This is a genomic window from Nocardioides sp. NPDC059952 (assembly GCF_042730435.1).
In the GTDB taxonomy this organism is placed as follows: domain Bacteria; phylum Actinomycetota; class Actinomycetes; order Propionibacteriales; family Nocardioidaceae; genus Nocardioides.
In genome coordinates this window covers 1-55572 of sequence record NZ_JBHWLY010000014.1, presented here as the reverse complement: position 1 = coordinate 55572, position 55572 = coordinate 1, and the positions used below count along the sequence as shown (strand labels likewise).

Below are 55572 nucleotides of genomic sequence, written 5' to 3'. Positions count from 1 at the left end.
CGTCCTGCACCTGCAGCGGGGCACCCCGTTCGTCTATCAGGGCGACGAGATCGGCATGACGAACCACCCGTTCGGCTCGATCGACGAGTTCGACGACGTGGAGGCGGTGAACTACTACCACGAGGCGGTCGCCGCCGGCCTCGAGCCCGCGGACGTGATGCGGTCGCTGCGGGCGATGTCGCGCGACAACGCGCGTACGCCGATGCAGTGGGACGCCTCCCCCGCGGCCGGCTTCACCACCGGCACGCCGTGGCTCGCGGTCAACCCGAACTACCCCGAGGTCAACGTCGCCGCACAGGTCGACGACCCGGACTCGGTGCTCTCGCACTACCGCCGGCTGATCCGGCTGCGGCACGAGGACCCGGTCGTGGTCGACGGCGACTTCTCCCTGCTGACCGACAGTCATCCGCAGATCTTCGCCTTCCGCCGCCGCCACCCGAGCGGGGAGCTGGTCGTGATCGCCAACTTCAGCAGCACCAAGGCCGACCTGGGCGAGCTCGCCGAGGCGTGCCGCGGCGAGCTCGTGATCGGGAGCGGCGACGGCCCGGTGATGGCTCCGTGGGAGACGCGGGTCCTCCGCCGCTGAGCCCGGCTCAGCCCTCGCCTAGCAACCAGACCGCGGTGTCCGGCGGCAGCTCGGAGGCGAGCGGCTCGCCGCTGCAGATCACGACGTAGCCACGAGGCAGCGGCGTGGGCACCGCGCCGCAGTTGAGGACGACGCTCAGCCGGCCGCGGCGGAAGGCGATGACCCCCTCGGGCGCATCGAGGAACCTGACCTCCTTCTCGCCACCTCGGACGTGGTGGCGGCGGGCCGCGAGCGCCGACCGGTAGAGCTCGAGGGTCGAGTCCGGCCGGCCGGTCTGCGCGGCCACGGTCAGGTCTGCCCACTGGACCGGTTGCGGCAGCCACGGCTGTCCCTCGCCGGGACCGAAACCGAAGGGCGGTGCGTCACCGCTCCACGGCAGCGGCACCCGACAGCCGTCGCGGCCGTTCCCACCTTCCGCCCACGGGTCCTGCTGGTGTTCTGGGGGCAGGTCCACGTGCGGGAGCCCGAGCTCCTCACCCTGGTAGAGGCACGCCGACCCGGGCAGCGCCAGCATCGTCAACGTCGCCGCGCGAGCGCGGGCCAGCGCCTGCGCCCCGTCGCCGTAGCGGGTGCGGTGGCGTACCGCGTCGTGGTTGGAGAGGACCCACGTCGGCCAGGCGTCGGACCCGCTCAGCGTCTCCAGGGTGGTCACGATCGCATCGGTGAACTCGCGCGCGGACCAGTGCGCCTGCAGCCACCGGAAGTTGAACGCCTGCTCGAACTCGTCGCGACGCAGATAACCACGGAGGTTCGCCCGGCCCCGGGTCCACGCCTCGGCGATCAGCATCCGCTCACCCGGGTAGGACGCGACGAGGTCGTGCCAGTCCCGGTAGACGTCGTGGACGTCGGGATGGTCCCACATCGGGTCGTCCTCGATGCCGTCGTCGTACATCACGGCCGGGTCGGAGTTGGGTGACCGTCCCGCCGGGACGTACTGGTCACGCAGGGTCTTGACCAACCCGTGCGCCACGTCGACGCGGAAACCGTCGACGCCACGGTCCAGCCACCACCTCAGCACGGAGCGGAACTCCTCGGCCACCTCGGGGTGGCGCCAGTTGAGGTCGGGCTCCTCCTCGTCGAACATGTGGAGATACCACTGCCCGTCCTCGACCCGTGTCCACGCCGGCTGGCCGAAGACGGACCTCCAGTTGGTCGGCGGCTCCTCGCCGTCGGCCCCTCGGCCGTCGCGGAAGAGGTAGCGATCGCGTTCCGGCGAGCCCGGGCCGGCAGAGAGTGCCTCGATGAACCACGGGTGGCTCGAGGAGGTGTGGTTGGGGATCAGATCGATGATCACCTTCAGACCGACCTCGTGCGCCCTCGCGAGCAGGTCGTCGGCGTCGGAGAGCGTCCCGAACAGCGGGTCCACGCCGCGCGGGTCGACGACGTCGTACCCGTAGTCGATCTGCGGCGAGGGATAGAACGGCGAGAGCCAGATCGCATCCACCCCGAGGCCGGCCAGATGATCCAGGCGCGAGGTGATTCCGGCGAGATCGCCGGTGCCGTCCCCGTCCGCATCGGCGAACGAGCGCGGATAGATCTGGTACGTCACGGCCTCACGCCACCACGGAGAATCCACGAGAGGCTCGGTAACCGGACACCGCTCAGGTCATGCCACGCGGGCCGGACGACGGTCGGCGAGGGCCTCAGTGGTCGTGGTCGGCGGGGTGGAGCTGCGTGCCGGTCACACCGCAGTGCGCACACGTCTCGATGTGGACCCGGTGGTCGTCGGGCTCGGGCCCGGCCGCGAGCGGGCGCCGGATGAACACCGCCGAGAGCGCCGCGCCGAGGAGCAGGAGGGCGGCGTTGAGGATCATCGCCGTGCCGTAGCCGTCGTCGAAGGTCTGCGGGTTCGTGTAGTCGTCGCCGGCGATCCCGACCGCCGCCGGGACGACGGCCACGGCGAGCAGCCCGGCGGTCCGAGCCACCGCGTTGTTGATCCCGGAGGCGATGCCGGCATGCCGATCGTCGGCGGCGTCGAGCACGGTCGCGGTCAGCGGCGAGACCAGCAGCGTGAGCCCGGAGGCGAAGAGTAGGACGGGCAGGAGAACGTCGGGGACGTACGCCGCCTGCGGGCCGATCCGCCCCATCCAGAGCACGCCGCCGGCCGCGAGCACCGGCCCGAGCGTCATCGGCAGGCGCGGACCGATGCGCTGGGCCAGCGCGCCCGCACGGGACGAGAAGAGCAGCATCACCACGGTCACCGGGAGCAGCGCCGATCCCGCCTCGAGGGGCGACCAGCCGCTGACGATCTGGAGCTGGAGGACGAGCAGCACGAAGATCACGCCGAGTGCTGCGTACACGAGCAGTGTGACGGCGTTGGCCGCACTGAACTGGGGGTTGCGAAACAGCTCGAGCGGGACCAGCGGGTGGGCCGAGCGCGCCTCGAAGACCACGAAGGCAGCCAGGCAGGCGACGCCCGCGGCTGCGGTCGCCGCCGCGTAGCCGGCGAAGCCCGCCTCCCCCGCCCCGGTCAGCCCGAAGGTGAGAGCGCCGAGGCCGGCCGCGGCGAGCAGCGTGCCGGTCACGTCGATGGGGCCGCCGGCGTCGGGGTCGCGACTCTCCGGGACATGGCGCATGGTGACCACGACGATGAGCACCGCCACGGGAACGTTGATGAGGAAGACCAGCCGCCAGTCCAGCTCGACCAGCCAGCCGCCGACGAGCGGCCCGATCGCGGCCGCGATGCCGCTGAGACCCGACCAGGCGCCGACGGCCGCGGACCGGTCCTCGGCATGGAACGACGCGGCGATGATCGCCAGGCTCCCCGGCGTCAGCAGCGCACCGCCCACCCCTTGCAGCCCGCGCGCCGCGATCAGCAGGTTGATGTCGGGCGCCAGCCCGCACAACAGCGACGCGACGGCGAACCACACCACGCCGATGAGGAACACCCGACGCCGGCCGAAGCGGTCGCCGAGGGATCCGCCGAGCAGGATCAGGGACGCGAGGCTCAGCGTGTAGGCGTTGACCGTCCACTGCAGACCGGAGAAGCCCGCACCGAGGTCCTCCCCGATCCGGCCGAGGGCGACGTTGACGACGGTCGAGTCCAGCATCGCCAGGCCGGAGCCCAGCACCGTCGTCGCCAGCACCCAGCGGCCGCGGGCACTCCCCAGCCGGAGCGGAGCGTCCTCGCTCACAGAGTCGTCCATGAGCCGCAGTATCCCAGTCAGTCGCCGTTCTGCTCCGGGTTCAAGGACTGTTCCGCCACCCACGTACGCAGCCGGGGTCCGTGCTGGTCGAGGGTGGGTGGCGCGGCGTGGTCGGTGGGGGTCACCTCCGCCCCGTCGTTGAAGAACCGCAGCGGCGGTCCGGGGAGGGTCAGGTGGCCGAGGGTGGAGTGGTCGACGTCGATCAGCAGACCCTGGCTGGCGGTCTGCTCCCAGGCGTAGACCTCGTCCAGGGAGCGCACCTTGCCGGCCGGGACACCGGCATCGGCGAGCTTGGCGAGCAGCTCCTCGGCCGGCCAGGGCGCGAAGAGCGCCTCGACGAGCTCGACGACCTTCTCCCGATTGGCCGCCCGCTCGGGGTTGGTCGCCATCCCCTCGAGGTCCGGCGAGATGTCGAAGGCGGCGCAGAACCTCCGCCACAACCCCTCGCTGCCGACCGCGATCTGCACGGTCCCGTCGGCGCAGCGGAACAGGCCGTACGGCGAGATGCTCGGGTGATGGTTGCCCTGGGCTCGCCCGACCTCGCCGGCCACGGTCCAACGGGTGCCCTGGAAGCCATGGACGCCGACGACGGCGGAGAGCAACGAGGTGCGGACGACGGTGCCGCGGCCGGTGCGGTCGCGCTCGTGAAGAGCGGCGAGCACCCCGTAGGCGCCGTACATCCCGGCCAGCAGGTCGGCGATGGGCGTACCGACCCGCTGGGGGTCCCCAGGACCCGATCCGGTGAGCGACATCAGCCCGGCCTCGCCCTGCGCGATCTGGTCGTAGCCGGACCGGCCGCCCTCGGGGCCGTCGTGGCCGAACCCGGTGATCGAGAGCACCACGAGGCGCGGGTTGCGGGCCTGGAGGTCGTCGATGCCGAGCCCGAGCCGGTCCAGGACGCCGGTGCGGAAGTTCTCGATGAGCACGTCGGCCCGGTCGACCAGGCGCAGCAGCACGTCCTTGTCGTCGGTGTCCTTGAGGTCGAGGGTGATCGACTCCTTGTTGCGGTTGGCGGAGAGGAAGTACGTCGCCTCCTGCTGCCCCGCCTCCCCCACGAACGGCGGGCCCCAGCCCCGGGTGTCGTCGCCGTGCCCGGGCGCCTCGACCTTGATCACGCGGGCGCCGAGGTCGCCCATCATCATCGCGGCGTGCGGCCCGGCCAGGGCGCGGGAGAGGTCGAGGACGACGACGTCGTCGAGCGGTCCACGCATGCCCGTCACCAGCCCGGGAGGACCATGGTGGCCCAGACCAGGAGGGGACCGACGAGCACCACGATGACGCTGTAGCCGAGGATCTGCTTGTAGTAGCGCTCCTCGGTGATGGTGTCGGGCCGGTTGGCCAGCATCAGCGCGCCGTTGGTGGAGAACGGGCTCACGTCGACGATGGTCGAGGAGATCGCCAGCGCGGCGACGAACATGGCGGCGGAGATCCCGCCCTCGGCGATCAGCGGGACCGAGATCGGGATGATGATGGGAAGCAGCGCCGTCGAGGAGGCGAACGCGGAGACGACCGCGCCGACGTAGCAGAGGACGAGGGCTCCGATCGCCGCGACGCCCAGGCCGGCCGCCCAGCTACCCACGAACTCCGGCGATCCCGCTGTGTTCAAGATCGTGGCGTACGTCGAGACGCCGGCGACCAGCAGCACCGTCGGCCAGGCGATCTGACGGATGGCGTCCTTGTGCTGGCTCGGCGAGAGCGCCGCGAGGACGGTCGCCGCGGTGATCGAGGCGAAGCCGATGTTCTTGTCGAAGAACAGGGCGACGGCGGCGACGATCACGAAGGCCGCCAGGGTCAGGACCTGCTCGGTGCGGATGCCTGGCTTGGTCCCCGTCGGGGCGACGGTGCCGTAGCCGCGGGCCGGGACGGTGACGCCGCCCTCGTTCAGGTCGCTCGGTACGCCGGCGGCGGCCCTCGCCGCCTCGTCGGGATCGAGCCGCATGCTCATCAACGCTCGTCCGCCGAGGGCGAAGAACAGGATGGTCGCCATGATCAGGTTGACCACCAGGCTGGCCAGGAAGATCGTCATCTCGCTGGCGGGCAGGCCGTTGTCGACCATGACCGAGTTGGTGATCGTGCCGTAGATGCTGATCGGCGAGAAGCCACCGCCCTGGGCACCGTGCACGACGAACATGCCCATCATCAGCGGGTTGATCTTGTAGCGGCCCGCGAACCCGAGCGCCACCGGTCCGATGATCGCGCAGGCCGCCGGGCTGGCGGCTCCCATGGCGGTCAGCAGCGCGGTCACGCCGAACATCACCCACGGGATCAGGGCGACCCTGCCGCCCACCGCGCGTACGGCACTGCTGACGATCAGATCGACCGTGCCGTTGTTCCTCGCGATCGCGAACAGATAGGTCACCCCTATCAGCGTCAGGATCAGGTCGGCGCTGACTCCGGCCAGGATCTCCTTCTCGTCGAGGTTCAGCGCGAACATCCCGACGAGCCACGCGGCTACGTACGCCAGCGCTCCCATGTTGATCGGCAGCAACGTGCCCGCCACGAACAAGGCGACCAGCGCGATGATCGCCACCCATTCCGGTCCCATCGGACTTCCCTTCTGTCTGGCCCCCGCCTGACACCGGATGTGACTCACATCACCACGGCTCAGTGGCCTAGCCAATAGGACAATGGGTCGAACGTCAATACCCTGTAGCCATGAGTGAGTCCGCGCGCTTTCCGCGTCCACTGCAGCGAACCCGCCTGTACGAGCAGGTCGCGGAGCAGATCACGGCCTGGATCTCGGAGAACGACCTGAAGTCCGGAGACCGCCTCCCGCCGGAGAGACAGCTCGCGACCAGCCTCGGCGTGAGCCGAGCGACCCTCAGCCAGGCCCTGGTCGCGCTCGAGGTGATCGGCGTCGTCGCGGTTCGCCACGGCGACGGCACGGTGCTGACCGACAAGCCGCGGGTCGAGCGCATCACCGATGCGATCCGGGCCCACGCGGAGCGGATCCCCGACGTCATCGAGGCGCGCGACGCTCTGGAGACGAAGCTCGCCGCACTGGCGGCACAGCGGCGTACGCAGGAGGACCTGGACCACATCGAGGCGGCACTGAAGGCGATGGACGATGACATCGCGGGCGGCGGGCGCGGCGTCCACGGCGACGAGCTGTTCCACCGGGCGGTGACCCAGGCGGCCCACTCTCCCCTGCTCGAACAGATGATGTCCGAGATCAGCGAGCTGATCCGCGAGACCCGCATCGAGTCGCTCTCCCAGCCCGACCGCCCCAAGACCTCGCTCGCCGGCCATCAGAAGATCGCCGACGCGATCGCCGCCAGTGACGCCGAACGTGCCGCCGCGGCCATGCACGGCCACGTCATGCTGGTCAGCGACGTCGCTCTTCTTCGCGACGAATGACGGCACTCGACCAGCTCTTCGTGCTCGCCGCGGGTCTGGGTGCGGGCATCCTCACCTCCACCGTCGGCGTCGCCTCGCTGCTCAGCTTCCCCGTCCTGGTCGCGGTCGGTCTCCCGCCGGTCGTGGCCAACACGTCCAACACGGTCGGGATGACACCGGCCGGGCTCAGCGGCTCCTTCGGCTACCGGCGCGAGCTGGCCGAGCATCCGGGCGTGACCGCCGCCGTGCTGATCACTGCGGGCGGCGGCAGCATCGTCGGGTCGTTGCTGCTGCTGTGGTTGCCGGGCTCGGTCTTCGAGGCGGTCGTGCCGTGGCTGATCCTGGGGACCTGCGTACTCGTGGGGGTGCAGCCGCGGCTGAGCCGCTTCCTGCGCGAGCACGCCGCCGATCACGAGCCGCGGGAGCGGATCTCCGGTTTCACCTCGGTGTTCGCGACGCTGACGGGCGTCTACGGCGGCTACTTCGGTGCCGGTTCCGGGGTGATGATGATGGCCGTGCTCGGACTCGGGACCGATCTGGAGTTCCGTACGGTCAACGCGCTCAAGACGTTCGCGGTGATGGCCTCGAACGTGGTCGCGACGGTGATCTTCGTGGCCATCGCAGACCTCGACTGGCGCGCCGTCGGCCTGCTCGCCGCCGGATCCGTCGTGGGCGGGTACGTCGGATCGCACATCGGCCGCCGGCTGCCGACCACGGTGCTGCGCTCCTTGATCGTCGTCGTCGGGATCGGCGCCGCGACGCTCATGCTCGTGCGCTGAGGTTCGTCAGCGTCAGAACGGCGGCTTTCCCGTCCCGGCGACCCGAAAGCGTCCCCAGGGGTCGATGTCGGAGAGCCGCCCCTCGGCCTCGCCGTGGTCGGTGTGGACGGTGACGCTCTGGCCGTTCCGTACGCCTTCGAGGGCTGTGCCGACGCGGCCGTACCAGTGGAAGTGGCCGTCGATCGGCTGGAAGACGCCGCGCAGCGCGACGTCGACCTCCCAGGTGCCGTGCTCGGACTCGAGACGGGCGGGGCCGTCGTAGAGGTGCTGGGGCTCGTGCTCGCTCATCGGGGGCTCTTTCGCAGTGGGGTGACGATCTCGGGGCGATCCAGGGCGCTCAGGTCGACGCCGTACTCGGCGGTGGTGCCCTCCAGCGCGTGCCAGACGAACTCGCTGAGATAGCGGGTGAAGGCGGCGCGCGACATGGTGCGCCGGTCGAGCCACCACTGGCCGGCGGACTCACCGATCCCGACGAGGCTGTGTGCCCACGGCTCGGCGCCGGCGGCGTCGACACCGAGGCGGCCGAAGGTGTCGCCGAGCAGGCGCGCGAAGGTGGCCGCGATGAGCTGCTTGCCGTCCGCGAGCGGGTCGGTGCCGCCGGTGTGCTGGCGCACCAGGAGCAGATAGACGTTCGGGTGCTCGGCGATGGTCTCGACGTACGCCGCGACCCCGGCCTCGACCCGCTGGCGGGTCGACGCGGGTGCGAGCACCGCGTCGACGACCGCATCGAGGATCTGCCGCGCCGCCCACATCCCCACCGCGGCGTGCAGTTCGGCCTTGTCCGCGAAATAGCGGTAGAGCACCGGCTTGCTGACCCCGGCCTCCACGGCGATGTCGGCGATCGAGACCTCCGCCCCGGCCGAGTCGACGGCGCGAACGGCTGCCGCCACCAGCTCCGCCCGTCTGGTCTCGCGGTGGGCGTCCCAGCGCGAGGAGCGGCCGTCGTCCTTGACCTTCCGTGTCATGTCCTGCACTCTAGCAACTACCTGTAACTCTTGGTAACACCTAGTTGGGAGAACCATGACCGTCGCCGACCCGACCTCCGACCGGCTCCTGCGCTCCACCGCGCGTCAGTCCTACGACCCGGAGGTCGACCTGGACTGGGACGCCGCGCCGGTCGAGGGACTGTGGTGGATGCAGCCCGAGCGCGTCTCCCTCTATGGCACGCCGACCTGGGACCGGCTCACCCAGGAGCAGCAGATCGAGCTCTCCCGGCACGAGGTGGCCAGCATCATGAGCGTCGGCCTGTGGTTCGAGGTGCTGCTGATGCAGCTGCTGCTCCGGGAGGTCTACGGGGCGGACCCACGCACGGCCCGGACGCAGTACGCACTGACTGAGATCGGCGACGAGACCCGGCACTCGGTGATGTTCGGCCGGGCGATCGCGGCGATGGGAGCACCGGCGTACGGCCCCCGGCCCGCCGTCCTGCGCATCGGGAAGTTCGCCCCGCTGCTGCACGGAGCCAGCGTCTTCTCCGCGACGCTGGTCGGCGAGGAGCCGCTCGACCGGTGGCAGCGCGAGCTGATGAAGGACGAGCGCTGCCAGCCGCTGACCCGGATGGCCTCCCGCATCCACGTCACCGAGGAGGCCCGCCACTTCACCTTCGCCCGCGAGGAGCTCGCTGCGGCGATGTCGCAGAAGATGGGGCGTACGCAGCTCCGGCTGCACCAGAACCTCACCGCCCGCTCGGCCTATGTGATGGCGCGCTCGCTGGTCCACCCGGACTGCTACGCGGCCGTCGGCCTCGACCCGATGGCGGCCCGTCGCGAAGCGCTCGGCAACGAGCACTACCGCGCGACCCTGGCGTGGATGGGCGAGAAGATGATGCCGTACCTCACCGAGCACGGGATGGTCTCGGAGAAGGACCGCAAGCTCTGGCGGGCCTCCTTCCTGGTGCCGCGCGACTGACGCGGCGCGTCAGACCACGGCGAGGCGGTCTACCAACAGCTCGACCCTGCGCTCGGCATCCTCCGGCAGCAGCCGCCTCGACCGGGTCAGGGTCGCGATACCGTGCAGGGACGCCCAGAACACCTCGGTGAACAGCTCCGGGTCGACCCCGTCGCCGGCGACGGCGCCCAGGGTCTCCATCAGTGCCGCGAAGGCATCCTTCAGCGGCTCCGGGGTGTCCTCCTGCGCGTACGCCAGGCCGCCGTCGAGCTGGAACAGGGCGTCGTAGACCGCCGGGTTGCGGTCGGCGAAGTCGAGATAGGCGCGAGCCAGGGCGGCGACGCGCTCGCGCGGGGTGCTCGCGGCGGCCGTCGCCGCCCGCATCGCCACGGCCATCTCGGAGGCGCCCTCGAGGGCGACGGCGCCGATGATCTCGCGCTTGCCGCGGAAGTGGCTGTAGAGGACGGGCTGGCTGTATTCGATCCGCTCGGCGAGCCGGCGCGTGGTCACCGCGTCCCAGCCCTGCTGCTCGGCGAGCTCGCGGGCGGTCGCCACGATCAGGCGCTCTCGGTCCGCTCGTTCTCGCTGCTTGCGCTCCTGTACCGACATGACCCGAATGCTAGCACTGCTAGACATTCGAGCAATAGCACTGCTAGCGTCGCACCTTGTCCTAGCAATGCTAGATATCTGAAGGAGCATCATGTTCAGCACACTCGAGGTCCTCACCACCGTGGTCGTCGGCCTGATGGTGGGGGTCGAGTTCTCGGTCGCCTTCATCATGAGCCGGATCCTCAACGCGCTCCCCGAGGACGCCGGCCAGCTCGGCCACGCACACGGCGGCCGGATGCTCGGCGCCGTGATGCCGGTCTGGTACATCGGGTCGCTCGTGCTCGTCGGCATCTGGGCCATCGCCGGGTGGCAACACCACGGCACCGCCCTGGTCGTCACAGCGGGCGCGCTGCTGGCCCTCAGCGTGGTCATGTCGGTGCTGCTGCTCGTCCCGATCAACAACCGGAACAAGGCCTGGACCCCCGAGAACCGGCCCGACGACTGGAAGGCGCAGCTGGGTCGCTGGGAACGCTGGCACTACCTCCGTGTCGCCGTCATCGTCGCCGCCTTCGCCCTGCTGGTCACCGCCCTCATCTGAGCCCTCAGACGAACCCCACAAGGAGAAGCACCATGTCGCTGAAGAACGTCAACACGGTCCTCGCCACCGTCATCACCCTGTTCGCCTTCTACCTCGCCTTCTCGTTCATCGTGATTCCCGAGGTATCGGCTCCCGGCGTCGGCCTGCCGACCTGGCCCGAGGGCGACGGCGGCGGATTCCTCGTCATGAAGGGCATCCGCGAGCTCTCGATGGGCCTGATCACCGCGATCCTGCTGGTGACCGGTCATCGCCGTGCCCTGGGCCTGGTCCTGCTGATGGAGGCCGTCGCCCCGTTCGGCGACATGATCAACGTGCTGACCCACCACGGCACCATCGCCGCTGCGCTCGGCATCCACGGACTCACCGCGGTCCTGATCGCGGTCAGCGGCCTGCTGCTCCTCCGGGAGACCCGCAGCCCCGACGCGACCGCAACGCGGGCGCCCGCCGAGCAGCACCCGGTCGCCTGATGGACCGTCAGCGGAAGGCGGACTCCCCCGTGAGCGCCTGGCCGATGATGAGCTGGTGGACCTCGCTGGTGCCCTCGTACGTCAGCACGGACTCGAGGTTGTTGGCGTGACGCAGGATCGGGTATTCGAGCGTGACGCCGGCGGCAGCCAGGATGGTGCGGCACTCACGAGCGATCGCGATGGCCTCGCGGACGTTGTTGAGCTTGCCCAGCGAGATCTGCTCCGAGCGCAGGGCGCCCTCGTCCTTCAGCCGGCCCAGGTGCAGCGCGAGCAGCATCGCCTTGCCGAGCTCCAAGGTCATGTCGGCGAGCTTGGTCTGAGTGATCTGGTAGCCGGCGAGCGGCTTGTCGTAGATCTCGCGGGAGGCGGCGTACGCGATGGCGGACTCGAGGCAGTCGCGGGCCGCGCCGACGGCGCCGAAGACGATGCCGAAGCGGGCCTCGTTGAGGCAGGAAAGCGGACCCTTCAGACCTCTGACCTCGGGGAACGCGGCGGAGGCCGGCAGCCGCACCGAGTCCAGGACGATCTCGCCGGTGACCGAGGCACGCAGCGAGAGCTTCTGCTTGATCACTGGCGCGGAGAAGCCGGGGGTGTCGGTGGGGACCACGAAGCCACGGATGCCCTTGCCGTCCTCGCCCTCGTCGGTCTGGGCCCAGACGACGGCGACGTCGGCGACCGGGGCGTTGGTGATCCACATCTTGGTGCCGGTGAGCACCCAGTCGTCGCCGTCGCGGCGCGCCCGCGTCCGCATCCCGGCCGGGTTGGAGCCGAAGTCGGGCTCGGTGAGCCCGAAGCACCCGATCGCCTCGCCGGCCGCCATCCGCGGCAGCCACTCCTGCTTCTGCTCCTCGCTGCCCCACTTCCAGATCGCGAACATCGCCAGCGACCCCTGCACCGAGACCAGCGAGCGGATCCCGGAGTCGGCCGCCTCGAGCTCGAGACAGGCCAGGCCGTACGCCGTCGCGCTGGTGCCCGCGCAGCCGTAGCCCTCCAGGTGCATCCCGAGGACGCCGAGCTTGCCGAGCTCGGGAGCCAGCTCCTTGACCGGGACCGAGCCGGCCTCGAACCAGTCGGCGAGGTGCGGCTTGATCTCCTTCTCCGCGAAGGATCTGACCGTGTCGCGGATCGCGCGGTCCTCGTCGCCGATGAGTGCCTCGGTGCCGAAGAGCTCGAGCGGGGTCTGGGGCATGGGGTCTCCTTGGGGTCGAGAGAGGGCGCTGTCGATTGTGTCACCCGTCACCGGAAGTCGTTTGAACCGTTCGGCGCAGCGCTCCGTAGTAGGGGTGAAGGCCGGCATCGGGTCGGCCTCCAGGCGAGAGGAAACGGCGTGCGGACACGTACGAAGGCAGCAATCGGGATCGGTGCGGCAGTGGTCGTCGTAGGAGGCGTCGCGGTGATCTTCGGCCCCGGTTGGTACGCGGACCGGGCCGAGGACGCGGCCGCTGACGAGCCGAGCCTCAGCGCCTCGGCGGCGCCCGCGGACACGGCCGACAGCGCCGGGACCTGGACCGTCTCGGACGGCTCCTACGCCGGTTACCGCCTCGACGAGGTGCTGCAGGGCGAGGACGTCACCGTCACCGGCCGCACCGAGGACGTGACCGGGCAGGTCACCATCGCCGGGAGCGAGGTCACCGAGGCGAGCATCGAGGTGAAGGTCGCCACCATCGCCACCGACTCCGACAACCGCGACGGCTACTTCCGCGACAACGCGGTCGAGGCCGAGAAGTTCCCGACCGCCACCTTCGAGCTGACCGAGCCCGCCGCCCTCGCGGAGGGCGCGACCGAGGTCGAGCTGGTCGGCGACCTCACCGTGCACGGCGAGACGAAGTCGGTGACCGTGGACGCCGAGGTCGGCGGCGACGGCGCCAGCGCCCTCCAGGTCGTCGGGAGCGTGCCGGTCACCTTCGCCGACTTCGGCATCGAAGCGCCCAATCTCGGGTTCGTGAAGGTGGAGGACACCGGCACGGTCGAGTTCTCGCTCGAGCTCACCAAGAGCTGATCTGGGATCCTGGGTGCGTGCGAGGAGGTGACATGGGTGCGGAGGACGAGCTGCTCGTAGCGGTGCACGACGCCCACTCGGACGCGCTCTACCGCTACGTCGTACGCCGCACCGGTGACGCCGAGGAGGCGCGCGACGTGGTCCAGGAGACGCTGTTGCGCGCCTGGCGCAACCCGGAGGTGCTGCAGCGGCCCGACGAGGGCGTACGCGCCTGGCTCTTCACCACCGCCCGCAACCTCGTCATCGACGACCTGCGCAGCGCGCGCCGGAAGCGGGAGTACACCGCCGAGTCGCCACCCGAGCAGAGCCGGGCCGACCAGACCCAGGCGGTGCTCGACTCCTGGGTCGTCGCCGATGCGCTGCTCGCCCTCTCCCGCGAGCACCGGGCGGTGGTGGTCGGGGCTTACTACGGCGGCCGGTCGGTCGCCGAGCTCGCCCATGAGCTCGACATCCCGCCCGGCACGGTCAAGTCCCGGCTGCACTACGGTCTGCGAGCCCTGCGTCTCGCCCTGCAAGAGAAGGGGGTCACCTCATGAACGACGAACCGGACGCCTCCACGCACGAGACGTACGCCGACTGGGACGCGTCCTACGTGCTCGGCGCGCTGAGCCCGAGCGACCGCAGGGCCTACGAGCGGCATTTGACCGGCTGCAGCGTGTGCCGCGGCGCCGTCGCCGAGCTCGCCGGCATGCCCGGTCTGCTCGGCGCGCTCTCGCGCGAGGAGGCCGAGGAGCTGCTCGAGGAGACTGCCGCGGAGGCGGCGACGCCGCCGCTGGCAGAGCTGGCCGGGGCCGTACGCAGGTCGCGGCGGTGGCGCCGGGCCTTCGCGGTCGCGGCCGCGGTCGTCCTTCTCGCGGGCGGTACGGCGATCGGTGGCCTACTGCTCGGTCGTGACGGCACCCAGCAGCCTGCCGCGGCCCCCTCGACCTCTGCGGGTGCGAACGTACGCACGGTCGACCTGCGGCCCGTGGGCAGCGTCGACATGTGGGCCCAGCTCGTCGTCACCCCGACGTCCTGGGGCACCAAGCTCAACTGGAGCTGCCACTACCCGCCCCAGCCCGGGAAGAGCCCGCCGGCGCCGTCGGACTATCAGGGTGAGCCGGTGACGTACGACCTGGTGCTGGTCGGCCGCGACGGGTCGCGCACGGTCGCCGGGTCGTGGACCTGGTCGGGTGGGGAGACGCTCGGGCTGGACGCCTCCTCCGCAGTGCCGATCACCGACGTCGAGCGGGTCGAGATCACCCTCGACGGCAAGGACACCGCCGTCGCGGCGGCCTCGCTCACCTGACCTCCTGAGCTCCTAGAGCCCGAGCTCGGAGACGGTCTTCTGCCGCATCTCGACCTTGCGGACCTTGCCGGTCACGGTCATCGGGAACTCCTCGACGACCAGGACGTAGCGCGGGATCTTGTAGTGGGCGAGCTTGCCGGTCGCGTACGCCTTCAGGGTCTCGGCTGTCATTCGCTCCGCGCCGGGGCGCAGCCGGACCCACGCGCAGAGCTCTTCGCCGTAGGTCTCGTCGGGGACGCCGATGACCTGGACGTCCTCGATGTCGGGGTGGGCGTAGAGGAACTCCTCGATCTCGCGGGGATAGATGTTCTCGCCGCCGCGGATGACCATGTCCTTGATCCGGCCCACGATGCTGCAGTAGCCGTCGGGGTTCATCACGGCGAGGTCGCCGGTGTGCATCCAGCCCTCCTCGTCGATCGCCGCGCGGGTCTTCTCCTCGTCCGCCCAGTAGCCGAGCATGACCGAGTAGCCGCGGGTCTGGAACTCGCCGGCCTCGCCCCTGGGCAGCACCGTGCCGGTGGTCGGGTCGACGACGCGCACCTCGACGTGCGGGTGCACCCGGCCGACGGTGGCGGTGCGGTGCTCGAGGTCGTCGTCCCTCCGGGTCTGGGTCGAGACCGGCGAGGTCTCGGTCATCCCGTAGGCGATCGAGACCTCGCTCATGTGCATCTCGTTGACGCACCGCTTCATCACCTCGACCGGGCACGGGCTGCCCGCCATGATCCCGGTGCGCAGCGTGCTGAGGTCGAAGGTGGCGAAGTCGGGGTGAGACTGCATCGCGATGAACATGGTGGGTACGCCGTAGACGGCGGTGCAGCGCTCGTCCTGGACCGCCGCCAAGGTGGCCGCCGGGTCGAAGGCCGGACCCGGGATCACCATCGTGGCGCCGTGGGTGATGCAGCCCAGGTTGCCCATCACCATCCCGAAGCAGTGGTAGAACGGCACCGGGATCGCCAGCCGGTCGTGCTCGGTGAAGCCGATCGTCTCGGTGGTGAAGTAGCCGTTGTTGAGGATGTTGCGGTGGCTCAGCGTCGCGCCCTTGGGATAGCCGGTGGTGCCCGAGGTGTACTGGATGTTGATCGGGTCCCCGGGGCTCAGCTCGTAGGTCACGTGGTCGGCCAGCCGCTCCCCGCTCCCGGACTCGAGGAGGCCGGTCCACTCGGGGTCGCCGATGAAGACGGTCTGCTCGAGGTCGGGGCAGTCGCCGCGCACCTCGGCGACCATCGAGCGGTAGTCGGAGGTCTTGAACGCGGGTGCGGAGACGAGCAGCCTGATGCCCGACTGGGTCAAGGCGTACGCCAGCTCGTGGGTGCGGTAGGCCGGGTTGATGTTCACCAGGATCGCGCCGATCTTCGCGGTCGCCGCCTGGGTCAGCGTCCACTCCGCGCAGTTGGGCGCCCAGATGCCGACCCGGTCGCCCTTCGCGATCCCGGCCTTGCGTAGCCCGACGGCCAGCGCGTCGACGTCGCGGCTCAGCTCGGCGTACGTCCAGCTCCTTCGACCCGAGCCCAGATCGACAAGAGCCTCCCGGTCGCCGAACCGCGCGACAGTGCGGTCGAAGCTGGCCCCGATCGTCTCCTCCAGCAGCGGGGTGGTGGTCTCTCCGGCAGCGTAGGAATCCGTCATGGGTCCAGTGTGACTTGAGTCACGCGTGGGTTCAAAGGGTCTGCTGAGGGTCTCAGGGGTTCGTGATCAGCTCCGCGGCCCGCTCGCCGATCAGGATCGACGGCGCGTTGGTGTGGCCGCGCACGATCCGGGGCATGACGGAGGCGTCGGCGACCCGGAGGCCTTCGACGCCGCGTACGCGCAGCCGGGGGTCGACCACGCTGGCCTCGTCGGTGCCCATCCGACAGGTGCCGGTCGGGTGGTAGAGCGTGTGCGCGTGACGAGCCAGGAGCGCGTCGGCGACCTCCTCCGCGGAGGAGGTCGCCGGGACATCGGGGCGCAGGAACCTGCCGAGGAACGGCTTGAGCGCGGGCTGGGAGGCGATCTCCAGCGCCACCCGGACACCCTCGACCATGGCGGCGCGGTCCTTGCCGTCGGGATCGGACAGGTAGCGCGGGTCGATGACCGCCTTGGCAGCCGGGTCCTTGGAGGCGAGCGTGACCTGGCCGCGGCTGGCCGGGTCGACGAGGATCGGGCCGGCGACTACGGCCTCCCCCACGAACGGCACCAGACCCTCGTCGAAGAAGCCGACCGGGGCGAAGATCATCTCGATGTCAGGCGCCTCCAGGTCAGGGCGCGAGCGGATGAATCCGTACGCCTCGCCCACGTTGGAGGTGAGCATCCCGCGCCTGCGCAGCAGGTAGTTGAGCAGCTGACGCGCCGACTCCGCCGTCGCCAGGGAGCCCTGCTCCACCTCCCAGCCGATGCCGGCGACGAGATGGTCGGTGAGGTTCTCCCCCACCTCCTTCGCGTCGCGGACGACATCGATGCCGAGACCCGTCAGCTGCGACGCAGGTCCGATCCCGGAGAGCATCAGCAGCTGCGGGGTGTTGATCGCGCCGCCGGAGAGGATCACCTCGCGCCGGGCGGTGATCGTCGTCCGTTCTCCTTCGACGACGGCCTCGACCCCGGTCGCGCGTGCGCCGTCGAAGGTCACCCGAGACACCAGGGCGCCGGTCACCACGTTCAGGTTGGCGCGCCTCGCGGCGGGCTTGAGGTAGGCCGCCGCCGTGCTCCACCGGGAGCCACGGCGCTGGGTGACCATGGTCTCGACGTACGCCTCGGGGTTGGGGCCGTTGGCCCGTCCCCGTCGGTAGCCGGCCTGCTCGGCGGCCTGGAGGAAGGACTCGGTGTAGGGACGGGGGCTCCGTTGCCGCTCGACACGGATCGGACCGCCGATGCCGTCGAGCGCGGTGGCGTCCTCGACGTCCTCGAGCTTCGCGTACGTCTTCTTGACGGCCTCCCAGCCCCACTCGGGTCCGGCGGCCGTGCCCCACTCCTCGTAGTCGGCCTGGAGGCCCTTGACCCACATCATCGCGTTCATCGAGGACGAGCCGCCGAGCATCCGGCCGCGCGGCCAATAGATTCGCCGGCCGCCGAGCTCGGGCTGGGGCTCGGTGGAGTAGTCCCAGTCGTGCTCGGTCCGGAAGAGCTTCGAGAACGCCGCCGGGATGTGGATGTTCATGCTCTTGTCGCGCGGTCCGGCCTCGAGCAGCGTCACCTGGACGCTCGGGTCCTCGCTGAGCCTCGCCGCGAGCACCGCTCCCGAGGAGCCGGCCCCCACCACCACGTAGTCGCTGGTCAGTTCCTGGCTCATACCGGATCTCCTTCGTCAGCGTTGACGGGCGTTCGAAGGCTACCCCTGTGAAGGTGCGGTTGGGGAGGAGTCGAGCGAGTCGAGATCAGCTCAGTCGGCGAGGAAGGCGCCCAGGGCGTAGGCGGGGTGGCGGTCAAGGTTGTGGCGGCCGCGGTCGTAGCGGCGGGTGGTGCGGGGGTCGGCGTGGCCGGCGGCGTCCTGGACGTCCTCGAGAGGTACGCCGGCCTCGCGGGCCAGGGTGACGAAGGTGTGGCGGAGGCTGTGCGGGGAGAGCTTGTCGCCGTGCTCGATGCCGGCCGAGGCGCCGAGCCTGCGGATCAGGCGAAACGCCTCGGAGCGGTGCCAGCGGTTTCCGGTGCTGGTGACGAAGACCGAGCCGTCCGCGCGGGCGTCGAGGTAGGTGTCGAGGGCCTGTGAGGTCGCCGGGTTGAGGACCACGTCGCGCCGGGCGCCGCCCTTGCGGGTGATCGTCAGGATGCGGTGGCCGCGGGAATGGCTGAGGTCGGTGACATCGGCGCCCAGCGCCTCGGAGATGCGCAGCCCGTCGTGGAGCAGGAGGGTCACCAGCGCGGCGGCACGGCTGGAGTGCTCGCGGGCGGCGGCGAGGAAGGCGCGCGCCTCTCCCCTGTCCATGCCCAGGGTCTGGGAGTCGTTGCTGGTCCTGGGGCGCTTGATGTGCTCGGCCGGTGAGGCGCTCAGAACGTCCTCCGCCACGCCGTAGCGGTAGAAGCCGGCGATCGCCGACAGTCGTCGGGCGATCGTCGCCGGGCTCCGCCGCGTCTCCAGATGGCGGGCATAACCGTCGACCATGGCCCGATTGGCGGCGAGCGGGTCGATCTCGAGGGCGGCGCACCAGCCGAACCAGTCGGCGAGGTCTCGTCCGTACGCCGCGCGGGTGTGGCCCGCGTAGGAGAGCAGGAACCGTCTGGCGAGAGCCTCGGCACGTTTTTCGCGGGGCAGGTCCCGAAGCTCGTCGAGGAACAGCTCTCTGACGGATTCCGTCACGGAGAGGTCTGTGGAGGGGGTCTGCCGACGGTGCTCGAGCTCGCTCACGGCACACATCATAATGCCGGTTATGTTGGGTGTCGCGCGGGGATCTCATTTCGGCGTCATTTCGTATTCGTTCTGTCTTTCGTCACGCTATGCTGACGTAATGACGGAAACGATTGCTGTCGACGAGAAGCTCTGCCGCTTCCCCGGCTGCCCGATGGCCGCGGCGGCCTCGGAGAGCGGGAGCGGCCGCCCGCCGGAGTACTGCGACGATCCAGCCCACAACCGAGCCGCGGCCTGGCGCGAGCGGAAGCGCCTGCAGCGGCTCGCCGAGACCCGGGATCCCGGTGAGACCGCTCGACCCGTGCAGGCAGCCCAGCAGCGGGCGGCGGAGATCACCACCCAGCTGACCCAGCTCGCCGACCGGTTCCTCGACCAGCTCCCGAAGGCCCTCGAGGAGCTGCGTACGCTCGGCGACCTGACCGCTGCCGAGGCCCAGATCGCCACGGTGCAGAGCGAGGCCCAGGAGCAGATCGCCGCCGCGAGCGCCCGTGCCGTGCGCGCCGAGCACGCGCAGCGGACGGCCGAGGCGGAGCGCGAGGAGGCAGACGCGGCTGCCGCGGAGGCGCTGGAGGAGTCCGAGCGCTCGGCCGAGATCCTGCGGGAGGCGCTGGCGGCCACGACCGCGGCCGAGGAGTCCCGTCAGGCCGCCCAGTCGGCACTGGAGAGAGTCGAGTCCGATGCGGCTGCCGCGGCGAAGACCGCATCCGCGACGATCACTGCGCTGGAGAAGCGCGTCGATGAGACCACCTCCGCGCGTGATGCCCTGGCCGAGAAGCTCGAGAGGCTGCAGGCCGAGCATGCCTCGGCCGTGCAGCGCCGACGGAGCGAGACCGCGCGCGCCGACCATGCCGAGAAGGCGATGGCGCGGCTGCAGGAGCAGCTGATCGCCGAGAAGAAGGCCGCCGAGAAGGCGGCGGCGAGTGCGGAGGCGACGATCTCCGGGCTGCGTACGCAGCACGACGCCGCCCGCGTGCAGATCGACGCCCTGCGGGAGCAGGTGGCCGACCTCCGCGGGAGCGAGGCCGCGGCGAAGGCGGATCGCGATGCCACCCGCGCCGAGCTGGACCGCGAACGCACCCATGCGAGCGAACGGCTCGAGGATCTGCGGGCGGCGCACCAGGCCCAGGTCGCCCAGCTGGTGGAACAGATCGAGCGGCGTACGGCGTCACCCGATGTCCCCGATGACGGTGCGTGACACGCGGGACCCCAGTTGGAGGAGAACGGACCACATCCGCTACTGTTCTTCTCGCAAGCGGACGTAGCTCAGTTGGTAGAGCGCAACCTTGCCAAGGTTGAGGTCGCGAGTTCGAGCCTCGTCGTCCGCTCCACTCGAGGGCCGCCCAGTCGGGCGGCCCTCGATCAATTTCCCGTGGCGAAACCAGCATCTCGCCGCGACTGCTCTAGGATTTCACTGTTCTGGGATTTATGGCACCAGGTGTGGATGAGCCTGGGGGCGAGGCCGACAACCGAAGGACTGTGCGTGGGGGGCGTTGAGTGAGCGGTAAGTTCATCGACGCCTATGCCGTGCTCGAGATCGCTTCGGACGCGGACGACGCGGCTGTCCGAGCTCGCCATCGCGAGCTCGCCAAGCAGTTCCACCCCGACCGTGGCGGCCGCGCCGCCGACGGCGAGCTGATGATGCGCATCAACCGGGCGCGCGACGTGCTGCTCGACCCGGTCGCCAGGGCCACTCTCGACGAAGAGCTCGCCCGTCGCCGCCGTGCGGCCGCTCCCACGGGGTCCGCGGGGAAGGCACCCGCGACTGCTTCTCCTGGCTCCACCGGTGCACCGCCGCTGATCCGCGACCGGCGCTGGCGCGCCGAATGGGGTGCCCCGACGCCCCGGCCCACCCCGGCGCCCAGCAGCTCGCCGGCCCCGGTGCCCCCACCCGCACGGGTGCGCCCCTCGGCCGGCCGGCTGCGTCAGGCCACGCGGCAGGCTCGGGCGGCGAACCCCGCCCTGTCCGCCCGACAGCGGCCCGCGGCACCGAAGCCTCCTCGCACCGTGACGGAGCCGCCTCCTTCCCAGCCGGCCGGGCAGCAGACGGTGAACGCACAGCCCGCCGCCCAGCAGCCCGCGAATCCTCAGCCGGCTCCTCCGCAGCAGAAGACCGCGCCGTCGGCCGACAAGCCGGTCAACGCCTGGTCGCTCTACTCGGTGCCGCTCGACGCGGTCTCGGTCGCGTCGCTTCTCGCCAGCGTGCTGATGTGCGGCCCGATCGGCTTCATCCTCGGCATCATCGGCCTGGCCCGCACCGCCGACGACAAACGTCGGGGCCGCTGGGCCGCGGTCGCCGGCATCGCCATCAGCACCCTGACGATGCTGGTCGCCATCGGCTACGTGATGCAGGCGATCTCAGCGCCTTCACCCTGACCCGGTGATCCGCCCAGCGACCACTCGGCGATGGTCCGGCACCCGTGGTTCGCGTACCACTGCAGGCTGACCCGGTCCGCGCGACATTGCGCGGGCAGATACGGCGTCAGGGTCGAACGCGTTGAAGCGAGGTCCACTCCCCCTGCGATGTGGTCGACGGTCAGGTGCGGCACCGGCTCGAAGAGCCCGGCATAGGGCGGGCACTGCGGAAACGCCGCGCTCAGCTCGGCGGTCAGCGCCGCGAAGGGCTCCGCGGGATCAGGAGGAAGATAGATCGTACCGCCGGCGAAGACACGCACCTCGTCCAGCCGGAAGTCGAACGCGGCCGCCGCGGCCGCGATCTTCCCGATGTGCTCCAGATCGTCCGTCGTCGGCGAGCTCAGGAACGGTGCGAGCAGGGTGATGTGGGCGTGCACGAACGCCGGGTCCGCGGAGACGAACGAGTCGTCGTAGTGGCGCGTGCGCTCCAGGACGTACGTCTCCAGCTCGGGCACCGGGACGACGAGCACCGAGTGGCCGGCGGAGGATCTGCTCATGGCGGGATTCTCCCCGTGACCCCGGTTGATGACCACTCGACGCGGACCGCTCGCCACTCGGCTAAGGTGCCCGGGTGTCTACGCCTGAGATGCCCGCCGACCTGCTCAAGCACGCCCTCGACGCGACGGGGTTCATGCCTCCTGAGGAGGGCCTCGCGCTCTTCGCATACGCGACCGAGCGGCTGCCGCACGGGCCGGCTGTCGAGATCGGCACCTATTGCGGGAAGTCGTCGGTCTATCTCGGCGCCGCGGCGAAGCTGACCGGCGGCACGGTGTTCACCGTCGACCACCACCACGGCAGCGAGGAGAACCAGGCGGGCTGGGAGCACCACGACACCACCCTCGTCGACGAGCGGACAGGGCGGCTGGACACGCTGCCGACCTTCCGGCGCACGATCGAGCAGGCCGGCCTCGAGGACGAGGTGGTCGCGGTGATCGGCGCCTCCACGACGGTGAGCCGGTGGTGGACGACACCGGTCTCGCTGCTCTTCATCGACGGCGGCCACGGCGTCGAGCCGGCACAGCTCGACTACCGCGGCTGGGCGCCGAAGGTCATGCCCGGCGGGCTGCTGCTGGTCCACGACGTGTTCCCCGACCCGGCCGAGGGCGGCCGGCCGCCGTACGAGGAGATCTACCTCCCCGCGCTCGCCTCGAAGCAGTTCGAGGAGATCGACGCCGTCGGGTCGCTACGCGTGCTGCGACGCCTCTGAGGTCTCGCAGCCGCACTCCAGCGCCAGCTCCTCGAACCCCGCGGCGAGGGAGGTGCCACGCATGATGGCCGAGCCCGGGGTGGACCCGCCGTAGCGCTCCCCCAGCGCGTCCGCGGCCAGGATGACAGCGGCGGCGGTGAAGGTGGAGTGCTCCTCGGGCCAGAACGCGTTGGGGTTCGGGTTGGGGTATTCGGGCGACTCATAGACCCAGCCGGTCCAGTAGCCGCCGTCGGCGGCACGCAGGTGCTGCATGTCCGTCAAGAGCCCCAGAGCCCGGCGGTGGTCGCCGATGTTGTCGAGGGCCATCGCCAGCTCGCAGGTCTCCGCGCCGGTCACCCACGGGTTGGTGTCGACGCAGAGCGCACCGAGGCCGGGGCGTACGAAATGGTCCCAGCGCGACGCGATCAGGTCGTCCCCGGCGGCACCGACGACCGCGCCGCCGAGGACCGGGTAGTACCAGTCCATCGAGTGGTGCGACTTGTCCTCGAACGAGTCACGGTGGTGGCGAAGGGCGTGACCGAGCCGGCCGCCGACGATCTCCCACTCCGGCTGCGGGTCGTCCATCAGGTCGGCCAGGGCGACCCCGGCGCGCAGCGACTGGTAGATCGAGGACGAGCCGGTGAGCAGGGCGAACGGGTCGCGCGGGGTCCAGGCGATCCCGCCGAAGGGCAGCTGCAGGCCGACCACGAAGTCGAGTCCGGCGCGCACCGAGGGCCACAGGCGCTCCACGAACGCCCGGTCACGACGGATCAGCCAGTGGTGCCAGAGCCCGACCGCGAAGTAGGCCGACATGTTCGACTCGCCGATCGTCTCCACCGGCGAGCCGGCGACGATCTTCATCGGCCAGGACCCGTCGCCGTTCTGCAGGGACGGGACCCAGTCGTACGCGGCCTCGGCCTCCTCCACCAGGCCACCGACGAGCAGGCCCATGGCCGCCTCGACGTGGTTCCAGATGTCGGTGTGCTGACCCGGCACCCACGGGATCGCGCCCGACGCCTCCTGGGCGCGGGCGATCGACCCGGCCGTGGCGACGATCTGGGCAGGGGTCAGCACCCCGTCGACGTACGGGATCTCGACTCTCATCCGCGAATCAGGCAGCCGAGGTCGGGTCGGAGGCGATCGGGCCCGGCTTGCGGAAGTAGAGGACCATGCTCTTGCCGATCATCGGGTCGAGGACCTTCCCGGCGAGGCGCAGCGGCAGCGGGTTCTTCATGATCTCCCAGACCAGGACCTGGTGGTACGCCTTCACCAGGACGTTCTTGTCGTTGTCGACACCGACGGCCGACTTCAGCCACCAGTAGGGCGCGTGCAGACCGTGGGCGTAGGACTTGCCCTCGAAGATCATCGCCTCGCCAGGGGTGCCGTCGTTGGGCCGGCCGGCCTTGGTGACCTTGTCGATGAGCTCGTGGTCGGTGTAGATCCGGATGTGGCCGCCGGTGGTGTTGTGGTAGTCCTCGGAGAGCTTCCAGTTGACGACCTCGGGCAGCCAGCGCGGCACCGAGATCGCGAGGGTGCCACCGGGACGCAGCACCCGGACGAGCTCTTTGATCGCGTCGACGTCGCGGTGGATGTGCTCGAGCACCTCGGCGGCCACGATGCGGTCGAACTCGCCGTCGGCGAAGGGCAGCGAGAGGGCGTCGCCCTCCTTGGTCTCCGCGTTCGCACCCTCGGGGACCTCGTCACGCATCGCGAAGAACCAGTCGCTGACCTTGGCCAGCTCCTCGGCGTCCTGGTCGAACGCGATCACGTCGGCGCCGCGGCGGTACATCTCGAAGGCGTGCCGGCCGCCGCCGGCGCCCATGTCGAGCACGCGCTCCCCCGGCTGAAGGCCAAGGCGGTCGAAGTCAACGGTGAGCACGGCTCACTTCCTCTCGTCTGTGTGAAACTCGTCGATGGACTGCTGGTAGATCGCCGTCATCCGCTCGGCGACGGCGTGCCAGGAGAAGTGCTCCTCGACCCGGGCCCGCCCGGCGGTCGAGTAGCGGGCCCGGCGCTCGGGGTCGTCGAGCAGCGCCGCGATGGCCTGCTCGAGCTCCTCGGTCTCACCCGGGGTGACCTGCTTCGCGCACAGGTCGTCGGTCCCGACGACCTCGGGGATCGCGCCGGCACGGGAGACGACGAGCGGGGTGCCGCAGGCCATCAGCTCGGCGGTGGGCAGCGAGAACCCCTCGTAGAGCGAGGGCACGCAGGCGATCTCCGCGGAGCCCATCAGCTCGACGAGCTCGGCGTCGGAGATGCCGTTGACGAAACGTACGTGGTCCTTGATCGCGAGCTTCTCGATGAGCTGCTCGGTCGGACCACCCTTCTTCGGCTTGGAGACCAGGACCAGCTCGAGATCACGTTCGGTACGCAGCTTGGCGAAGGCCTCGAGCAGGAAGGCGATGCCCTTCAGCGGGGCGTCGGCACTGGCCATGGCCAGGATCCGGCCCTCGACGCGGGGCGCGGTCGGCGGGACGAACTCCTCCGGCACGCCGAGGTGCACGGTCTGCACCCGCTCGGAGGGGACGCCGAAGTCGGTGAGGATGTCGCGCTTGGAGTTGTCCGAGGGCGTGATCACGCGCCGCAGCTGGGCGGCGACCTTCGCCTGCATCTTCACGAACGAGTACCAGCGCCAGACGCCGAACTTCTTCTTCCAGCCCTCCGCGCTCTCCAGCTCGATGCGTCGGTCGAAGGAGATCGGGTGGTGGATCGTGGTCACCAGCGGCAGGCCGAGCTCGGGCTCGATGCTCAGCAGCGGTGTGGCCAGCGTCTGGTTGTCGTGGACGATGTCGAAGTCGTCGGTCCGCTCCTTCAGCACCTTCAGGACCCGCTTGGCGAAGGTCAGCGGCTCGGGGAAGGCGCCGGTGCGCATCCGGGCCCACTCCTCGACGTCGATCAGGTCGCGGAGCTCGGAGAGCTTCGGGTTGCCGAACGGGTCGGGCTCCTCGTAGAGGCCCAGGCTCGGCACCTTGGTGAGAGTCACGCCCTCCCCCATGAGGTCGAGCTCGGGATAGGGCTGGCCGGAGAAGACCTCGACCGTGTGGCCGAGCTTGGCGAGCTCCCGACTCAGATGGCGGATATAGACGCCTTGACCGCCGACGTGCGGCTTGCTGCGATACGACAGCAGAGCGATCCGCATCCGCCACCTCCCTCAAACCTAGGCAGAGCAAAACTAGAACGTGTTCTATACTAGCAGGTAGCCAGCGCGAGTCACTCTAATGCAGGCGCTTCGACAGACGGTGTCGGGCTTGGCGTCTAGGCTGGTGGTGTGGACGGTTTCTGGACCCGGTTCCGTCTCGACCCGAGACAGGCCGACAATGCACGCATCCGCGCCTCCGATGCCGATCGGGAGGTGGTGCGCACCGTTCTCGCCGATGCCTTCGCCGACGGCCGGCTCACCCGGGAGGAGCACGACGAGCGGGTCGGGACCCTCCTGGAGGCTCGTACGCTCGGGGAGCTGCCCGGGCTCGTGGACGATCTGGGGATCGTCGAGCCCGCTCCCGGTGAGCCCGGGGCGAACCTGCCCGAGACGCTCGGCTTCCGCGAGCAGGGTGCGGTTGCCTACCGCAAGGAGCTGCAGGAGGCGTTCGCCACCTTCTTGATGGTCAGCCTCATCACCTGGGGCATCTGGCTGTTCACCTCCGGCCCCGACGGGCATCCCTGGCCGCTCTACCCGATGCTGTTCCTGGTCGTGAACCTGGTCGGCACCGGCGTACGCCGCGAGGCGATCGTCCAGCGCGAGGTGCAGCGCCTCGAGAAGAAGGCCGCCAAGAAGGCGGCGAAGAAGGCAGCGAAGGCCGAGATCGAGGCAGCCCCCGAGACGGCTGCCCCGATCCTCGACCCGCCGGCCCAGTCCGAGAAGGACCGGCCCGGCGATCCCTCCTAGGCGCCCAGCTGCGGGTCGCTCACGGAGGGACGTCCGTTCTCCAGGTGGCCGGCGAACCCGCGTGCCCAGGTGGTGCCCGGGAGCGTGAGGGTCAGGTCGTACCAGCCCCCGGTCGCGCGGGTGTCGATCGCGTCGCCACGGACCCTCCCGGCGTACGCACTTCGGATCTCGGCCTTGCGCGGTGCGGCCACGGTGAGTCGATGCGAGCGGCCCTCACGCCGAAGGTTGGCGGGTGCGGGATCGGCGCCCGCGGTGCCGGCGTAGGACCGGAAGAACCCGTTGGGCCCGTGCAGGTGGATCTCGTAGTCGCCGCTGACCGGCCACCGCACCGCGAGGGTGTCGCCGGCGCCGACGGTGTAGCTGTGAGGAGCGCCCTCGGGGGCGAGCAGCCGAGCCTGGAAGTGGGCGCCGACGCTGCCGGTGTTGCGGATCCCGAGCGCGATCTGGCCGGGGGCGGCGGTCTCGATCACTTCGAGCTGGTAGGGCGCCGGTCGGGCCGGGCGGGTGCCGCGCTCCTGGGTCGGCATCGTCCCGGTCGCCGGGGTCTCCGGCGAGTAGGACGGGTGCCGCTCGCGGTCGGCCGGCTCCCACCCGCTGGTGTCCGGCAGCGTCGGCGGCTCGGAGGTGCGCGCGAAGTCGAACGCCGAGGTCAGGTCACCGCACACGGCGCGGCGCCAGGGTGTGATGTTGGGCTCCGCGACACCGAAGCGCTTCTCCATGAACCGCAGGATCGAGGTGTGGTCGAAGGTCTCCGAGGCGACGTAGCCGCCGACGCTCCACGGCGAGACGACGAACATCGGCACGCGCGGGCCGAGGCCGTAGTGGCCGTCTCCGTGGGAGCCGGTGTAGAGCTCGTGCTCGGTCGAGACGGTCGACTCCCCCGGCACCAGCGGGCTGTTGATGTGCGGCGGGACGAGGTGGTCGAAGAAGCCGTCGTTCTCGTCGTAGGTGATGAACAGCGCGGTCTTCGCCCACACCTCGGGGTTGGCGGTGAGCGCGTCGAGGACCTTGGAGATGTACCAGGCGCCGTAGTTGGTCGGCCAGTTCGAGTGCTCGGAGAACGCCTCCGGTGCCGCGATCCAGCTGACCGAGGGCAGGTTGCCGGCCTCGACGTCGGCGCGGAGGATCTCGAAGTAGTCCTGCCCGTCGACCGCACGGGTGCCGGTGCGGGCCTTCTCGAAGAGCGGGTCGCCGGGCCGGGCGTCCTGGAACCTGTTGAAGTAGAGCAGCGAGTTGTCGCCGTAGTTGCCGATGTAGGCGTCCTGGGTCCAGCCCCACCAGTTGCCGTTCTCGGCGTTGAGGCCGGTGCCCTCGTCCTGGTAGACCTTCCAGCTGACCCCCGCCTCCTCGAGCCGCTCGGCGTAGGTGGTCCAGTCGTAGCCGGCCTCGTCGTTGTAGAGCACCGGCCCGCCGCCCTTGCCGTCGTTGCCGGTCCAGCCCGAGAGCATGTAATAGCGGTTGGGGTCGGTGTTGCCGATGAAGGAGCAGTAATAGGCGTCGCACACCGTGAACGCGTCGGCCAGCGCGAAGTGGAAGGCGGCGTCCTGCCGTTGGAGGTACGCCATCGTGGTGGTGCCCTTGGCCGGCACCCACTGGTCGTAGCGGCCGCCGTTGATCGCCTGCTGGCCGTCGGTCCAGCTGTGCGGGAGACCCTCGAGGAAGGCCGCGCCCAGGTCGTCGACCTCGGGGTGGAACGGGAGCAGCTCACCGCCGCCGTTCGGCTGGTGCCACACCGGGTTGCCCGACGGCAGGATCGCCGGGTGCGGGTCGCCGAAGCCGCGTACGCCGCGCAGCGTGCCCAGGTAGTGCTCGAAGCTGCGGTTCTCCTGCATCAGGACGACCACGTGCTCGATGTCGCGGATCGTTCCGGTCCTGCGGGCGGCGGGGATGGAGGCGGCTCGCGCGATGCTCTGGTCGAGCATGGTCAGCGCGGCTGCGCCGCCGGCCAGGCCGAGGAACCTACGACGATCGATGTCAACCACAGGAGCTCCTTGATGGTGGGGGTGAGCGGCCACCCTCGCGGCTCAGATGTTCACCGCGGCAACGGGTGACCGGTCGCCAGATGACCGGACGGTGAAGAGCTCGCCGTCCGGTCGCAGCCGGCGGCGCAGCTGCGCGGTGACGTACGCGGCGACGACGAACATCACCAGGTCGGCCGCGATCAGCGCGATCAGCCAGGAGGCGTCGGCCGGTCCGTCGATCCGCTGCTGGATGTGAAGGTGGGCGACCATCGCCGAGACGATGAACCCGACGCCGGCGTAGAGGGTGATCCGGAGGTCGACTCTCTCCTCATCGGCCCCGCGCGCCCAGTGGCGGCCGACCCGCAGGATCCCGAGCGAGGTCAGCGCTGCGATCACCGGCAGGAACGGCACCGCGTAGCGCGCATGGATCCACCCGCCGCCGGCATGGAACGAGGCCAGGTTGACGATGATGATCGCGCAGTAGATCCCCATCAGCAACCGCACCGCCACCTCCAGGCGGCGCTCCAGGACGGTCGGCTCCGGGCCGGGGATGACGACGCGGCGCATCACCCCGTCGGGCCTCGGCCGGGCCTTCGCGTTGACGTCGAGCACCATGCCGGTGACCGTCACGGCCAGTGTGGCCACGGCGGCGAGGATCCAGATCTTCGGGATCACGTCGTCGGCCCACAGCGAGCCGTAGAGGTGCAGGTACAGCTCCGGGTTGACCAGCTGGAAGAGCGTGTCGCCGTGGGTCTGGCGGGAGAACTTCTCGAAGAGCGCCGCAGAGGCGGTGGCGTCGCCGTAGAGGACGATGTTGCGTACGTAGAACCAGCCGATCACCACCACCGGCGCCAGCCCGATCCGGATCGCCAGGACCACACCCCGGCGGAACGTACGCAGCGTCGGGTCGCGCAGCCACAGCGCGGCCAGCACGCACGCACCCAGCACGAGCACCGCCACCAGGCCGGTCGAGCGGAAGCTGGCCGCCGCGACGCCGGCGACCGTCGCCCAGACCAGCCGGTCCCGGGTAACGCCCTCGCGAACCATCCGGAAGCCGAGCAGCAGGGTCAGCGAGGCGGCGACCGTGCCCCAGCCGTCGTTGTAGATCGCGCCGCCGTCGTAGGTCACCGCACCGCATCCGAGCACCATCGCCGCCGAGAGCACCGGGACCACCCGGCGCCTGGGCACCAGCTCACGCGCCAGCAACCCGACCAGGATGATGCTCAGCGCGTAGCCGAGCGCGTTGAGCAGCCGCATCCCCAGGAGCGTCACCCCGACCCCTGCCTCACCGCCGACGGCGTCGCCGAGCCAGACCAGCGGCAGACTCATCACGTAGAACAGCGGCGGGTGGTTGGCGACCCAGACGTCGCGGCGCGGCTCGTCGAGTCCGAAGAGCGCCTCGGCGAACTGTGGGTAGCGCACCGGGTCGGCCGGGGTGTTCGTGTCGATCGTGGGCAGCACGCCCTGGGACAGGACGATGGCGTAGGCCGCGTGCTGCTTCTCGTCGGCCTTCAGCAGCGGCGGCATCCCGATCGCGTACTGCGCGCTCATCGCGAAGCCGAGCACCCCGAGCAGGAGCAGGCAGACGGTCACCTGGGACAGCGAGCGCGAGGGCGTGAGCACCTCGACAAGCTAGTGGGCCCAGATGCCGCTCAGGTGACCTGCGAACGATCAGTCGGTGACCATCGAGGAGCCGGCGGCGACCTGCTCCCTGGTCGTACGCCGCCGCACGTCGCGCCGGTGGCGCCAGATCTGCACGACTCCGAGGCCCCAGAACAGGTATTGCACCGACATCGCCCAGTGGAACGCCTCCGGCGTGTAGGAGGTGGAGGCCCCCGGCGTACGCCAGTCGAGGATCCAGCCGACCAGCACGATCACGAGCAGCGCGGCGACGAAGCCGCCCTGGTTGATGATCCCGCTGGCGCTCGCCATCCTCGCGGGCGGGTTGCTGGTGCGGCCGACGTCGAAGCCGATCATCGAGGCGGGTCCGCCGAAGCCGACCACGGCCATCAGGAGCAGCAGCACCGGTAGCGGCGCCTCGCCCGGCCAGGCGAGCACGAGCGTCCACACCGACACCATGGCGGCGATCATCGCCAGCGCCACCGTCGAGCGGTGCCACGGGTGGCGCCCGGCGAGGACGCCCATGACCGGACCCGCGACCAGGGCCGCGATGACGGTGACCGAGAGCAGTGTGCCGGCGAGGGTGTCGGAGAGCCCTTCGGAGGTCACCAGGAACGGGAAACCCCACAGCAGCCCCATCAGGTGGGAGCTGAACGGGGTGGAGAAGTGGATCCAGAAGCCGAGGCGGGTGCCCGGCTGGTACCAGGACGCCCTCAGGGTCCGGCCGAGCTCGCGCGGCTTGAGGGTGGTGCCTCGGCGGTGTCGGTCACCGGGTCCGTCATGGACGAAGAGGCGCAGCAGCACGAGAAGGACCGGGCCGATCAACGCGGCCGTGAGATAGGCCCGGGTCCAGCCGAGATGACCGAGCGCCCAGGTCATCGGGACGGCTGCTGCGATCGCGCCCAGCTGCCCGACGGTGCCGGTCAGCTGGCTGACCAGCGGCACCCGTCGACGCGGGAACCACGACGGGACCAGGCGCAGCACGCAGATGAACGTCATCGCATCGCCCATCCCCACGAACGTACGCGCGAGCAGGGCCACCGGGTAGGAGTCCGCGAACGCGAACCCGACCTGGGCGAGCGCCAGGATCAGCGCGCCGGCGGAGAGGACCGTACGCGACCCGAACCGGTCGACCAGCAGGCCGACCGGCACCTGCATGAGCGCATAGACGAGCAGCTGCAGCATGACGAAGGTCGCCAGCTGCCCGGCGCCGATCCCGAAGCGCTCGGTCGCCACCAGACCGGCCACCGCGAGGCTGCTGCGGTGGAAGACGGCCAAGCCATAGACCGCGAGGGCGATGCCCCACACGAACCATGCTCGTGTTGTCTGCTGGGGATCCTGCTCACTCACATAGAGAGGCTACTTTGCCTGGAGGCCCGTCGAGGTCCGGGCGTCCTGTCGCGGACACGCGATCTCGGTCACAGGAGCGGCGAGAGTGCGGGGAGTGTCGAACGTGCCGGGCTGCATCCGCCGGCGCAGCTCGGTGGCGACATACGCGGCGACCGCGAACATCACCAGGTCGGCGGCCACCAGGGCGACGAGCGCGAAGGTGCTGGTGACCGGGCCGTCGACGTACTGCTCGGTGTCGAGGTGACACACCAGTCCGACGACCATGAAGGCCAGCGAGACACCCAGGCCGATGCGCAGGTCGCGCGCCTCGTCGAGCGCGGTGACACCGGTGCGGGAGCCGGTCGGGACCCGCAGCGGGAGAAGCCGCCCCAGGCGCAGCGCGGCGATCCCGGCGCCGGCGGCCAGGAACGGCAGGAACGGCACCGCGTAGCGGGCGTGGATCCAGCCGCCGCCGGCGATGAACCCGGCGACGTTGACCAGGATGAGCAGGCAGTAGCCGCCCAGGAGCGCCCAGATGGCCAGGTCCTGGCGGTGCTGCATCGTGCTCTGCGGGGCGAGCTCGATGCGCCGCAGGACTCCGGTGCGACGCGGGTTGGCCTTCGCAGCCGCATCGAGCACGAGGCCGACCACGGTGAGCGTCAGCACGATGACCGCCGCCTGGCTCCAGGTGTTGGCGATGTTGCCGTCGGTCCACAGACTGCCGAGCAGGTGGCCGTAGAACTCGGGGTTGACCAGCTGGAACAAGGTGGTGCCGTTCGGCTCGCGCCCGAACTTCTCGAAGAGCGAGCTCGACGCGGTCGGGTCACCGTAGATCTGGATGTTGCGCACGTAGAACCAGCCGAACACGACCACCGGCGCCATGCCGATGCACGCCGCGATCCCGACAGCGCGCCAGAACGTACCGCGCAGGAACGTACGCAGCGAGGGCTCCCGCAGCCACATGGCCACCAGCACGCACGCGCCGAGGAAGAGGACCGCGACCAGGCCGGTCGAGCGGAGCCCCGCAGCCGCCACCCCGACCGCGGCCGCGGCGATCAGGCGCTCGCGCGTCACGCCCTGCCGGATCATCCGGAACCCGAGATAGAGCGTCATGAACGCCGTCGCCGAGCCCCAGCCGTCGTTGTAGATCCCGCCGCCCACGAAGGTCATCGCGCCGCAGCCGATACACATCGCCGAGGCGATCACCGGCACCGCCGGCCGTCGTGGCACCAGCTCTCGCGCCAGCAGGCCGACCATGATCGTGGTCAGGGCGAAGCCGAGTGCGTTGAGCAGCCGCATCCCGAGCAGCGTCAGGCCTGGCGACCCAACGGCATCGCCGAGCCAGACCAGCGGCAGACTCATCGCGTAAAACAGCGGCGGGTGGTTGGCGACCCAGATGTCGCGGTGGGCCTCGTCGGCCCCGAAGAGGCTCTCGGCCAGCTGCGGGTAGCGCGCCGGGTCGTCGGGGATGTCGGTGTCGATCGTCGGCAGCGTCCCCTGGGACAGCGCCACCGCGTACGCCGCATGGGCCCGCTCGTCGGCCTTGAACAGAGCCGGCATCGCGATCGCCACCTGGGCGCTCATCGCGAAGCCGAGCACGCCCAGGAGCAGGACGCAGATCGTGGACTGGGACATGGAGACCCGAGGGACAGACACGCTCACGACCGTAACCGGCGAAACTGACCGAACAGACGGGCCACGGCTCACGGACGATGAACAGAGCGCGACCGTCGAGTGACCGAACGTTGACGCAAAACTCGGTCGCGTCAACCTTCGGCGGGCCGATAGCGTCCGACGGTGTCATGACTACTTCACCGCGCCACATCGCCATGGTCGCCTCGCCCGCGATCAGCCACGTCCTGCCGAGCCTCGAGCTGATCAAGGAGCTCGTCGCACGCGGACACCGGGTCACCTATGCCACCCACGAGTCGTTGGCCGACGTGATCAAGCCGACCGGGGCCGAGCTGGTCCCGGTGCCGACGGTGCTGCCCGTCGAGGACCGGCAGTGGCCCGAGGACCCGGTCGCAGGGATGGGCATCTTCCTCGAGGACGCCAACCAGGTGCTCCCGCATCTGGAATCGTTCTACTCAGCCGAGCCGGCCGATCTCTACCTCTACGACATCGGCGGCTACGCCGCTCGCGCCCTCGCCGAGACGCAGCAGCGCCCGTTCGTGCAGCTCTCCCCGACGTTTGTCGCCTGGGACGGGTACGCCGAGGAGGTCGGCGCCCAGGTGCGGCAGCTGCCGGGCTACGACGGCTATCTGGACCGGTTCGGGGCCTGGCTCGCGGACGCCGGGGCGAGCACTCGTGACCCGGAGACGTTCGCCGGTGCACCGAAGCGGGCCCTCGCCCTCATCCCGCGGGCGATGCAGCCCAACGCCGACAAGGTCGACCAGGAGGTCGTCACCTTCGTCGGACCGTGCTTCGCGCTCGGCTCCGGCGAGACCTGGACCCGACCTGCCGACGCCGATCGTGTCCTGCTGGTCTCCCTCGGCTCGGCCTACACCGCCGACGCGGACTTCTTCCGCGCCTGCATCGAGGCGTACGCCACCCTCCCCGGCTGGCACGTCGTGATGTCGATCGGCACCCAGCTCGACCCGGCCGACCTCGCCGCTCTCCCCGGAAACGTCGAGGTCCACTCCTGGCTGCCGCAGCGCGCCGTCCTCGCCCAGGCCGACGCGTTCGTCACCCACGCCGGGATGGGCGGAAGCAGCGAGGGTCTGATGGCTGGCGTCCCCATGGTCGCGGTCCCGCAGGCGGCCGACCAGTTCATGAACGCCGACCGGCTCGTCGAGCTCGGTGTCGCCCGGCGGCTCGACGGCGAGGACGTCACGGCCGAGGTGCTGCGTACGGCAATGCTCGAGCTGCTCGACGATCCCACCCGGGTGGCTCGTTCGGCTCAGCTGCGCGCCGATGCGCTCGCCGAGGGCGGCACCCGCCGGGCTGCTGACCTGATCGAGGGCATGCTCCCCCGCTGAACCCAGCCATCCGCCGTCGCTCCCGCTGGTCGAGCCGCGAGGCCGCCTGCGGCCGAGCGTGTCGAGACCAACACGGTCCCCTCTGCGCTCGATGGCACCGTGTTGGTCTCGACACGCCTTCGCCTAGCGGCTCCGGCGGCTCGACCAGCGCACTACTTGGTGGCTTCCATCATCTGCCGGAGCTCCTTCTTGAGGTCGGAGATCTCGTCGCGCAGACGGGCGGCGACCTCGAACTGGAGCTCGGCGGCGGCGCCCTTCATCTGCTCGGTGAGGTCGCCGATGAGCTGAGCCAGGTCGGAGGAGGGGAGGCCGACGAGGCCGCGCTCGCGCGCCTCGCGGGCAGCGTCGCCGAGCATCGGGGTGGGGGCCTTGGCGGAGGTCTTGCCCGCACGGCCCTTGGCCTCGGTGCCGGCCCAGGTGTTGAGCAGCTCCTGGGTCGACTCGTCCTCGCGGGCGAGCATGTCGGTGATGTCGGCGATCTTCTTGCGCAGCGGCTGCGGGTCGATGCCGTTGGCCTCGTTGTAGGCCACCTGGATCGCGCGGCGGCGGTTGGTCTCCTCGATCGCCGACTCCATGGAGGGGGTGATCTTGTCGGCGTACATGTGGACCTGGCCGGAGACGTTTCGGGCCGCACGTCCGATGGTCTGGATCAGCGACTTGTCCGAGCGCAGGAAGCCTTCCTTGTCGGCGTCGAGGATCGAGACCAGCGACACCTCCGGGAGGTCGAGCCCTTCACGGAGCAGGTTGATGCCGACCAGGACGTCGTACTCCCCCAGCCGCAGGTCGCGGAGGAGCTCGATCCGCTTGAGGGTGTCGACCTCGGAGTGGAGATAGCGCGTGCGGATCCCGGCATCGAGCAGGTAGTCGGTGAGGTCCTCGGACATCTTCTTGGTGAGCGTGGTGACCAGGACGCGCTCGTTCTTGGCGACCCGGTCGTTGATCTCACCGATCAGGTCGTCGATCTGGCCCTTGGTCTGCTTGATGATCACCTCGGGGTCGATCAGTCCGGTCGGGCGGATGATCTGCTCGACGGTGTCGCCGCCGACCTTGTCGAGCTCGTAGTTGCCCGGGGTCGCGGAGAGGTAGATCGTCTGGCCGATCCGCTCGAGGAACTCCTCCCACTTCAGCGGACGGTTGTCCTGGGCGCTGGGCAGCCGGAAGCCGTGCTCGACCAGGTTGCGCTTGCGGGACATGTCGCCCTCGTACATCCCGCCGACCTGCGGGACCGCGACGTGGGACTCGTCGACGACGAGGACGAAGTCCTCAGGGAAGTAGTCGAGCAGGCAGTTGGGCGCCGAGCCGCGCTCGCGGCCGTCAATGTGCATCGAGTAGTTCTCGATCCCGGAGCAGGACCCGACCTGGCGCATCATCTCGATGTCGTAGGTCGTGCGCATCCGCAGCCGCTGCGCCTCGAGCATCTTGCCCTGCTTCTCGAACGTGCTCAGCTGCTGGTCGAGCTCGGCCTCGATGCCGTCGATCGCGCGCTCCATACGCTCGGGGCCGGCGACGTAGTGGGTCGCCGGGAAGACGTAGAGCTCCTGGTCCTCGGTGAGGACCTCGCCGGTGACCGCGTGCAGCGTCATCAGCCGCTCGATCTCGTCGCCGAAGAACTCGATCCGGACCGCGTGCTCCTCGTAGACCGGGAAGATCTCCAGAGTGTCTCCCCGCACCCGGAAGGTGCCACGGGTGAAGGAGAGGTCGTTGCGGGTGTATTGGATCTCCACCAGCCGGCGCAGGATCGAGTCGCGGTCGTGCTCCTCCCCCACCCGCAGCCGGATCATCCGGTCGACGTACTCCTGCGGGGTGCCGAGACCGTAGATGCACGACACCGTGCTCACCACGATGACGTCGCGCCGGGTCAGCAGCGAGTTGGTGGCCGAGTGGCGCAGCCGCTCGACCTCCTCGTTGATCGAGGAGTCCTTCTCGATGTAGGTGTCGGTCTGGGGGACGTACGCCTCGGGCTGGTAGTAGTCGTAGTAGGAGACGAAGTATTCGATCGCGTTGTCCGGGAAGAGCTGGCGCAGCTCGTTGGCGAACTGGGCGGCCAGGGTCTTGTTGGGCTGCAGCACCAGCAGCGGACGCTGCAGCTGCTCGGCGGTCCAGGCCACCGTCGCCGTCTTTCCGGTGCCGGTCGCGCCGAGGAGGACGACGTCCTTGACGCCGTCCTGGATCCGCTTGGTGATCTCCGCGATCGCGGCCGGTTGGTCGCCCGAGGGTTGGTAGTCGGAGACCACCTTCAACGGGGCGACGCGACGCTCGAGATCGGTGACTGGACGCATGATTCCTAGGCTACGCGGGACCACCGACATTCGAGCCTGCGCGGTCGCGAGGCGATGTCCTGAGCTTGTCGAAGGGAACGAGCGAGCGCGCAACGCGAGAAGGTCGAGCGAGCGCAGCGGGTGAGCCTGCGAACCCGCGAAGCGGGTCGAGACCCGTGCTGTTTCGCGGAGCATCTCCACGAGACCGCCAGACGAGCGGGAGGAGCACCGCAGCGAGCGCGCAGAGCGCCCCGATCCCGAGCACGACGTACGGCAGCGGCCGGATCTCGGGAAGCAGGCGATCCGCCCCGAAGTGGATCTGGGTGCGCACCCAGGTGGCGAAGGTGGCGGCCGTCATCCCCACCAGGAACGCCGAGACGACGGCCGCCGCGATCTCCTCCCGACGCCGGATCTCGCCCCACGGCATCGCGTCGACGATGGCCAGCAGACCGACCGAGACCACGATCGCCACCAGCGGCATGATCGTCATCAGGTAGCGCTCGTGCGGGTTGCCGCCCCCGGAGCGGAACTGGGCGAGGTTGACGATGATCACGAACGCGTGCGCGATCAACACCAGCAGGCCCACGGTCGCCACCGACGGCACCCGGGGCGCGCCGACGACGAGACCGTGCTCGCGGCCGTGGTCACGCAGGCGTGCGACGACCCCCAGGACGAGCCCGAGCAGCGCCACGAACGTGATGACGTCGATGATCCAGTGCAGCCCGGTGCCACGCAGCTGAAGCGGCACCCACAGGTGGTCGTACCAGCCGTGCCAGAAGCGCGGCGCGGTCATCACCTCGAACCAGGTGTCGATCTGCACCCGCTGGTAACGCTCCAGGAGCGCCGAGGTCGCGGTCGCGTCGCCGTAGAGCACGATGTTGCGTACATAGAACCAGCCGATCGCCAGGCCAGGCACCCCGGTGGCGATCGCGGTCAGCCAGCTGGCCCGGAGCAGGCCCTTCCGGGTGCGGTCACGGAGCAGCAGCGTCACCCCGAGCGCGGCACCGCACATGATCACCGTGATCACCCCGGGCGCCTTCGTCGCAGCGGCCAGGGTTCCGGCGACCGCCATCACGATCATCCGGTTCCGGGTCACCCCGAGGCGGAGGATGCGCAGGGTCGCGAGCACGGTCAGCGACGAGGCCGCCACCGCGAGGCTGTCGTTCATGATGAACCCCGCCGCGACCGCCAGCACGGCCGGCGAGGCCGTGATCGCAGTGGCGAGCATCGCCGCGGCCGGGCGCCGCGGGGTGACCTCGAAGGCGATCAGACCGACCAGGAACACCAGCGCTCCGTACGCCAGGGCGCTCACCGCACGCATCCCGGCGATCAGCACGTGCGGGTTCTCGAGTGCGTCGGCCAGGGCGACCCACGGCACGCCGAGGAGGTAGTAGAGCGGCGGATGATTGGCGGTCCAGATCATCCGGTGGCGATCGAACTCCTCCCGGTTGGCGCCGCGGGTGATCTGGGGGAAGCGCGCCCGGTCGTGCGCCACCGGCGTGTCGATCGTGGGCAGGTCGCCCGCGAGGAGCGAGATGGCGTACGACGCGTTCGGGCCCTCGTCACGCGCGTGGTACGACAGCGCCTGGGTGGTGGCGACGTAGAGGCTCATCGAGGCCGTGAACGCGCCCAGCAGCGCGAGCACCGTGACCAGCCTGGCCGACGGCCTGGCGGGCGCCTCCGTCGGCTCGGCGCTCAGCACCGCAGCGGCATGGCTCATCACATGGCTCCCCTGGTCGGACGGCGTCATGAGCCGCACCCCGGTGAGCTCGCGTCGAACCGTAGGACACCTCGATGGAGCAGTGGTGGAGGCCGTACGGAATCAGAGAGTGAACGCCTGGCGAACCTCGTCCTCCGTCAGCCCGTAGTCGGCCAGGCTGTAGTCGTGCTTGGGCCGGGCGCTCCCCGAACGGGACTCGGCGTCGATGCGGGAGACCTCGGCTCGGGCAGCATCGCTCCACGGGATGTCGAAGTGGGCGTAGATGTTCGCGACGGTGCCGACGGGGTCCTGGACGAAGCCGCGGTAGTCGACGTCGAGGAACTGCGCCGCGTCGTACCTCTTCCGAGTCTCACCGAAGGAGCGCCACGAGCGGGAGAGCATCTCCAGCTGGGTCTCCCCGATGGTCTCCCCGACGAACGTGGTCGACATCCCCGCGGTCGCCTCGGCGGAGAGCGAGCAGCCGGAGGCGACCGAGACGATCGGGTCGCGGTGGGTGACCACCACGAGCGCGTCGGGGTAGACCTCCATCAGCGCGTCGAGCGCGACCAGGTGGGAGGGGTTCTTGAGCACCCAGCGCTTCTCGGGATCGTTGAGGCCGATGAGCTGCAGGGAGCGGCGGTGGACCTCGTACGCGTCGCGCCAGTCCTGCTTCGCCAGCCAGGCCGAGTAGCGCGGGACGTTGGCCAGCGACTCGAACGAGATCGACTTGCCGCTCTGCCGCAGCAGCCGCCAGCACTCCTCGACGCTGGTGGCGTCCATGTAGTGGATCCCCATGAACTCGGGGTTGGCGACGTGGTGCTGCCGGTAGGCGCCCTGGATCGCGTTGAAGACCGGGTTCTGCTCCCAGGTCTCGCGCGGGGGCCTCGGCTGGGGGAACTCGGTCAGCCAGGTCTCCAGGCCCTGGTGGGCCGGGTCGGCGGCCAGGAGCCGGTGCAGCGCGGTGGTGCCGGTGCGGACGAGTCCGGTGACGAAGATCGGCCGCTCGATGCGTACGTCCTGGTGCTGGGGGAACTCCGCGAGCCGGGCTTGCGTCATGAGCCGGCCGACGAGGGCCGACTTCACCTGGGAGCGGTGGAAGTAGTTGCCGACCGGGGTCAGCCCGGCCTCGGGGCTCGCCAGGTCCTCGACGAGGAGCCGGAGCCCCTCCTCGTGGTCGGTCCCGCCGAAGTCGCTCAGCCCGGTGGTGCGGACCGCGGCCGCGCAGATGTCCTCGTACGTCCCGACGTCCGCCCGCTCACGGGGCGCAGTCTCTTCCGGGCGCGTCTCAGTCATGGAACTCCCCGCAGTCCACGTTGAGCACGGTCCCGGTGACCGCGGAGGCCAGGTCGCTGGCCAGGAACAGCGCGGCCCGGGCGACCTCCTCGGGGGTGGCGAGCCGCTTCAGGTCGGTGGGGGCGGCCTTCTCGTCGTAGACGTCTTGATGGGTCCGTCCGGACTCGGAGGCGATCCAGTCGAAGTAGGACTTGTTGACGTCCTCGTAGATGTAGGACGGCGCGACGGAGTTGACCCGGATGCCGCGCGGGCCGAGCTCGGTGGCCAGCGACGAGGACAGGTGCGCGAGAGCGCCCTTGGAGAGCTTGTAGCCCGCGAACTCCGGCTGGCTCTGGTAGAGCACCGCGGAGTTGATCATCACGATCGAGCCGCCGGGCTTGTCCGGGGTGGCCGCGAGCGCGTCGGCGAAGAGCGCCGAGAGCCGCAGCGGGGCGTACACGTTGGACTCCTGGGCCAGCCGGAGCGCGTCGAGCGGGATCTGGGTGAGCGGGTCCATCGGCGGGATGCCGAAGGCGTTGTTGAGGAGCACGTCGACGCGCCCGAACTCCTCCAGCGCGGCGTCAACCAGGTGCCGGCGCGCGTCCTCGTCGGTGATGTCGGTCGGTACCACGAGCGCACGTCGTCCGTGCTCCTCGATGACGCCGGCCATCTTCTGCAGTCGCTTCTCGGTGCGGCTCGCGAGCACCAGGTCGGCGCCCATCAGCGCAGCCTGCTCGCCCAGCGAGCGGCCGAGGCCGGGGCCGACCCCCGAGAGCACGACGACCTTGCCATCCAGGAGTCCAGTCATGGCGCCTAGACTAGAACGTGTTTCAGTTTTTTGTAAGGGGTCAGTCGGGAAGAGCGAATCTGGCGACCTCGTCGACCCATTCGGCGTACGCCCCGACCTCCTGCGGCACGTCCTGCGTCCGGACGAGGTCGGCGAAGGCGCGGTGCACCCGGGACCAGTCGGCGCACGAGCCGCACGTCGCCCGCCCGCAACCGGCCGTGTGCTCGCGGGCGACCTTCTCGAGGACCTTCCGGAACGTGGCGCCGTCGTCCCCCTCCGCCAGCGCCTCGACCACGGCGCCGAGCACCTGCGCGGCCTGGGCGGGGGCGCCGACCAGGATCGCCATCAGGATCCCGAGGGCTCGCAGCGCCGAGGGCTCGGCAGTGGTGCTCGCGACCGGCGCCGTACGCGCCAGCCGATAGAGCGTGAGCAGCTTCCTCGCGCCTCCGGGCGTCGCGCAGAAGCGGGCCAGCTCGCTGGTGAACAGCGCCTCCCCCGGGGAGAGCTCGAAGCTCTCCACCACGACCTGGCGCCCGGACCGGTCGCCGACACCCGTGGCCAGCGCCGCGGGCCACGACGGCACCGCCTGGCGCATCAGCGACCGCATGAATCGCACCGCCGGTTCACCCGAGAACGCCCGCAGCGCGAACGGCACGTCGAAGATCCGGGACAGGTACGCCGCAGGCTCCGCCACCCGCCCCTCGAGCGATCGCCGCAGCATCCGCGCGTCCACGGCCGCCACGACCGCGACACCCTCCCTGCCACCCAGCTCGTCGATCGCCTGCAGCACTCCGGCCGCCGTGGCCGGGTCGCACCTGTCCAGGTCGTCGACGTAGACGATGGTCCGGCTCGACTGCGGACCCGGTGGCGGCCCGGGCGGCGCCGCCCGCAGTGCGGCCTCGTAGGCCGCGACCTCTCGATCCATCGCCGCGAGCGCCATGGTGGCACCCATCGGCTGGGCCCGGCGCTTACCGCGCTGGCCGTCGTCCTCCGTCACCCCGGCCAGTGCCGCCTGCAGCTCGGCCTTCCGCCGCTGCGCCGCCTGGTGTTTCGCGACCAGTGGCGGCGGCTGGCTTCGCCCCGCACCCCGGACGCTGTCGAGCACCGCGCCGGCGACGTCACCGTCGGCGTAGTGACGGGCGTCGATGCGTACGTGCCTGGTCCGGGCCGCATAGGCGGCATCGTTCTCGCCCAGCCACTCGATGCGCTCCTCGACCTTGCGTATGAAGGTCGACCGGCCGCTCCTGGGCAGCCCCTGGACGGCCACCGAGATCGGCAGCTGGGTGTAGGCAGAGGCCAGCAGCCGGGCCATGCGGTCGACGTCGAACCGGTGGCCGAGGACGTCGTCGTCATGGTCGGCCCACTCCGGTTCGACGACGGGGCTGGTAACGGGGCTGGTAACGGGGCTGGCGACGGGGGCCGCGACGGGGCCGGTCACGATCGGCACCTCGGCGGTGTCCCCCGCGTCCGACGGCTCGGCTTCCTCCAGGACCGGGACCGGGTCCGGCGCGACCTCGATCGCAGGAACCTCGGGAACTTCGGCGACCTCGGCGACCTCGTCGTCCGACCCCGGTTCGGGCATCTCGGCGAGCGGAGTGACCGGCAGCCCGATCTCCACCTCGACCGCCTGGAGCGCCTTGGCGAAGTCGGCCGCGCTCCAGTGCCGCGCGGCGCGGCGCTTGCACATCGCCTTGCGCAGCGCCTCCTCGAACGAGGCCGGGATGTCGGCGCGGTCGATGGCCACCGGGTCGTGCTCCCGGATCCGCTCGGGCAGCGCCTCGCGTGCCCCGCGATCCCCCTCGAACGGCGTACGTCCCGCCAGCAACGTGTAGCAGGTCGCGCCCAGGCTCCAGATGTCCGCCCAGGCGCTCGGCTCCGGCGGGTCGGAGAGCATCTCCGGCGCCATCCACGGCAGCGAGGTCGAGCCGGCGCCACCGGGACGCCCGGCCGAGGAGAGGCTGCCGAAGCCGACCAGCTGTGGCTCTCCGGCCGCGGTGAGCAGGATGTTCGCGGGCTTCACGTCGCCGTGCAGGATCCCGTGCCGCGCGGCGACGTCGAGCGCGCCCGCGATCTTGATCGTGATGCTCAGCGCCTCGGCGACCGAGAGCCGTTCACCCTCCCAGTCGGGACTCAGGTCTCCACCGGAGCGGTAGTCCATCACCACGAAGCTGCGGTCGTCGTCGGAGACCCCGACCGCGTGCAGGGGCAGCACGTGCGGATGAGCGGCGAGCTCGGAGACCTCCTTGGTCTCCCGGGCGAGCGCGTCCTGGGTCTCGCCGCTGAGCCGGTCGTTCCAGACCTTCACGACGACGTCGACCCGCTCCTGCGACCACTCGTAGAGGAAGACGTCGGAGGATCCGCCCGCGCCGATCAGCCGGCGGTGCCGGAATCCCGGAATCGACGGTGGCTCGAGGTGGGGGCTGGCCATGGGCGGCAATCATAGGGGCCGTACGCCATGGCGTCTCCGGCCCCTCCTCGTGCCCAAGATCAGCTCAGCATTCTGCGCGCAACTGCCCGCTGACGTGCGGCGATCCGGTCCGCATACCCCCCGGGGCTCAGCGTCTCGGTGTGCGGGAGCAGGGCGCCGACGTCCGCCAGGCCCACCCGGTGGACCACCGGCCCGTCGGCTGCGGAGAGGTCGCGTTCGAGCCGCTGCCAGCGCAGCATCAGTGAGCCGGTGCGGTGGCCGGTGGTCTCGAGCCAGTTGGCGATCGGCTTGCCGTCCAGGGGCGGGCGCTCCGAGATCACGAAGCGCATCACGCCGTCGGGGTCGGTGACCGCCTGGGCCTTGGTGAGGCTGGTCTGGTGGGTCTCGTAGTCGGTCGAGGCGTACCAGTCCGAGCCGACCTGGATGCCCTGGTAGGTGCAGTCGTCGCACCGCGGCACCTCGACCACGAGCGCCTCGTCCTCGGTAAGCTCGTAGTGCCCGATCGAGGAGAACTGCGACTCCAGCCCGCCCGGCGTGCGGGCCGGGACCGTGAGCGTGTTGACCGGTTCCTTGTACTGGAAGAACTGAGGGAAGGCGAACCAGGTCTGGATCGAGCCGGTCAGCGAACGGGCGGCGACCTCGTACTTCTTCCGGAGCAGCTCCTGGGTGAGCGGGCGGCGCGGCCGGCCGAGGGTGTCGGGGCGCTCGATGGTGATCGAGCCACGGCTCTCGGTGTCCCAGTCGTTGAAGACCTCGCGCACGATCAGGGTCTTCGCGCCCGGCTCGGCCGTGTAGGTGAACTCGAAGGAACCGTCGTAGTCGAGCTGCAGCTTGCGGTCGTCGAAGGCCATCAGGCTGGTCGCCGCGGAGTCGGCGGTGTAGGCGCCGCCCATCACCTGGAACGAGAGATCGGCGCTGGTCCCGCGCCTGCCCCGGACCACGTACTCGACGCCCTCTCGCAGGTAGGCGTTGAAGTAGATGGCGTCGGGGTTGTCGAGGCCCTGCTTGGAGAACTGGTGGGTCGGGTTCACGAACAGCGGCTGCTCGAGGTCGTAGTCGAACGCTGTCTGCATCGCCATCCGGATCCGGCCGGAGAGGTACTCGTACCCCTCGAGACGGTCGGCCTCGGTCCGGATGAAGGGCGCGTTCGCGATCAGCTCTTCCGCCTCCGCGATCGCCTGCTGGAGCGGTTCGGTCAGGCCGTACGCCGCGCTCTGCCCGGTCACTGCCCAGCCTTCGCGATGATGTTCTCCGCGTACCACTCCAGGTGCTTGATCTTCTTCTCCAGCGGCTCGGGGTCGGCGCCCTTCACGTAGGGGTCACGGAACCCGACGATGCAGTCGGTCACGCCCTTGTCCTCGAGCCGTTTGATCCCGTCGAGGTCGTACGCGTCGTAGCTGATCACGTGGACCTCGAAGTCGTCGCGGGTGTCACCCTCCTCGGCCCGGATCTCGGCGAGACGCACCAGGAGGCGGTCGAGCTCCTCGCCTTCGCCGCCGGCGTGCATCCAGCCGTCGCCCTTGAGGACCGCGCGCCGCAGCGCGGCGTCGGCGTGGCCACCGACGAGCAGCGGGATCTTCTCGGTGGGCGCGGGGCGCTGCTGGAGCGGCGTGAACGTGTAGAACTCCCCGTCGTAGCCGAAGAAGTCACCGCTCGGGTCGGTGAGGCCGCGGAGAATGTCCATGCACTCGTCCATCCGCTTGCCACGGCGCTTCCAGTCGACGCCGAGGGCGGCGAAGTCCTCCGGCCACGGCGACAGACCGACACCGAGACCGAGCCGGTTGCCGGAGAGGAACGCGAGGCTCGAGGCCTGTTTGGCGGCCAGCACCGGCGGGCGCACCGGCAGCTTCACCACGAACGGGGTCAGGCGCAGCGTCTCGGTCACCGCGAAGAGGTGGGCGCACAGGATGAACGCCTCGATGAACTCCTTGCCCTGCAGGAACTCGCGGTCGCCGGTGTCGGTGTAGGGATAGGTGGAGTCGGACTCCTCGGGATAGATCAGGCTGTCGGCCACCGTCATGCTGGTGTAGCCGGCCGCCTCCGCCGCTTGAGCCAGCGGTGCGTAGTAGTCGGCCTGCGTCATTGCCTCGGCATAGGTGAAGCGCATGAGCCATACACTAGAACGTGTTCTAAGTTTCTGCCAGAGTGTTGGCCATGTCTCCTTCTCTCGAGCGTCCCGCAGGCCTCGACTCGCCGCTGACGGCGAGGTTCATCAAGTACGGCGCCCGCGCCAACACGGCGCTGTTCAAGCTGACCAACGGTCGTGTCGGCGGTCGATGGCGGGTGATGGCGGGCTGGCGCAAACCCGCGCCCGTCCTGCTGCTCGAGCACATCGGGCGCAAGTCCGGCCGCACGTTCACCACTCCCCTGCTGTTCATGCGGTCCGGATCCGAGCTGGTCGTGGTCGGCTCCCAGGGCGGCCTGCCGAAGGACCCGCAGTGGGTCGCCAACCTGCGCGCCCAGCCCGACGTCGCCGTCCGCGTCCCCCGTCGCGGGCAGCTGCTCGTCCGTGCCCGTGTCGCCGACCCGACCGAGCGGGCCGCGCTGTGGCCGCGGCTGCTGGAGACGTACGCGGACTTCGAGACCTACCAGACCTGGACCGACCGGGAGATCCCGGTCATCGTCCTCTCGCCTCGCTGAAGGAGCCGTTCCGATGGACGTTCAAGAGCTGATCGACCGCGCCGAGATCACCGACGCGCTCACCCGCTACACCCTGGCCGTCGACGACGGCGACTGGGACGCGCTCGACACCGTGTTCGCACCCGATGCCACGATCGACTACTCCGAGTCCGGCGGCACCGTCGGCGAGGTGGCCGACGTCAAGAAGTGGCTCGCCGAGATGCTGCCCGCGTTCTCCAGCAAGCGGCTGCACACCATCGGCCAGGTCGGCATCACCTTCACCGAGACGGGCGCGGATGTCGTGGCGTACTTCGACAACCCGATGGTCATCGCCGACGGCTCTGGTGGCGAGCGCGTCGTCGAGGTCGGCGGCCGCTACCGGCACTCCTTCGTGCGTACGCCGGACGGCTGGCGCTCCCGCCACCTGCACGAGGAGGTCTTCTGGACCCGCGGGTTCTGAGCCTCAGGCTGCCTGGCCCCGCACGACCCAGTCCGCGAGGCCGGCCAGGGGCACGAGCAGCTCGCGCCCGCGGTCGCTCAAGGCGTACTCCACACCGGGCGGGACCGTCGGGAAGACCGTACGCGTCACGATCCCGTCCTCCTCCAGCGTGCGGAGGGTCCGGGTCAGCATGCGCTGGCTGATCCCCTCGACCCGGCGGCGCAGCTCGTTGTAGCGGTGGGGGCGCTCGGCCAGCATCATCACGACCAGCAGCGTCCACTTGTCGCCGAGCATCTGCAGGGTCTGAGTGACCGGACACGCCTCGTACTCCCCCGCCGGCACCTGCGCCGGCAACCCGGGCCCGAGAGCCTCGCTCACGATGTGCCGGGGCACATCGGTGTTCCCATCTGACATTGAAGTGCCTTCTTCCGCGATCGCCGCCGGGCGGCGAGGGTTGCTGACATCAGCAACCTATCCGTGAGGGAGAAGAGATGAGCACGATCGCGGTCCTGGGCGTCGGCCCCGGCCTCGGCATGTCGGTGGCACAGCGGTTCGCCAAGGAGGGGTACGCCGTCGGCCTGGTCTCGCGCAGCGCCGACCGCCACCCTGGCTATCTAGGGGCGCTCGCAGCAAGCGGAGTGCGCGCCGTCGCGGTGGCCGCGGACCTCCGCGAGCCCGGCGGCGTCGCCCGCGCCCTCGACGAGATCACCTCGGAGCTCGGCCCGGTCGACGTCGTCTACCACGGCCCCGGCGCCCACGACCTTCGCGCGCCTTCCGTCGGGATTCTCGAGACCGCTCCCGACGACATCCGCCGTGCGGTCGCCGAGACCGTCGAGCCTGCCGCCGAGGTCGCCGGCCTCGTCCTGCCCGCGATGCGCTCCCGCGGCAGCGGCTCGCTGATCTACGTCTCCGGCCTCAGCGCCCTCGTCCCGCTCCCGTTCCTGGGCCCCTACGCCCCCGCCTCCGGCGCCCTGCGCACCTACGCCCGCACCCTCGCCGCCGCGGCGGCGGAGGACGGCGTCCACGTCGGCTCCCTCGTCGTCGGCGGCCTGATCGAGCGCGGCGACATCCACCAGATGCTCACCGGTACCGATGCCAGCGCCCCCTTCGCCACCCTTGATCCTGACGAGGTCGCGGACGCGGTCTGGCGCCTGGCCTCGGGGATCGAGGACGAGGTCGTCTTCGACGCGCTCACGCAGCGCCTCTGAGACCACAGAAGCGTGGGGTGTCACGACCTTCGCTTCTGGTTTGCTGAAGCACAAGCGATAGGCACGGCAGGCGCGGTGGCCGGTAATGGAGCGTTGTCCGAGGCTTACGAGTGACTCGCGGTTGCGGCAAGGACCCAGAGGCCGAGCGCCGTAGGCGCCAAGGTCGTCCACGTCGCCGCCAACTCGGAGTCACCCGACGACAGGCCGAGACCGATGAGCGTCACAGCCGGCGCGACCGCGGTCGCGATGCACACAGCTACCCAGAACCGTCGCGGCTTCGGCGAGAGAGGGATCAGTACGGATAGCACGCCCAGCAGCATGAACAAGCAGAGTGCGACAGTGGCGATCAGCCCTGCGAACACGAAGACGTGTGAGGCATGGCTTCCGAAATCGGCGTCTGGGTTGCTGACCAGGACTTTCGCGTACGCCAGCGCCGACCAGATCGCCTTGACCTCGCGGCGATCATTTCCAGCCGAGTCGTCGATGCTGACCAGCACAGGAGCGGTCAAGGACACAACCAGCAGAATCAGCGCGCCCACGGCCTGGGTGGTGCGCAGGCGTTGGTCCAGTTCTGCCACGGTGCGTTCGACGGCGCTGGCCTGCTCGCTCGCGTTCCTCACCTGGCAAAGGTAACCGCCGAAGCAGGACTAGCCAGGCATTGCAGCGCCAAGTCCCTCAAGCATTCACACGGGCGAGGAAGACGTTCTCCAGGCCCGGGCGGTCGGGGGCGTCGCGTACGTCCTCCACGGTGAAGCCATGGGCGAGGAGGTCATGCTCGACCTCGGCGCGGTCGCGGAAGCGGAGGGTGGAGGTCGATGTGAGGACATCGGATCCGATGGTGGTGGAGCCCTCGAAGGTGACGAGCGGGAGGTCGACGACGGTCACCGTGCGGGTGACGACCGCGGTGCGGCCGTCCGGCAGGGAGACAGTCTTCGGGGCGATGTTCCAGCCCTCCCATGCGCGAACCTCCGGCTGACGGGTCTCGAAGACCAGGCACCCGCCAGGGCGGAGGGCGGCACGGACCGCGGTCAGCGTGGCGGACCAGTCCTCGTCGGCGACGAAGACCTGGGCGACATTGCCGGTCATGACGACCATGTCGGCCTCGCCTGCGGCACCGGCGAGCGTAGTCGCGTCACCGGTGATCCAGGTGACGCGGTCGGCGTACGGCTTGGTGCGGGCGACCTCCACGGACGCGCCCGCCGGATCGACGCCGACGACGGAGAAGCCGTCGCCCGCCAGTCGTACGGCGAGCGAGCCCGTGCCGCAGCCGAGGTCGATGATGCGACGGGCCCCGATCTCCCGGGCGATCGCGACGTAGGCGTCCAGGTCGGAGCGGTCGTCGTCGAAGACGTCGTAGAGCACGGCCTGGCGAGCGTCGGCGAACGCGGCATCTGGTTCTCGCATCAGCGCCGAACCTAGCCAGGTCACGCCGTCGCGCGCACGTGGGTTTCGCTCACCTCGCCAGCAGGTGGTCGATGATCGCCGGGGTGATGGTCCAGGGCTGCTGCGCGTTGGCCAGGTGCGCGGAGTCACGGACGACCAGCACACCACCGTCCTCGACCGCGTCGGCGATCGCCTCCAGATGAGGCGGCGGGGTCGCCGGGTCGTCAGCGCCGGCGATGGCCAGGGTCGGAGCGGTGATCGCGGGGAGGTCGTCACGCAGGTCCATGGCCGCGATGACCTCGCAGCAGCCGGCGTAGCCCTCGGCCGGGGTGGCGGCGACCATCGCCTCGCAGGTGGCCTTGACGTCGGGGTTGGCCTCGAGGAAGCCGGGCGTGAACCAGCGGGCGACGACCGCCTCGGCGACGGCCCCGGTCCCGTGCGCGCGTACGGTCGCCGCTCGATCGAGCCAGGCGGAGGACGGGGTCAGCTGTGCCCCGGTGCACAGGACCACCAGACGCTCGACGCGCTCCGGGTTGCGGGCGGCGAGCCGCATCCCGGTCATGCCCCCGAGCGAGAGGCCCACGAAGTGGACCCGCTCGACGCCGAGGCGGTCCAGCAGGGCCACGACGTCGTCGGCCAGATCGTCGATCGAGTAGGGGCCGGGGCGTACCGGCGAGGCTCCGTGTCCGCGGGTGTCGTAGCGCACCACCCGGAAGTGCCGCTCGAGCTCGGCCAGGTTCTCGTCCCACATCGCGTGGGTGGCGCCCAGCGAGTTCGACAGGACCACCACCGGCCCGTCGGGCCGCCCCGTGACGACGTGATGGACGTCCACCGCGTTCATGAAGCCACCCACTCGAGGCGGGCCGGGAGGCGCTGTGCTGCACGGATGACGTCCATGCCAGGAAATCTAGGATCGCCCGACCGATAATGGGAAGTATCGATTAGGCACCCATTGATACGCCCCGTGTATCAACCCTCAGCCGAGGCCAGGGCGCGCGTGCAGCCCGCCGCCGGACTCGTAGAGCAGACCCTTGTCCTTGATGAGCTGACCGGCGCCGGCCAGGATCGGACTGTCGCCCACGGCGGAGCCCGCCATCGAGACGATCGCCTCGAACATCTTGATCGCGGCGTCGTCGACGGCCGGCCAGTTCCACTGCGAAGGAGCGGCGCCGACCGGCTCCACCGCGTGCCAGCGGGTCGCACGGGCCTCAGCCATGGTGGTGAGGGTGCTCCAGCCGAGGCCACCGATGCCGACGACGCCACCGAAGTTGAGGCCGATCAGGCCCCAGCCGTTGCACTGGTACTCGAAGGCCGAAGGACCGAACTCGGACTCGTCCAGCTCGACCCGGGTGATCACCGGCTCGGGGCCGGTGTTGGGGGCGTAGAGCTTGAACGCCGGCCGGGCCGCGAGCAGCGAGGCCGAGGCCGTCGTGGTGATCTCGCTCAACGGCTGGCCGGGTGCCGAGTAGGCGTCGAAGACCCTGAAGCCGAGGTCGAGGGCATAGCCGACGACGAAGCGCCGGTCGTCCTGGGCTGCGTAGAAGTTGCGATTGAACACGTGTGGGGAGACCTCGCTAGAGCCCTACCGGTCACCCGACGTGCAGCATGTCGAGGGACCCGATGGGGATGTGGTTCGGGCAGCGCGACACTATCGCGCCGGATGCCGGGACCCGGCAACCGGTTGGTGATCTGTATCTCTCGCGAGTCCCTCAGGAGTACGTGCCGCGGACGGTGTCGGTGGTCGGCAACGACTGGCAGCCCAGCCGGATCCCGTCGTCGAGATCCTCCTGCTCGAGCACGTCGTTGCGCACCATCTTCACCTCGCCCTCGAGCAGCCGGAACGCGCACGCCGAGCACTCGCCCTCGCGGCACGAGTACGGCGCCTTGACGCCCTTCGCCTCGAGGAAGTCGAGCATCGGGGTGCCCGGGTCCCAGTCGTCGTACGTCGTCGTGGCGCCGTCGAGCTCGATCTCCAGCGTCACGGGCTGCTTGGCGACCCCGTCCACGGCCTCGGCGGGCTCGACGACCTCCGCCTCGGCCTCCTCGACCGGAGCGATATCGCCGAACGGGTTGCCGCCCAGGGAGGCGAACTTCTCCTGGTGCCGCCGCGCTCGCGGGAACTCCAGCTCCTTGAGCGCCGCGATCGTCGCCTTCATGAACGGCGCCGGCCCACAGACGAAGGCGTCGTACGTCAGCCGGTCGGCCGCGAAGGCCTTGAGCTGCTCGCCGGTGGGCAGCCCCTGGACCGACTCGAGCCAGTGGACCACCTGGAGCCGGTCCGGATGCTCGGCGGCGAGCCGCGCCCACTCCTCGGCGAAGATCACCGAGCGCTCGTCACGGTTGGCGTAGAAGACCACGATCCGCCCCGTGCCCTCGCGCAGGGCCGTGCGCGCGATCGAGATGATCGGCGTGACGCCCGAACCGCCGGCGAAGAGCAGGAAGTCGGCGTCGATGTTGGCCGGCGTAAAGATTCCGCTCGGCGGAAGGACTCGCAAGGTGTCGCCGGGGCGGAGGTTGTCGCAGATCCAGTTCGACGCGTAGCCGTCCACTGTGCGCTTCACGGTCACCGTGAGCGGATCACCCGGCGCACTGGAGAGCGAGTAGCACCGGGCCGCGAGCCCGTCGCGGTCGCTCGGAACCGCGACGGTCAGGAACTGGCCCGGCTTCGGCAGGAAGGCGTCCCTCGCATTCTCGGGCACCTCGAACACGATCGAGTGCGCGTCGGCGGTCTCCTTGACCACGTCGCTGACGGGCAGCAGGAAAGAGTCAGTAGCCATCTTCGGCTCCGATCTGGATCCGGCCGTCGGCGACGGCTGCTTCGATGGAGGCTGCCAGACGAGGGCAGCGGGCATGGACGAGCCGCTCGCCGTTGGCGGCGGCCTTGCGGCGTACGAGATCCGGACACTGGGCCTGCGCCTCGGCCGTCCACTGGACGGAGGTCTGGTGCTCGCTGTTCTTCTTCACCCCGACGCGGGCAAGGCAGTCGAGGCACTCCACCTCGACCAGGCGGGCCTGGGTGTAGAGCCGCTGGTCCTCGATGGTGTCCTGCGACGTCGGGACGAACGAGGCCATCAACTGACCCCTGCGTCGCTCGACTCAGGGTTCTCCGCCTTCTCGGCCTCGATCCGGCGCAGGTTCTCGGCGACCTCCTCGTGCCAGAACTCGTTGGCCTTGGTGGTGTCGACCTCGAACTCGAACCGGGCCCGCATCTCGGGCTCGACGTCGGCGACGTCGACGTAGAACTGCTCGTACCAACGACGCAGCTGGTAGACCGGGCCGTCCTCCTCGCACAGCAGGGGGTTCTGCACGGGAGCCTTGTTCTCCCAGATGGCCACGTCCTGGAGGAACCCGTCGCCGAACATGTCGGCGTACTTCTTGCCGATGAAGTTCGCGGTCTTGTCGTCGAGACCCTCGGGCTTCTTGACGGTGATCCCGTACTGCAGCAGGAACGAGTCCGGGCCGGTCGGGATGTGGCAGTTGATCAGGATCACCTCGGTCACGAAGCCCTTGTAGTCGACCTCGAGCCAGTTGATCATGTACGCCGGGCCGTAGTAGGTCGCCTCGGACTTCAGGAACATGTCGGCGTCGCCGTAGCCGCCGGCGACGTCGGGACGCCCCTTGGACGCCATGTACTGCGTCGCGGTGTGGTCCTCGAACACGTTGCGGAAGTCGGTCGGGAAGGCGAAGTGCACGTAGTAGAAGTGCGCCATGTCGACGACGTTGTCGATCAGCTCGCGGCAGTGGCTGCCGTTGATCGGGACCGTGTTCCAGATCCAGTCGGTGTAGACCTCGCGGTTGCTGACGTCGGGGAGCTCCGGCGGCAGGATGTCGTAGTCCGCCTTCGAGCCCTCGGGGTCGTGCCAGATCAACAGCGAGTCGTTGCGGATGACGGTCTCGTACGCCTTGGTGCGGGCGCGCAGCGGGACGCGGCGGGCGTAGGGGATCTGCTTGCAGCGGCCGTCGGTGCCCCAGCGCCAGTCGTGGAACGGACAGCCGATCTCGTCGCCCTTCACTGTGCCCTGGGTGAGGTCGCCGCCCATGTGGCGGCAGTAGCCGTCGAGCACGCCCAGCTCGCCCTTGGTGTCCTCCCAGACGACCAGCTTGCCGCCGAACGCCTCGACCGCGTGGGGCTTGCCGTCCTTGAAGTCGCTGGCCAGGCCCAGACAGTGCCAACCGCGCGCGAAGCGCTCCGGCTGGGAGCCGTGATCGAGCGTGCGGGTCTGGGTGGTGGGGTCGGCCATGGTCGTACCTTCCGCTGGTCTGAGCCTGATGGGCCTGTGCGCTGGGTCTATTCACTAGGTCTATTCGCCGGGTCTATCCAAAATGGTAGAACCTGTTCTAGTTTTATCACATGCATGTGGCCTTGACACCCGCCCAGGAGCAACTTCGCTCAGAGCTCAACTCCTATTTCGCCGAGTTGGTCACGCCGGAGCGCCGCGCTGCGCTCGCGCGGGCATCGGGCGAGTTCGGGGACGAGGCCGACAAGGAGGTCTACCTCTCGACCATCCGGCAGATCGGCGCCGACGGCTGGCTCGGGATCGGCTGGCCGAAGGAGTACGGCGGCCAGAACCGCTCCATGGTGGAGCAGCTGATCTTCACCGACGCCGCCGCGGTGGCCGGGGTGCCGATCCCCTATCTCACGCTCAACACGGTCGGCCCGACGATCATGCGGTTCGGGACCGACGAGCAGAAGGCGTACTTCCTGCCGAAGATCCTGGCCGGGGAGCTGCACTTCTCGATCGGCTACTCCGAGCCGGGCTCGGGGACGGACCTCGCCTCGCTGCAGACGAAGGCGGTTCTCGACGAGGGCACCGGCGAGTGGGTGATCAACGGCCAGAAGATGTGGACCTCGCTCATCCAGTATGCGGACTGGATCTGGCTCGCCTGCCGGACAGAGCCGGAGGCCTCACGCCACAAGGGACTGTCGATGATCCTGGTGCCGACGTCGTCCTCAGGTTTCTCCTATACGCCGGTCCAGACCGTGGCCGGGGTGGGCACCTCGGCGACCTACTACTCCGACGTGCGCGTACCTGCGTCGAACCTCGTCTCCTCGCGCGGGGGCGGCTGGGCGCTGATGACCAATCAGCTCAACCACGAGCGGGTCGCACTCACCTCCGCGGCGCCGCTGGTCCACTCGCTCGGACTGGTGAAGGAGTGGGCGCTCGCCACCACCGCGCCGGACGGCAGCCGGGTGATCGACACCGAGTGGGTCCAGCTGGCCCTCGGACGAGCGCACGCACGCATCGAGGCGCTCTCGCTGATCAACTGGAAGCTTGCCTCGGACGCCGACCACGGGGTCGCGCTCTCGCCGGCCGAGGCCTCGGCGACCAAGGTCTACGGCTCGGAGCTGGCCACCGAGGTCTACCGGACGCTCATGGAGATCGTCGGCCCGCACGCGGGCATCACCGCCGACTCCCCCGGCGCCGTGCTCGCCGGCCGCCTGGAGCGGTTCCACCGTTCCTCGCTGGTGATGACCTTCGGCGGCGGCACGAACGAGATCCAGCGAGACATCATCGGGTACGTGGGCCTCGGCCTGCCTGCCGCCAAGCGCTGACCCACTCCTGACGACAGGGACACACCATGGACTTCTCCTTCACCACCGAATCCGACGACGCCGCCGAGCTCGCGGCCAAGATCATCGGCGACGCGACCGGCGTCGACCGGCTGCGTACGGTCGAGGCGGACGCCGGCGACCGCGGCCGATTCGACACCGCTCTGTGGTCCGCCCTCGGCGAGGCCGGGCTGCTCGGCCTCCACCTGCCCGAGGCCCAGGACGGCGCCGGGCTCGGCCTCGTCGAGCTGTGCCGCGTGCTCGTCGAGGCTGGGCGGCGGGTCGCGCCGGTGCCGCTCGCGGTGCACGGGCCGTGTGGCTTGTTCCTCGCGGAGACCGCAGCGGACGCCCTGGCCGGCGTCGCCGACGGCTCCCGGGTCCTGACGGCCGCGGTCGCCGAGGAGCACTCCCACCTGCCCGAGTCCCCCACCGTCGTCGCCACGGGCGAGACGGTCACCGGCGTGAAGACGCTGGTCAGGGCCGGGATGATCGCCGACGGGTTCCTGGTGACCGCGTCGGCACCGGACGGCACCGTCGGCGTCTTCCTGGTCGAGGCCTCGGCCGAGGGCGTGGACCGCCATGCCCAGCACACCAGCGACGGCGACGTCACCGCACTGGTCTCGTTCACCTCGGCCCCCGCTCGTCGGGTCGGGGACTCCGCGGCCGCCGCCCGCCTCGGCTCGCTGTTGAGCGTGGCCGCGGCCGCCGAGCTGTTGGGCATCACCGAAGGTGCCCTCGAGCTCACCTCGTCCTACGCCAAGACCAGGGAGCAGTTCGGCCGCGCCATCGGCACCTTCCAGGCCGTCTCGCAGCGGCTGGCCGACGGGTTCATCGACGTACTCGCCCAGCGGCTCACCCTCTGGCAGGCGGTCTGGCGGGTCTCCTCCGGCCTGCCGGCCGCCGACCAGGTCGCCGTCGCCAAGCTCTGGGCCGCCGACGCCGCCCACCGCCTCGCCCACACCACCGTCCACGTCCACGGCGGTGTCGGCATCGACCTCGACGGCGAGGCCCATCGCTACTTCACGACCGCCAAGCGGTTCGAGTTCGTCTTCGGCGGAGCCACGGAGCAGGCGCTGCGGATCGGGCGGTCCTTCGCGGCGTCCTGATCGCGCTGCTGGTCCACTGAGAGGCCCTGGCGTCTGCGCCGGGGCCTCTTTCGCGGCTGGTTTTGTTTGTGCTGTATCGCGGCCGGGAACGATGGTGTGCGATAGCGCTTCGTGGTGGTGTTCGGAGTCGGGGCGCTGAGGGGACTTGATGTGTGTCCGTTGGTCTCGGGACCGGGTTCCAGCGCGGGTGGGGCCAATACGTGGCTTGGGTTGGGAGATTTACAAGCCTTGGGGCTTGGGTTGGGTGCCATTTGCCTGTCTTACGGGCTTCCAGCAGCGGTCTGGCTTCGGCTTGGGATACCTGTCCCTGATTGGGTTCACTTGTTTTGTATTGTGTGGTAGGCTCGGCGCAGGCGTAAACGTGATGGCCGACCACCTCTCAAAGAGGCGTGCCTTTCTACCCGAGACACAACGGGTGAGGGGTAATCCAGGGGAACCAGGGGCGTCGACGCTGAGCTGCGAGGGTAAGTAATAGCCCGTACTGCCGGGCCTCCGAGACC

General features: G+C 70.0%; 53 protein-coding genes and 1 tRNA gene (1 of these 54 only partly in view). 20 read left to right on the top strand and 34 right to left on the bottom strand.

The features are described from left to right. Positions 1 to 586 carry the 3' end of an alpha-glucosidase gene (locus tag ACFV9G_RS09090; protein WP_378726952.1) on the top strand. It extends 1082 nt beyond the left edge of the window, so 586 of the gene's 1668 nt are visible here — the last part of the coding sequence; the start codon falls outside the window, past its left edge; its stop codon occupies positions 584 to 586. Between the two features lie 7 nt (positions 587 to 593). Here the strand turns inward: ACFV9G_RS09090 and ACFV9G_RS09085 are convergent, their stop codons facing one another. The 4 genes from ACFV9G_RS09085 to ACFV9G_RS09070 all read right to left on the bottom strand — a co-directional run bounded on the left by ACFV9G_RS09085 (position 594) and on the right by ACFV9G_RS09070 (position 6277). After that, entirely contained in the window at positions 594 to 2135 is a 1542-nt protein-coding gene (locus tag ACFV9G_RS09085; RefSeq protein ID WP_378726949.1) for an alpha-amylase family glycosyl hydrolase, read from the bottom strand. A 94-nt stretch (positions 2136 to 2229) separates the two neighbouring features. Continuing rightward, positions 2230 to 3732 (bottom strand): MFS transporter, encoded by a 1503-nt coding sequence (locus ACFV9G_RS09080; RefSeq protein ID WP_378726947.1) that lies wholly within the window; start codon positions 3730 to 3732, stop codon positions 2230 to 2232. A gap of 17 nt (positions 3733 to 3749) precedes the next feature. Then, positions 3750 to 4943, bottom strand: a complete 1194-nt coding sequence (locus tag ACFV9G_RS09075) for a CaiB/BaiF CoA transferase family protein (RefSeq protein ID WP_378726945.1) — start codon at positions 4941 to 4943, stop codon at positions 3750 to 3752. Between the two features lie 5 nt (positions 4944 to 4948). Further along, entirely contained in the window at positions 4949 to 6277 is a 1329-nt protein-coding gene (locus ACFV9G_RS09070) for an SLC13 family permease (protein ID WP_378726943.1), read from the bottom strand. A gap of 110 nt (positions 6278 to 6387) precedes the next feature. On the opposite strand from ACFV9G_RS09070, the gene ACFV9G_RS09065 reads away from it, so the two are divergent. Further along, the gene (locus ACFV9G_RS09065; RefSeq protein ID WP_378726941.1) at positions 6388 to 7089 is read left to right on the top strand and encodes a FadR/GntR family transcriptional regulator; all 702 of its coding nucleotides are present in this window, start codon (positions 6388 to 6390) and stop codon (positions 7087 to 7089) included. Further along, entirely contained in the window at positions 7086 to 7847 is a 762-nt protein-coding gene (locus tag ACFV9G_RS09060) for a sulfite exporter TauE/SafE family protein (protein WP_378726939.1), read from the top strand. The genes ACFV9G_RS09065 and ACFV9G_RS09060 overlap by 4 nt, the downstream gene beginning before the upstream one ends. A gap of 12 nt (positions 7848 to 7859) precedes the next feature. Here ACFV9G_RS09060 and ACFV9G_RS09055 read toward each other — a convergent pair whose 3' ends face one another. Together ACFV9G_RS09055 and ACFV9G_RS09050 are read right to left on the bottom strand one after the other, a co-directional pair. Beyond that, a complete protein-coding gene (locus ACFV9G_RS09055) occupies positions 7860 to 8135 on the bottom strand; it encodes a DUF4873 domain-containing protein (RefSeq protein ID WP_378726937.1) in 276 nt (91 codons plus the stop codon). After that, positions 8132 to 8812 carry a TetR/AcrR family transcriptional regulator gene (locus tag ACFV9G_RS09050; RefSeq protein WP_378726935.1) on the bottom strand — a complete coding sequence of 227 codons (681 nt, stop codon included), beginning with the start codon at positions 8810 to 8812 and terminating at the stop codon, positions 8132 to 8134. Before ACFV9G_RS09050 ends, ACFV9G_RS09055 begins: the two co-directional genes overlap by 4 nt. 55 nt (positions 8813 to 8867) lie before the next feature. On the opposite strand from ACFV9G_RS09050, the gene ACFV9G_RS09045 reads away from it, so the two are divergent. Beyond that, positions 8868 to 9755, top strand: coding sequence for a diiron oxygenase (locus tag ACFV9G_RS09045; protein WP_378726933.1), 888 nt, complete (start codon positions 8868 to 8870; stop codon positions 9753 to 9755). Between the two features lie 9 nt (positions 9756 to 9764). On the opposite strand, the gene ACFV9G_RS09040 is transcribed toward ACFV9G_RS09045, so the two are convergent. Continuing rightward, on the bottom strand, positions 9765 to 10343 hold the full coding sequence (locus ACFV9G_RS09040) for a TetR/AcrR family transcriptional regulator (RefSeq protein ID WP_378726932.1): 579 nt from the start codon (positions 10341 to 10343) through the stop codon (positions 9765 to 9767). 91 nt (positions 10344 to 10434) lie between these two features. Between ACFV9G_RS09040 and ACFV9G_RS09035 the strand changes: the two genes are divergently transcribed. After that, positions 10435 to 10881 (top strand): anthrone oxygenase family protein, encoded by a 447-nt coding sequence (locus tag ACFV9G_RS09035; RefSeq protein ID WP_378726930.1) that lies wholly within the window; start codon positions 10435 to 10437, stop codon positions 10879 to 10881. A gap of 32 nt (positions 10882 to 10913) precedes the next feature. Beyond that, complete coding sequence (locus ACFV9G_RS09030) at positions 10914 to 11348, top strand: DUF4267 domain-containing protein (protein ID WP_378726927.1); 435 nt, start codon at positions 10914 to 10916, stop codon at positions 11346 to 11348. 7 nt (positions 11349 to 11355) lie between these two features. Here ACFV9G_RS09030 and ACFV9G_RS09025 read toward each other — a convergent pair whose 3' ends face one another. After that, positions 11356 to 12537: an acyl-CoA dehydrogenase family protein gene (locus ACFV9G_RS09025; RefSeq protein ID WP_378726925.1), complete on the bottom strand. Its 1182-nt coding sequence runs from the start codon at positions 12535 to 12537 to the stop codon at positions 11356 to 11358. Between the two features lie 138 nt (positions 12538 to 12675). On the opposite strand from ACFV9G_RS09025, the gene ACFV9G_RS09020 reads away from it, so the two are divergent. The 3 genes from ACFV9G_RS09020 to ACFV9G_RS09010 are packed head-to-tail and all read left to right on the top strand — an operon-like array spanning position 12676 to position 14635. After that, entirely contained in the window at positions 12676 to 13347 is a 672-nt protein-coding gene (locus ACFV9G_RS09020) for a YceI family protein (protein ID WP_378726923.1), read from the top strand. Between the two features lie 32 nt (positions 13348 to 13379). Beyond that, positions 13380 to 13883, top strand: a complete 504-nt coding sequence (locus tag ACFV9G_RS09015) for a sigma-70 family RNA polymerase sigma factor (protein WP_378726921.1) — start codon at positions 13380 to 13382, stop codon at positions 13881 to 13883. Then, positions 13880 to 14635 (top strand): anti-sigma factor family protein, encoded by a 756-nt coding sequence (locus tag ACFV9G_RS09010; RefSeq protein ID WP_378726919.1) that lies wholly within the window; start codon positions 13880 to 13882, stop codon positions 14633 to 14635. The genes ACFV9G_RS09015 and ACFV9G_RS09010 overlap by 4 nt, the downstream gene beginning before the upstream one ends. Before the next feature lie 12 nt (positions 14636 to 14647). On the opposite strand, the gene ACFV9G_RS09005 is transcribed toward ACFV9G_RS09010, so the two are convergent. The 3 genes from ACFV9G_RS09005 to ACFV9G_RS08995 all read right to left on the bottom strand — a co-directional run bounded on the left by ACFV9G_RS09005 (position 14648) and on the right by ACFV9G_RS08995 (position 18950). After that, a complete protein-coding gene (locus ACFV9G_RS09005) occupies positions 14648 to 16261 on the bottom strand; it encodes an AMP-binding protein (protein WP_378726917.1) in 1614 nt (537 codons plus the stop codon). 52 nt (positions 16262 to 16313) lie between these two features. Continuing rightward, positions 16314 to 17897, bottom strand: a complete 1584-nt coding sequence (locus ACFV9G_RS09000) for a GMC family oxidoreductase (RefSeq protein WP_378726916.1) — start codon at positions 17895 to 17897, stop codon at positions 16314 to 16316. Positions 17898 to 17987: 90 nt separating this feature from the next. Next, positions 17988 to 18950 (bottom strand): tyrosine-type recombinase/integrase, encoded by a 963-nt coding sequence (locus ACFV9G_RS08995; protein WP_378726914.1) that lies wholly within the window; start codon positions 18948 to 18950, stop codon positions 17988 to 17990. A 100-nt stretch (positions 18951 to 19050) separates the two neighbouring features. Between ACFV9G_RS08995 and ACFV9G_RS08990 the strand changes: the two genes are divergently transcribed. The 3 genes from ACFV9G_RS08990 (at position 19051) to ACFV9G_RS08980 (ending at position 21323) form a co-directional block, all read left to right on the top strand. Next, entirely contained in the window at positions 19051 to 20145 is a 1095-nt protein-coding gene (locus tag ACFV9G_RS08990; RefSeq protein ID WP_378726912.1) for a hypothetical protein, read from the top strand. A 57-nt stretch (positions 20146 to 20202) separates the two neighbouring features. Next, positions 20203 to 20278, top strand: a tRNA-Gly gene (locus tag ACFV9G_RS08985). Between the two features lie 166 nt (positions 20279 to 20444). Further along, a complete protein-coding gene (locus ACFV9G_RS08980) occupies positions 20445 to 21323 on the top strand; it encodes a DnaJ domain-containing protein (protein WP_378726910.1) in 879 nt (292 codons plus the stop codon). Here ACFV9G_RS08980 and ACFV9G_RS08975 read toward each other — a convergent pair. Beyond that, a complete protein-coding gene (locus ACFV9G_RS08975) occupies positions 21287 to 21859 on the bottom strand; it encodes a 2'-5' RNA ligase family protein (RefSeq protein WP_378726909.1) in 573 nt (190 codons plus the stop codon). The genes ACFV9G_RS08980 and ACFV9G_RS08975 overlap by 37 nt on opposite strands. A gap of 74 nt (positions 21860 to 21933) precedes the next feature. Between ACFV9G_RS08975 and ACFV9G_RS08970 the strand changes: the two genes are divergently transcribed. Continuing rightward, the gene (locus tag ACFV9G_RS08970; RefSeq protein WP_378726907.1) at positions 21934 to 22569 is read left to right on the top strand and encodes a class I SAM-dependent methyltransferase; all 636 of its coding nucleotides are present in this window, start codon (positions 21934 to 21936) and stop codon (positions 22567 to 22569) included. Here ACFV9G_RS08970 and ACFV9G_RS08965 read toward each other — a convergent pair. The 3 genes from ACFV9G_RS08965 to ACFV9G_RS08955 are packed head-to-tail and all read right to left on the bottom strand — an operon-like array spanning position 22546 to position 25687. After that, positions 22546 to 23652 (bottom strand): prenyltransferase, encoded by a 1107-nt coding sequence (locus ACFV9G_RS08965; protein ID WP_378726905.1) that lies wholly within the window; start codon positions 23650 to 23652, stop codon positions 22546 to 22548. The genes ACFV9G_RS08970 and ACFV9G_RS08965 overlap by 24 nt on opposite strands. Before the next feature lie 7 nt (positions 23653 to 23659). Then, positions 23660 to 24427, bottom strand: coding sequence for a class I SAM-dependent methyltransferase (locus ACFV9G_RS08960; protein ID WP_378726903.1), 768 nt, complete (start codon positions 24425 to 24427; stop codon positions 23660 to 23662). A 3-nt stretch (positions 24428 to 24430) separates the two neighbouring features. After that, positions 24431 to 25687, bottom strand: coding sequence for a glycosyltransferase family 4 protein (locus ACFV9G_RS08955; protein ID WP_378726902.1), 1257 nt, complete (start codon positions 25685 to 25687; stop codon positions 24431 to 24433). Positions 25688 to 25816: 129 nt separating this feature from the next. Here ACFV9G_RS08955 and ACFV9G_RS08950 point away from each other — a divergent pair, with 129 nt between their 5' ends. Further along, positions 25817 to 26434 carry a DUF1707 domain-containing protein gene (locus ACFV9G_RS08950; RefSeq protein ID WP_378726900.1) on the top strand — a complete coding sequence of 206 codons (618 nt, stop codon included), beginning with the start codon at positions 25817 to 25819 and terminating at the stop codon, positions 26432 to 26434. Here ACFV9G_RS08950 and ACFV9G_RS08945 read toward each other — a convergent pair. From ACFV9G_RS08945 to ACFV9G_RS08930, 4 genes are read right to left on the bottom strand one after another with little or no spacing between them, the layout of a single operon-like run. Beyond that, positions 26431 to 28416, bottom strand: coding sequence for a phosphocholine-specific phospholipase C (locus ACFV9G_RS08945; RefSeq protein WP_378726898.1), 1986 nt, complete (start codon positions 28414 to 28416; stop codon positions 26431 to 26433). The two genes, ACFV9G_RS08950 and ACFV9G_RS08945, sit on opposite strands and share 4 nt — an antisense overlap. Before the next feature lie 42 nt (positions 28417 to 28458). Further along, complete coding sequence (locus ACFV9G_RS08940) at positions 28459 to 30018, bottom strand: ArnT family glycosyltransferase (RefSeq protein ID WP_378726896.1); 1560 nt, start codon at positions 30016 to 30018, stop codon at positions 28459 to 28461. A gap of 48 nt (positions 30019 to 30066) precedes the next feature. Continuing rightward, entirely contained in the window at positions 30067 to 31365 is a 1299-nt protein-coding gene (locus ACFV9G_RS08935) for a nitrate/nitrite transporter (protein ID WP_378726894.1), read from the bottom strand. A 9-nt stretch (positions 31366 to 31374) separates the two neighbouring features. Continuing rightward, a complete protein-coding gene (locus tag ACFV9G_RS08930; protein WP_378726892.1) occupies positions 31375 to 33000 on the bottom strand; it encodes a hypothetical protein in 1626 nt (541 codons plus the stop codon). Between the two features lie 146 nt (positions 33001 to 33146). On the opposite strand from ACFV9G_RS08930, the gene ACFV9G_RS08925 reads away from it, so the two are divergent. Continuing rightward, complete coding sequence (locus tag ACFV9G_RS08925) at positions 33147 to 34322, top strand: macrolide family glycosyltransferase (protein WP_378726890.1); 1176 nt, start codon at positions 33147 to 33149, stop codon at positions 34320 to 34322. Positions 34323 to 34474: 152 nt separating this feature from the next. Here the strand turns inward: ACFV9G_RS08925 and uvrB are convergent, their stop codons facing one another. From uvrB to ACFV9G_RS08890, 7 genes are all read right to left on the bottom strand, one after another. Next, positions 34475 to 36601: an excinuclease ABC subunit UvrB gene (uvrB, locus tag ACFV9G_RS08920; protein WP_378726888.1), complete on the bottom strand. Its 2127-nt coding sequence runs from the start codon at positions 36599 to 36601 to the stop codon at positions 34475 to 34477. A gap of 10 nt (positions 36602 to 36611) precedes the next feature. Then, positions 36612 to 38300 carry a phospholipid carrier-dependent glycosyltransferase gene (locus ACFV9G_RS08915; protein WP_378726886.1) on the bottom strand — a complete coding sequence of 563 codons (1689 nt, stop codon included), beginning with the start codon at positions 38298 to 38300 and terminating at the stop codon, positions 36612 to 36614. Positions 38301 to 38402: 102 nt separating this feature from the next. Continuing rightward, positions 38403 to 39572, bottom strand: coding sequence for a sulfotransferase family protein (locus ACFV9G_RS08910; protein ID WP_378726884.1), 1170 nt, complete (start codon positions 39570 to 39572; stop codon positions 38403 to 38405). Further along, complete coding sequence (locus ACFV9G_RS08905; protein ID WP_378726882.1) at positions 39565 to 40359, bottom strand: SDR family oxidoreductase; 795 nt, start codon at positions 40357 to 40359, stop codon at positions 39565 to 39567. The genes ACFV9G_RS08910 and ACFV9G_RS08905 overlap by 8 nt, the downstream gene beginning before the upstream one ends. Positions 40360 to 40399: 40 nt before the next feature. Continuing rightward, on the bottom strand, positions 40400 to 42766 hold the full coding sequence (locus ACFV9G_RS08900; RefSeq protein ID WP_378726880.1) for a protein kinase: 2367 nt from the start codon (positions 42764 to 42766) through the stop codon (positions 40400 to 40402). 59 nt (positions 42767 to 42825) lie between these two features. Beyond that, the gene (locus tag ACFV9G_RS08895) at positions 42826 to 43992 is read right to left on the bottom strand and encodes a hypothetical protein (RefSeq protein WP_378726878.1); all 1167 of its coding nucleotides are present in this window, start codon (positions 43990 to 43992) and stop codon (positions 42826 to 42828) included. Further along, positions 43989 to 44873, bottom strand: a complete 885-nt coding sequence (locus ACFV9G_RS08890; RefSeq protein ID WP_378726876.1) for a TIGR03619 family F420-dependent LLM class oxidoreductase — start codon at positions 44871 to 44873, stop codon at positions 43989 to 43991. The genes ACFV9G_RS08895 and ACFV9G_RS08890 overlap by 4 nt, the downstream gene beginning before the upstream one ends. A gap of 47 nt (positions 44874 to 44920) precedes the next feature. Here ACFV9G_RS08890 and ACFV9G_RS08885 point away from each other — a divergent pair, with 47 nt between their 5' ends. Together ACFV9G_RS08885 and ACFV9G_RS08880 are read left to right on the top strand one after the other, a co-directional pair. Then, the gene (locus tag ACFV9G_RS08885) at positions 44921 to 45406 is read left to right on the top strand and encodes a nitroreductase/quinone reductase family protein (protein WP_378726874.1); all 486 of its coding nucleotides are present in this window, start codon (positions 44921 to 44923) and stop codon (positions 45404 to 45406) included. Between the two features lie 13 nt (positions 45407 to 45419). Beyond that, entirely contained in the window at positions 45420 to 45845 is a 426-nt protein-coding gene (locus ACFV9G_RS08880; RefSeq protein WP_378726872.1) for a nuclear transport factor 2 family protein, read from the top strand. Positions 45846 to 45848: 3 nt separating this feature from the next. Here ACFV9G_RS08880 and ACFV9G_RS08875 read toward each other — a convergent pair whose 3' ends face one another. Next, positions 45849 to 46238: a winged helix-turn-helix transcriptional regulator gene (locus tag ACFV9G_RS08875; RefSeq protein WP_378726870.1), complete on the bottom strand. Its 390-nt coding sequence runs from the start codon at positions 46236 to 46238 to the stop codon at positions 45849 to 45851. 77 nt (positions 46239 to 46315) lie between these two features. Here ACFV9G_RS08875 and ACFV9G_RS08870 point away from each other — a divergent pair, with 77 nt between their 5' ends. Further along, the gene (locus ACFV9G_RS08870) at positions 46316 to 47032 is read left to right on the top strand and encodes an SDR family NAD(P)-dependent oxidoreductase (protein ID WP_378726868.1); all 717 of its coding nucleotides are present in this window, start codon (positions 46316 to 46318) and stop codon (positions 47030 to 47032) included. 104 nt (positions 47033 to 47136) lie between these two features. Here ACFV9G_RS08870 and ACFV9G_RS08865 read toward each other — a convergent pair whose 3' ends face one another. From ACFV9G_RS08865 to ACFV9G_RS08835, 7 genes are all read right to left on the bottom strand, one after another. Next, positions 47137 to 47652 carry a hypothetical protein gene (locus tag ACFV9G_RS08865; protein WP_378726866.1) on the bottom strand — a complete coding sequence of 172 codons (516 nt, stop codon included), beginning with the start codon at positions 47650 to 47652 and terminating at the stop codon, positions 47137 to 47139. A gap of 55 nt (positions 47653 to 47707) precedes the next feature. Continuing rightward, the gene (locus ACFV9G_RS08860; RefSeq protein ID WP_378726864.1) at positions 47708 to 48436 is read right to left on the bottom strand and encodes a class I SAM-dependent methyltransferase; all 729 of its coding nucleotides are present in this window, start codon (positions 48434 to 48436) and stop codon (positions 47708 to 47710) included. Positions 48437 to 48485: 49 nt separating this feature from the next. Beyond that, positions 48486 to 49256: a 3-oxoadipate enol-lactonase gene (gene pcaD, locus ACFV9G_RS08855; RefSeq protein WP_378726862.1), complete on the bottom strand. Its 771-nt coding sequence runs from the start codon at positions 49254 to 49256 to the stop codon at positions 48486 to 48488. Between the two features lie 135 nt (positions 49257 to 49391). After that, on the bottom strand, positions 49392 to 49973 hold the full coding sequence (locus tag ACFV9G_RS08850; RefSeq protein ID WP_378726861.1) for a hypothetical protein: 582 nt from the start codon (positions 49971 to 49973) through the stop codon (positions 49392 to 49394). Positions 49974 to 50124: 151 nt separating this feature from the next. Next, on the bottom strand, positions 50125 to 51192 hold the full coding sequence (locus ACFV9G_RS08845) for a 2Fe-2S iron-sulfur cluster-binding protein (protein WP_378726859.1): 1068 nt from the start codon (positions 51190 to 51192) through the stop codon (positions 50125 to 50127). After that, on the bottom strand, positions 51182 to 51487 hold the full coding sequence (locus ACFV9G_RS08840) for a hypothetical protein (RefSeq protein ID WP_378726857.1): 306 nt from the start codon (positions 51485 to 51487) through the stop codon (positions 51182 to 51184). Before ACFV9G_RS08840 ends, ACFV9G_RS08845 begins: the two co-directional genes overlap by 11 nt. Beyond that, positions 51487 to 52656 (bottom strand): Rieske 2Fe-2S domain-containing protein, encoded by a 1170-nt coding sequence (locus ACFV9G_RS08835; protein ID WP_378726855.1) that lies wholly within the window; start codon positions 52654 to 52656, stop codon positions 51487 to 51489. Before ACFV9G_RS08835 ends, ACFV9G_RS08840 begins: the two co-directional genes overlap by 1 nt. Positions 52657 to 52766: 110 nt before the next feature. Here ACFV9G_RS08835 and ACFV9G_RS08830 point away from each other — a divergent pair, with 110 nt between their 5' ends. Both ACFV9G_RS08830 and ACFV9G_RS08825 read left to right on the top strand, forming a co-directional pair. Beyond that, on the top strand, positions 52767 to 53969 hold the full coding sequence (locus ACFV9G_RS08830; RefSeq protein ID WP_378726853.1) for an acyl-CoA dehydrogenase family protein: 1203 nt from the start codon (positions 52767 to 52769) through the stop codon (positions 53967 to 53969). Positions 53970 to 53995: 26 nt separating this feature from the next. Further along, complete coding sequence (locus ACFV9G_RS08825; RefSeq protein ID WP_378726851.1) at positions 53996 to 55072, top strand: acyl-CoA dehydrogenase family protein; 1077 nt, start codon at positions 53996 to 53998, stop codon at positions 55070 to 55072. The last annotated feature ends 500 nt before the right edge of the window (positions 55073 to 55572 follow it).

Bases quoted from the DNA above. Each gene is read 5' to 3' on its own strand.
- ACFV9G_RS09015 (WP_378726921.1), top strand. From the start codon at position 13,380: ATGGGTGCGGAGGACGAGCTGCTCGTAGCGGTGCACGACGCCCACTCG.
- ACFV9G_RS09050 (WP_378726935.1), bottom strand. From the start codon at position 8,812: ATGACACGGAAGGTCAAGGACGACGGCCGCTCCTCGCGCTGGGACGCC.
- ACFV9G_RS08880 (WP_378726872.1), top strand. From the start codon at position 45,420: ATGGACGTTCAAGAGCTGATCGACCGCGCCGAGATCACCGACGCGCTC.
- ACFV9G_RS09010 (WP_378726919.1), top strand. From the start codon at position 13,880: ATGAACGACGAACCGGACGCCTCCACGCACGAGACGTACGCCGACTGG.
- ACFV9G_RS08975 (WP_378726909.1), bottom strand. From the start codon at position 21,859: ATGAGCAGATCCTCCGCCGGCCACTCGGTGCTCGTCGTCCCGGTGCCC.
- ACFV9G_RS08890 (WP_378726876.1), bottom strand. From the start codon at position 44,873: ATGCGCTTCACCTATGCCGAGGCAATGACGCAGGCCGACTACTACGCA.
- ACFV9G_RS08875 (WP_378726870.1), bottom strand. From the start codon at position 46,238: ATGTCAGATGGGAACACCGATGTGCCCCGGCACATCGTGAGCGAGGCT.
- pcaD (WP_378726862.1), bottom strand. From the start codon at position 49,256: ATGAACGCGGTGGACGTCCATCACGTCGTCACGGGGCGGCCCGACGGG.
- ACFV9G_RS08860 (WP_378726864.1), bottom strand. From the start codon at position 48,436: ATGCGAGAACCAGATGCCGCGTTCGCCGACGCTCGCCAGGCCGTGCTC.
- ACFV9G_RS08830 (WP_378726853.1), top strand. From the start codon at position 52,767: ATGCATGTGGCCTTGACACCCGCCCAGGAGCAACTTCGCTCAGAGCTC.
- ACFV9G_RS08910 (WP_378726884.1), bottom strand. From the start codon at position 39,572: ATGACTGAGACGCGCCCGGAAGAGACTGCGCCCCGTGAGCGGGCGGAC.
- ACFV9G_RS08990 (WP_378726912.1), top strand. From the start codon at position 19,051: ATGACGGAAACGATTGCTGTCGACGAGAAGCTCTGCCGCTTCCCCGGC.
- ACFV9G_RS08965 (WP_378726905.1), bottom strand. From the start codon at position 23,652: ATGAGAGTCGAGATCCCGTACGTCGACGGGGTGCTGACCCCTGCCCAG.
- ACFV9G_RS09000 (WP_378726916.1), bottom strand. From the start codon at position 17,897: ATGAGCCAGGAACTGACCAGCGACTACGTGGTGGTGGGGGCCGGCTCC.
- ACFV9G_RS08835 (WP_378726855.1), bottom strand. From the start codon at position 52,656: ATGGCCGACCCCACCACCCAGACCCGCACGCTCGATCACGGCTCCCAG.
- ACFV9G_RS08905 (WP_378726882.1), bottom strand. From the start codon at position 40,359: ATGACTGGACTCCTGGATGGCAAGGTCGTCGTGCTCTCGGGGGTCGGC.
- ACFV9G_RS09060 (WP_378726939.1), top strand. From the start codon at position 7,086: ATGACGGCACTCGACCAGCTCTTCGTGCTCGCCGCGGGTCTGGGTGCG.
- ACFV9G_RS08845 (WP_378726859.1), bottom strand. From the start codon at position 51,192: ATGGCTACTGACTCTTTCCTGCTGCCCGTCAGCGACGTGGTCAAGGAG.
- ACFV9G_RS08955 (WP_378726902.1), bottom strand. From the start codon at position 25,687: ATGCGGATCGCTCTGCTGTCGTATCGCAGCAAGCCGCACGTCGGCGGT.
- ACFV9G_RS08870 (WP_378726868.1), top strand. From the start codon at position 46,316: ATGAGCACGATCGCGGTCCTGGGCGTCGGCCCCGGCCTCGGCATGTCG.
- ACFV9G_RS08900 (WP_378726880.1), bottom strand. From the start codon at position 42,766: ATGGCCAGCCCCCACCTCGAGCCACCGTCGATTCCGGGATTCCGGCAC.
- ACFV9G_RS09005 (WP_378726917.1), bottom strand. From the start codon at position 16,261: ATGACGGATTCCTACGCTGCCGGAGAGACCACCACCCCGCTGCTGGAG.
- ACFV9G_RS09030 (WP_378726927.1), top strand. From the start codon at position 10,914: ATGTCGCTGAAGAACGTCAACACGGTCCTCGCCACCGTCATCACCCTG.
- uvrB (WP_378726888.1), bottom strand. From the start codon at position 36,601: ATGCGTCCAGTCACCGATCTCGAGCGTCGCGTCGCCCCGTTGAAGGTG.
- ACFV9G_RS08915 (WP_378726886.1), bottom strand. From the start codon at position 38,300: ATGAGCCATGCCGCTGCGGTGCTGAGCGCCGAGCCGACGGAGGCGCCC.
- ACFV9G_RS09065 (WP_378726941.1), top strand. From the start codon at position 6,388: ATGAGTGAGTCCGCGCGCTTTCCGCGTCCACTGCAGCGAACCCGCCTG.
- ACFV9G_RS09075 (WP_378726945.1), bottom strand. From the start codon at position 4,943: ATGCGTGGACCGCTCGACGACGTCGTCGTCCTCGACCTCTCCCGCGCC.
- ACFV9G_RS08885 (WP_378726874.1), top strand. From the start codon at position 44,921: ATGTCTCCTTCTCTCGAGCGTCCCGCAGGCCTCGACTCGCCGCTGACG.
- ACFV9G_RS09045 (WP_378726933.1), top strand. From the start codon at position 8,868: ATGACCGTCGCCGACCCGACCTCCGACCGGCTCCTGCGCTCCACCGCG.
- ACFV9G_RS08925 (WP_378726890.1), top strand. From the start codon at position 33,147: ATGACTACTTCACCGCGCCACATCGCCATGGTCGCCTCGCCCGCGATC.
- ACFV9G_RS09025 (WP_378726925.1), bottom strand. From the start codon at position 12,537: ATGCCCCAGACCCCGCTCGAGCTCTTCGGCACCGAGGCACTCATCGGC.
- ACFV9G_RS09040 (WP_378726932.1), bottom strand. From the start codon at position 10,343: ATGTCGGTACAGGAGCGCAAGCAGCGAGAACGAGCGGACCGAGAGCGC.
- ACFV9G_RS08840 (WP_378726857.1), bottom strand. From the start codon at position 51,487: ATGGCCTCGTTCGTCCCGACGTCGCAGGACACCATCGAGGACCAGCGG.
- ACFV9G_RS09055 (WP_378726937.1), bottom strand. From the start codon at position 8,135: ATGAGCGAGCACGAGCCCCAGCACCTCTACGACGGCCCCGCCCGTCTC.
- ACFV9G_RS09070 (WP_378726943.1), bottom strand. From the start codon at position 6,277: ATGGGACCGGAATGGGTGGCGATCATCGCGCTGGTCGCCTTGTTCGTG.
- ACFV9G_RS09080 (WP_378726947.1), bottom strand. From the start codon at position 3,732: ATGGACGACTCTGTGAGCGAGGACGCTCCGCTCCGGCTGGGGAGTGCC.
- ACFV9G_RS09035 (WP_378726930.1), top strand. From the start codon at position 10,435: ATGTTCAGCACACTCGAGGTCCTCACCACCGTGGTCGTCGGCCTGATG.
- ACFV9G_RS08825 (WP_378726851.1), top strand. From the start codon at position 53,996: ATGGACTTCTCCTTCACCACCGAATCCGACGACGCCGCCGAGCTCGCG.